The following is a 55,034-nucleotide window of genomic DNA, read 5'->3' on the forward strand; positions in this document are numbered from 1 at the left end:
CCGGGCGAGCTGGCCCGCGCCGTAGAGGATCTGCGAAGCCTCGGGCGTGCCGAAGGTGGGCGCGCCGGAGTTCATGTCGATCGAGGTCACGAAGGCGCCGAAGATCACCGGCGCGCCCTTCCGGACGAGCTGGGAATAGGCCACGCCCGCCAGCACCTCGGCCAGCACCTGCGTCAAGGTCCCGGTGACCGAGACCGGCGCCATCGCGCCGCCGACGATGAAGGGCGAGATGATCGCGGCCTGCATGTTGGCGGCATAGACCTCAAGGGCGCCCATCATCGTGTCGTCGAAGGTCAGCGGCGAGTTGATGTTGACCAGCGAGGTCATCACCGTGTTCTCGGCCACGAAGCCCTCGCCGAAGAGGATCTTGCACATGTCGACCGAATCCTGCGCCCGGGCCGGTTCGGTGACGGATCCCATGAAGGGCTTGTCCGACAGGGTCATGTGCGCCAGCAGCATGTCGAGGTGGCGCTTGTTCACCGGCACGTCGGTCGGTTCGCAGACCGTCCCGCCGGAATGGTGCAGCCATTTCGACATGTAGCCGAGCTTCACGAATTTCTCGAAATCCGTCATCGTCGCGTAACGGCGGGAGCTGCCTTCGCGCACGAAGGGCGGCCCGTAGACCGGAGCGAGGACAAGGGACTTGCCGCCGATCTCGACCGATTTCTCGGGATTACGGGCATGCTGGGTGAATTTCGACGGCGCCGTCTTGCAGAGCTCGCGGGCCAGGCCGCGGGGAATGCGGACCCGTTCGCCCGTCACCTCGGCCCCGGCCTCGCGCCAGCGGTCCAGCGCGGCGGGGTTGTTCACGAAATTGACCCCGATCTCCTCCAGCACCGTCTCGGCGTTGTGCTCGATGATCTGGAGCGTCTCCTCGTTCAGAAGCTCCATGTTGGGAATGTTGCGCTCGATGAAGCGCGCGGTCTCGATCCGCATCGTGGTGCGTTCGGCCCGGCGTGCGGCCCCGCCGCCGCCCCGTGTCCTGCGCCGTTCGACTGCCTCGTTCATGCATCCGCCCTTTCCGCATGGGGCCGAAACGCAATCGGCCCGTTGGCGAGTGTCATAGCGGGTCGGCAGGAGCCGGTTGGGCCCGTTTGCGCCACCCTGCAAGCAAAAGCGACATCGCCCCCACGACAGCGCCCCTAGGACAGCGCCTTGCCGAGCCGCGGCAGCCGCGCCTTCTTCATCAGGCCGCGCATCGTCCAGGGCTCGCCCGACAGGCGCCTTGCTTCGTCCAGGACGGCGGTTGCGACCTTCTCCACCGGCGCGGGATGCGCCTGCAGGAAGCCCAGCAGGAAATTGTCCGGGTCAGCGCGGGAGAGCCCCTCGTCGCCAAGGATGTTCTGCGGAAAATCCTTCGCATTCATCGTCACGATGACATCCGCGTGCCCCACGACCGCCGCTGCCAGCACATGGATGTCGGCCGGGTCCGGCAGCCAGAATCGCGCCTCCTGCCCGGGCTGGAGCCGGACCGAGGCACGCGGAAAGGCCGCCTCGGCCATCGCGATCTCGCCCCGCGCCAGCGCCTCGCCGCCCGGGCCCAGCCTGGCCGCCGCCAGCGCCCATTCCTCGAGGATTCGCGCCGACCAGAGCGGCTCGAAAAGCCCCTCGCGCGCGACGCCCAGGAGCATCTCGCGCATCACCGTCGGGTAGATGACGCAGGCGTCGAGCAGCGCCCTCATAGCCGGTAGAACAGCGCCTTGAGATAGCCGCTCTCGGCCAGCTGCGGGTGCATCGGGTGGTCCGGCCCGGCAAAGCCCGTGTGGATCAGCGTGCCCCGCCGCCCCGCCCGGCCGATTCCCCGGGTCGAGGCCTGGCGGAACTTCGACAGATCCGCCGCGTGCGAGCAGGAGCAGAGGCCGAGATACCCGCCCTCGCGCACCAGCGCCGACGCCCGTTGCGCCACCCGTTCATACGCCCGCAGCCCCGCCTCGAGCGCCTGTTTGGACGGCGCGAAGGCGGGCGGGTCGCAGATCACCACGTCGAAGGTCTCGCCCTCTTCGGCGAGCTTCGTCATCACGTCGAAGGCATCGCCCTTCCGCACCGAGAATCGCTCCGAGACGCCCTGCGCCTCCGCCCCCTGCGCCGCGAGGTCGAGCGCCGGTTGCGAGCCGTCCACGCAGAGCGCGCTTTCCGCCCCCGCCGCAAGCGCCGCCAGCCCGAAGCCGCCGACATGGGAGAAGACGTCGAGCACGCGCGCGCCCGCGACCAGCCGCTGCGCGAAGGCATGGTTCGGGCGCTGGTCGTAGAACAGCCCGGTCTTCTGTCCGCCGGTCAGGTCGGCCATGTAGGTCGCCCCGTTCATCGGCACCGCCACCGGCGTCTCGGGTGCTGCGCCCGTCAGAACCGCGTCCTGATCGTCGAGCCCTTCCAGACCCCGCGCCCGCCCGCTCGCGCTCTTCAGCACATTGGCGCAGCCCGTCACCTCGACCAGCGCCGCGACCATCTCGTCCAGCAGGACCTCGGCCCAAGCGGCGTTCGGCTGCACCACGCAGGTGTCGCCGAACCGGTCGATCACCACGCCAGGCAGGCCGTCCGCCTCGGCATGGATCAGCCGGTAGAAGGGCGCATCGAAGAGCCGCTCGCGCAGGCCGAGCGCCTTGCCGATCCGCTCCGCGAACCACGCCGTGTCAGGCGCGCCCGCATCGGCGCGGTCGAGCACGCGGGCGAAGATCCGCGAGTTCGGGTTCACTCCGACGAGGGCCAGCGGCTGGCGCTCCTCGTCCTCCAGCACGGCCACCGACCCCGGCGCGATGTTCTTCGTGCGGCGGTCGGTGACCACCTCGTTGTCATAGACCCAGGGCGCACCGTGGCGGATGGCGCGGGCGTTGGCCTTTGGTTTCAGGCGGATCACGGGAAGGTCGGTGCTCATGCCCCCCTCTACTCCGCTTTCCATGGGCTTGGAAGGCCCGGCGCGCCGCCTTGCCTCGCCCCCGCCGCAGGACTAGCTTTCCTGCATGGCCAGGCGACGGGGTCCCGACGGATGACCGGGAACGGGCCCGGCTGGACCGCACGGGGATGCGCTCCGGCGATGTCGAGAACGGAGGGCCGGTCGGCGAATGGATCACCCACGACAGGACCGGCGTTCCCTGCAAGGTCAGCACCCGCACGCCGGAACAGACCTGAAACCGGCCCGGCGGCCGGGCCGCGCCGCGTGCGTTGTTATCGCTAACACCGCCTGATAGGATGCGGCCAAGGAACAGGAGAGACGCCATGAGCCTCAACCCGACCATCGCCGCCGTCACCGAGCGGATCGTCGAGCGCTCGCGCCCGACGCGGGACCCCTACCTCGCCCGGCTGCGCGCCGCTGCCGACAAGGGCCCAACCCGCGCGCACCTGAGCTGCGGCGGACAGGCCCATGCCTACGCCGGCCTGCCGCAGGACCAGGAGGCGCTGGCCAGGGGCCGCGCGCCGAATATCGGGATCGTGACGGCCTACAACGACATGCTCTCCGCGCATCAGCCGTTCGAACGCTTCCCCGGCATCATCCGCGATGCGGCCCGGGCGCAGGGCGCCACCGCGCAGGTCGCGGGCGGCGTGCCCGCCATGTGCGACGGGGTCACGCAGGGCGAGCCGGGCATGGAGCTCTCGCTCTTCTCCCGCGACGTGATCGCCATGGCCGCGGGGATCGCGCTCTCGCACAATTGCTACGACGCGGCGCTCTATCTGGGCGTCTGCGACAAGATCGTGCCGGGGCTGGTGATGGCGGCCGCGACCTTCGGCCATATCCCCGCGATCTTCCTGCCCGCGGGGCCGATGCCGTCGGGTCTGCCCAACGACGAGAAGGCCCGCGTCCGCCAGCTCTTCGCCGCCGGAGAGATCGGCCGCGCCGAGCTGATGGAGGCCGAGATGGCCTCCTACCATTCCCCCGGCACCTGCACCTTCTACGGCACCGCGAATTCGAACCAGATGCTGATGGAGTTCATGGGGCTGCACCTGCCGGGTGCCTCCTTCGTGAACCCGAACACGCCGCTCCGCGACGCGCTGACCGTCGCGGGGACCGAGCGCGCGCTTGAGATCACCGCGCTCGGCAACGACTACCGCCCGGCGGGCGAGGTGCTGGACGAGAAGGCCTTCGTGAACGGCATGGTCGGGCTGATGGCGACGGGGGGCTCCACGAACCTCGTCCTGCACATGCCGGCGATGGCGCGGGCCGCGGGCATCCAGCTCGCCACCGAGGATTTCGACGAGATCTCCCAGGCCACGCCGCAGCTGGCGAAGGTCTACCCGAACGGCCTCGCCGACGTGAACCATTTCCACGCGGCGGGGGGCCTCGGCTACCTGATCGGGGAACTGCTCTCGGCGGGTCTCCTCCATGACGACGTCAAGACCGTGGCGGGCGACGGCCTGCACCGCTACACCGAGGAGCCCTTCGTCGAGGGCGGCCGCGTGACCTGGAAACCCGGCGCCGGCGTCTCCCAGAACGACAAGATCGTGCGCCCCGCCACCGATCCCTTCCAGGCAACCGGCGGGCTCAAGCGCCTGCGGGGCAATCTCGGCGACGGGATCATGAAGGTCTCGGCCGTGAAGCCCGACTACCACGTGATCGAGGCCCCCTGCCGCATCTTCGAGGACCAGGCGTCCGTGAAGGCCGCCTTCAAGGCGGGAGAGTTCACCTCGGACACCGTCGTCGTCGTCCGCTTCCAGGGCCCGAAGGCCAACGGCATGCCCGAGCTCCATTCGCTCACGCCCACGCTGGCGGTGCTGCTCGACCGCGGCATCCGCGTGGCGCTGGTGACGGACGGTCGCATGTCGGGCGCCAGCGGAAAGGTCCCCGCCTGCATCCACGTCGCCCCCGAGGCGGCGGACGGCGGCCCGCTGGCGAAGCTGCGGGACGGCGACATCGTCCGCGTCGATGCGGTCGAGGGCACGCTCACCACGCCCGTCGATCTGGAGACCCGCGAGGCGCGCCTGCCCGATCTTTCCGCCAACGGTTTCGGCATCGGCCGCGAGCTTTTCGAGAATTTCCGCCGCTACGCCGGCCCCGCCACCGCGGGCGCCTCGAACGTGGTCTGACCCCCCTTCATCTTTCCAGAAATACTCCCGCCGGAGGCATCCACCCCATGACACCCGACACCGCCAGCACGGAAACCGAGCGCCTCTGCCGCCTCGCCCCGGTGATCCCGGTCATCACCATCCACGACGCGAAGGATGCGAAACCCCTCGCCGAGGCGCTGGTCGCGGGCGGGCTTCCGGTGCTCGAGGTCACGCTCCGCACCGGGGCCGCGCTGGACGCGATCCGCGCCATGGCGGGCGTCGCGGGCGGATACGTGGGCGTGGGCTCCCTCCTGACGCCGGAGCAGGTGAGCCAGGCGGTTGCGGCGGGGGCCACCTTCGGGGTCTCGCCCGGGGCGACCGACAGGCTGCTGACCGCGGCGGAACAGGCCGGGCTGCCGATGCTGCCGGGTGCCGCGACCGCGTCCGAGGCGATGGCGCTCCTGGAACGCGGCTACCGGGTGCAGAAATTCTTCCCGGCCGAGGCCTCGGGCGGGGCAAGGGCGATCAAGGGCATCGGCGCGCCGATCCCCGGCATCCTCTTCTGCCCGACGGGCGGCGTCACGCCCGGGAACGCCGGCGAGTACCTCGCGCTCGACAACATCGCCTGTGTCGGCGGGTCCTGGGTCTGCCCGGAAAAGCTGATCGCGGCGGGCGACTGGAGGGCGATCGAGGATCTCGCGCGGGAGGCGGCGGCGCTGTGACCCCCCGGGTCGGGCCGTGCCCGTTCCGAGACGGTCCGCGCGAAATGCACCGCCCCCGGTAGCCTGCATGGTCCCTGCCCTGCTACACCGGCCGCAAACGTCACGCCCGGAGTTCCCATGGCATCCGACCTGCCCCCCTATTTCTTCCGCACCCGCGAGAACGGCGCCTTCGTCTTCCGCGTCGACACCGAGGACCGGATGCGGCGGATCGAGATGGACCAGATCGCCGTCGTCAACATCCGCAACGGCGAGATCAAGCCGCACGGGGACCGGCCGCTCTCCGAGGCCGACCTGGCCGCGATCCGCGACTGGATGACCGCCCGGCAGGCCGAGCTGGCCGCGCGCGACATCGACGACATCCGGCGCACGGTGGACCATCTGAACCAGACCGCCCATTGGGCGCAGGGCAAGGCCAGCGACGACCAGCTGGCCGAGATCACCGACACGCTGCTGATGGCGATGCACGACCTGCGCACGGTGCTCGTCCGCAAGAAGGCGGACCGGCTGATGCGCGAGCGCGGGATGGGCTGAACCGCCGCGCGCGCGAAACGCCGCACTCGACCGGCACCACCTGCCGTCCTACAGTCCCCGGAAGATGCCCGTGCCGCGGAGACGGATGGTGAAGGACGCGCCTTTTCTGAATTTCGTGCTCGCCGTGGTGCTGGTGCTGGCGCTCGGCTGGCTGCTGGTCATCGGCAAGTTCATCCTGCTGCCGCTCGCCTCGGCGACCATCCTCGCGCTGATGATCCACGCCGCGACCGAGGCGCTGTCGCGCCTGCCGCTCATCGGCCGACTGCCGGCCTTCGCTCTGCGCCTCGGGCTTCTCGCGGCCTTCGCCCTCGTGGTGCTGCTGCTCTACGCCGTCGTCGCCTCCACGGTGGACGACATTGTCCTGCGCACCCCGGCCTATGAAGAGAACCTGCGCGACATCGTCTCGCGGATCGCGGCCTATTTCCACATCGAGAGCGGCGAGGCCTGGCAGGCGATCCGGGAGGCGACGATCGACGAGATCGACCTGCGCCAGCTTGCGCTCTCGGTGCTGGGCGCGCTGACCTCGACCGGGGTGGCGGTGCTGATCACCATGGTCTTCACCATCTTCCTGCTGTCCGAACGGCAGAGCCTGGCCGAGAAGCTCGCGGTCGCCATGCGCGACCGGAACAATGCCGAACGCTCCTTCGAGGCGCTGGCCAGCGTGCGCGAACGGGTCAGCCGCTACCTGCTGGTCAAGACCTGCATCAACGTGCTCATCGCCGTGATCTCCTATGTCATCATGCGGAGCTTCGAGCTGGATTTCGCCCTCTTCTGGGCGCTGATGATCGGGCTGTTCAACTACATCCCCTATGTCGGCTCGATCGTGGCGGTGGCCTTCCCCGTCCTGCTTTCGGTCGTGCAGTTCGGAGAGCTGGGCACGACGCTCCTGCTGGCCGCGGTGATGACCGTGGCGCAGATCCTCGTCGGCAACATCATCGAGCCGCAGGTGATCGGGCGGCAGCTGAACCAGAGCCCGATCGTCGTGGTCTGCGCCCTGGCGGTCTGGGGCGCGATCTGGGGGATCCCGGGCGCGATCCTCGCGGTGCCGATGACCGCGAGCCTCGCCATCGTGCTGCATGCCTTCCCGGCGACGCGCCCGGTCTCGATCCTGCTGGCCGAACGGATCGACGATCCGAGGGCGACGGGCCTGATCGTCAGGCCCTGAGCGCGGCCGGCAGCGTGTTGTGCCAGAACCGCGTCATCATGAAGACGGACGCCGCGGCGAGCCCGGCGGCGAGGCCAAGCCAGATGCCCGGGCCTTCCCAGCCCAGCACGAAGCCCAGGACATAGGAACAGGGCACGCCGATCAGCCAGTAGGAGATCGCCGCGTAGATCATCGGGACGCGCGTGTCCTGCACCCCGCGCAGCAGGCCGAGCGCCATCACCTGCGCCGCGTCGACCAGCTGGAAGAGCGCCGCGGCGTAGAGCAGGACGGTGCCGATCTCGATCACCCGGGGGCGGTCCGGGTCGGCCGGGTCCACGAAGAGCCCGATGAGCGGCCCGGGAATGGCGACGATGATCGCGATCGTGACGAGCGCGGCAAGGCCCGACAGCGCCGTGACCACCAGAGCCCCGTCGCGCAGCCCCTGCGCGTCGCCCCGCCCGATCGCGCGGCCGGCGCGGATCGTGGCGGTATTCGACAGCCCCAGATGGATCATGAACACGACCGAGGCGACCTGGATCGCGATCCCGTGGGCGGCAAGGTGCAGCGGCCCGATCCAGCCCATCATCAGCGACGACATGGCGAACAGCCCGACCTCGGCCACCGTGGTGATCCCGATCGGCCAGCCGAGGCGGAAGACGGTGCCGAAGGCCTCCCGGTCCGGGCGCCAGAAGCGGCGGAACAGCTCGTGTTCGGGCGTCGCGGTCTCGGTGTAGACCACCAGCGCGAGCAGCGAGACGGTGTGCACCATGACGGTCGCGACGGCGGCGCCGCGCACCCCCATCTCGGGCGCGCCCCAGTGGCCGAAGATGAACATGTAATTGCCGAGCCCGTTCACCAGCACAGCGAGGATCGTCACCCAGAAGACGACGCGCGTGCGCTCGAGCGCGGAGAGATGGCTTTTCAGCACCATCACCCCGAGCGCCGGGAAGATCGCCCAGGCGGTGATCGACAGGTAGTCGTCCGCGATCCGCGCCAGCTCGGGCTCCTGCCCGAGCGCCAGCAGGATCGTGTCGGCATTCAGCAGCAAGGGCAGCGTCGCACAGGCATAGAGCGCCGAGATCCAGAGGCTCATCCGGGTGACACGCCGCGCGGTGGTCGTGTCGCCCGCCCCCTCGGCACTGGCGACCAGCGGCGAGACCGCCCATGCGAAGCCCGAGCCCGCGATGAACAGGATGAAGAAGAGCGTTCCGCCCAGCACCTCGCCCGCCAGCACGCGCACGTCGTACCAGCCCAGCATGAAGGTGTCCGTCATCTGCACGGCGAACTGCGCCACGTGGCTGCCGATCAGCGGCAGGCCGAGCGCGAGAATCGCCTTCACATGGGCGCCGTATGTCATCCGGGCGGTCATGGCAGGGGCTTTAGGGCCGGGACGGCGGGGCGGCAAGGCGGAAGCCGGGCGCCCCATGCACAGGTGGCGGGGCCTTCTGTGCCCCGGCCCCGCGGCCGCGCCCTCAGAGCAGCGGCAGGAGCAGGCCGAGCGCCACGGCAGCGATCAGCGCGCCGGCGGCGCCTTCGATCAGCGCCGTGGTGCGCGCCACGGTGTCGGAGGTCGCGAGGTCCGAGACGCGGGCCATCGCCGCCCCGTGGGCATGGGCCGAGAGCAGCGCGACGAGGATCGTGATGCTGGCCGTCCCGAGCGCCATGGCGAATGTGCCGACGACCCCGGTGCCGAAGAGCCCCATGGCATGGGTGATGATCAGCAGGAACAGCGCCCCGGTGCAGGGACGGATCGCGATGGCAAGCACCAGGAGCGCGCCCTCGCGGAACGACGTCACCCGCTCCACCGCCTCGACGCCGGGGCCGTGATCGTGCCCGCAGTCGTGGTGGTGGTCGTGGTCGTGATGCCCGGCCGGCACGGGCCGCCCGATCCGGCGCAGGCGGCGCGTCGCGCGCAGGATCAGCCAGAGGCCGATCAGTCCGATCGCTGCCCAGGAGACGGGCGCGAAAAGCGCCTCGGCCGCGCCGGTGAGCTGTTCGCGGCCCCAGCCGAGCAGCAGGATACCCGCCCCGACCAGCAGGACGGCGGTGACCGCCTGCCCGAGGCTCGACAGGAGCGCGAGCCAGGCCAGCCGCCGCGCCGTGCCGCGCCCGGCGAGCCCCATGCCGCCGATCAGCACCTTGCCGTGGCCGGGGCCTGCCGCGTGGAAGAAGCCGTAGGTGAAGCAGATCGCCATCAGCCCCAGCACCGCGCCCGCCTGCCCGGCCTTCACGCCGCGCAGCCCGCCCGCGAGCGCGTTCTGCGCCGAACGCTGGCCCTCCATCGCGCGCAGGGTGATCGTCTCCATGCCGCCGAAGGCAAAGAGCCAGAGCGCCAGAGCGGCGAAGAGCGTCACCGGCACCCAGGCCCAGAGCGCCACACGCGGGCGGGGCATGGAGTGATCGCTCATTGAGCAGCTCCGCAGTGAATCGTGACGGTCTGCGCGAAGGCCTCGCCCACCTCGGGGAAGTCGTCGATCGTGGGCGGGCGCCCGTCGAGCTCTTCCTCGACGCGTTTCCGGGCGGCCTCGAGATCCGGGTCCTCGATCACCGCCGCGCAGCCCTCGGGCGCCGTGACGCCGCCGGTCAGGTCGTAGGCGGTGTAATAGGTCGGATCATAGGCCCGCAGCACCAGATCCGGCGGCGCGGCTTCGGCGAAGGGACGGAAATGCCGGGTCTCGATCCGCCCCCCGCTCACCGCCGTGCCGCGCGGCTCGGGCGGGCCGAGCGTCACCGGCCCCGAGGCGGCGCTGACATAGAGATCGCCCGCGTAGCCGTCGACCCACTGCATGTCGAACCCGGTGAGCCGGGCCAGCTCCGCCTCGGTCAGGGTGCCGTCGTAATCGCCGTCGAGCCCCATGTCCTCGAAGATCAGGAGCGAATAGAATTCGTCGTAGCGCCAGGTGACCTCGACCCCCGCGGGGCGGCCCGCCGCGTCGGTCACCAGCGCAAGGGCGGTGTCTACGAAGATATGCGGATGCGCCTGCGCGCCGAGGGGCAGCAGGATGGCAAACAGCGCGGGAAGCAGGCGGTCCATGGCTTGGAATTAGCCGCTCGGACCGCGGCTGGCTAGGCGGCAAATGCGCTGCGCGACCTTTCGCCGAACCTGCCCGCCCCGGTCCGTTCCCGTGCCGCTGCATCGCGGCGTGACTTTACGTCAGGTTGCATTCTACGCTCCCGCTGCGCGGCCGGAATGTGACAGGCGCCGCACCCAGGGAGGAGACAAACCATGACAAGATTGATCGCACCGGCACTGGCCGGGCTCGTGATGATGTGCGCGGCCGGCGGGGCCGTCGCGCAGGACACCGCCGCGGCGGACATGAGCTGGACCGAGAGCCAGTGGGGCCCCGAGGACGAGATCGGCGCCGCCAACCGCATGAGCCCGGAGGCCACCAGGGCCGCCGCCGCGCTGGTGACGGAGGGCAAGGTCTACGCGCTCGGCCTGACGCTCGACCGCGACGTGCCGGCCTTCGCGCCCCGCTCCATGTCGATCGCGGTGCTGCAGCCGGGACAGGTCAACAGCTCGGGCCTTGGCGAGACGATGACGACCTACAACGACGACATCTTCATGGGCTGGCTCGGCATCGGCTCGCAGATCGACGGGCTGGGCCATATCGGGGTCGATCACACCTATTACAACGGGTTCGAGGATTCGGACTTCGTGATGGGCGACGGGCTGACGAAGCTCGGGATCGAGAAGGTCCCGCCGCTCGTGGCCCGCGGCGTGCTGCTGGACATGGCCAAGCATTTCGGCGAGCCGATGCTGAGCGAGGGCACGGCCTACACGCGCGAGGACATCATCGCCGCCGCCGAGGCGCAGGGCACCGAGATCCGCGAGGGCGATGTGGTGCTGTTCCATTCCGGCTGGCTCGACCTTCTGAAGGAAGAGACGCGGGACGCCGAGCGCTATGGCTCGGTCGAGCCGGGGCTGGGCAAGACCGGCGCGGAATACCTGGCCGAGATCGGGGTGATGGCGGTCGGCGCCGACACCTGGGGGCTCGAGGTCCTGCCCTTCGAGGAGGGCGTCGGCGTCTTCGAGGTGCACCAGATCCTGCTGGCCAAGAACGGCATCTACATCCTCGAGAACATGGTGACCGAGGAGCTGGCCGCCGACGAGACCTACGAATTCATGTTCGTGCTCGGACAGGCGCGGGTGCGCGGGGCGGTGCAGATGATCATCAACCCTGTTGCGATCCGCTGAGATCGCTGCTCATCTGGGGCCGGGCCGCCGTCGCGCGGCCCGGCTTCACGCATGGAGGGCGCGATGGAAAGCCGGACGGTGACGCTGGGGGGACAGGCGTTCCACCTGCGGGAATGGGGCAACCGGGACGCGCCGGTCCTGCTGATGCTGCACGGCTTCCCCGAGTTCGGCGGCGCCTGGGCCGAACTGGCCGAGCGGCTGTCGGACACCTGGCGCTGCGTCGCCCCCGACCAGCGCGGCTATGGCCAGAGCTGGGCGCCCCCCGAGGTCGAGGCCTATCGCATTTCCGAGCTGGCGGGCGACATGGCCGCGCTGGCCGAGCATCTCGGCGGACGGGTGACGGTCATCGGCCATGACTGGGGCGCCTCGGTCGCCTATGCGCTGGCGATCGGACGGCCCGACCTGGTGGAGCGGCTGGTGATCCTGAACGGCGTGCACCCCGGCCCGATGTCCGCGGCGATGATCCGCGACGGCGCGCAGCGCCGGGCCTCGCAATACATGCGCTACCTGCGCAGCGAGGGCTCCGAGGACCGGCTGGCCGCGAACGGCTTCGCCTCGCTCCTCGGCCTCTTCGCCGAGGGCATGGACATGTCCTGGATGACGCCCGACAAGCGCGAGGAATACGTGGCCGAATGGTCCCGCCCCGGCCGGCTGACCGGGATGGTCAACTGGTATCGCGCCACCAACCTGCCCGTTCCCGAGCCCGGCGAGCCGACGGACCGCCAGCCCGTCCCCGTCGAAGGCTTCCGGGTGAGCATGCCGCATCTGCTGATCTGGGGGATGGGCGACAAGGCCCTGCTGCCCGAGGCGACCGAGGGGCTCGAGGCATGGTGCGACACCCTCACCCGGGTCGAGGTGCCGGACGCGGATCACTGGGTCATCCACCAGAAGACGGCCCAGGTGGAAGCGATCCTGCGCGACTGGCTGGAAGAGCCGGATCCGGGATCCGCGACCTGAGCTTGGGGCGGCACATCCGCCGGGACCGCCCACGCAGCCCCTCGCCAATCGCCGGGCCGCGTGGCACTCTGCGCGCACCATGAAGGACACCGAGGGACTGTCGCCGGAACTGCTGCTCCACGCCTACAGCGTGGGCGTCTTCCCGATGGCCGAAAGCCGCGACGACCCCGAGCTCTTCTGGGTCGATCCGCGCCGCCGCGGCATCTTCCCGCTGGACGGGTTCCGGATCTCCCGCTCGCTTGCCCGCGCGATCCGGCGGATGGATTACGAGGTCACCGTGAACCGGGACTTCGCGGGTGTGGTCGATGCCTGCGCCGATCGCGACGAGACCTGGATCAACGCCGAGATCGCCCGGCTCTACCAGGAGCTGCACGAGATGGGCCATGCCCATTCGCTCGAGATCAGCCACGAGGGCCGGCTGATCGGCGGGGTCTACGGCGTGGCCTACGGCGCGGCGTTCTTCGGGGAAAGCATGTTCTCGCAGCGCAGGGACGCCTCGAAGATCGCGCTGGCCTGGCTGGTGCAGCGGCTGAATGCGGCCGGCTTCACCCTGTTCGACACCCAGTTCCTGACGCCGCATCTCGCCTCGCTCGGCGCGGTCGAGATCTCACGCGCGCAGTATCAGGCCCTGCTGCGGGACGCCGTGCGGCGGCCTGCGGATTTCACCGCCCCGCCGGTGCCGCGCGATCCTCAGGAGGTCCTGCAGCGCAGCACCCAGATGTCGTAGCGGAAATGGTCCAGCGCGTTCAGCGCGGGCGACGAGGCGACCATCCAGCCGGAAAAGATCGGCTCGGGCGATTTGCCCGGCTCGGTGATCATCAGGTAGGCATAGGCGTCGCCCTCGGGATCGCCCTCGGGATAGCGGCATTCCCGCAATTCCACGATCAGCTTGCCGATCCGGACCGAGGAGCCGGAGGCCATGTCGAATTCCGAGACGTCCCCGTTGATCTTGTCGAGCGCCTTCAGCCGCGCGCCGGGCGCCGGGGTGACGCGCTTCTCTTCGGTGGTCGCGCCCTCGACATCGTCCTGAAGGCTGACCTGGGCCGCCGCCGTCCCTCCGGGGATCGCGAGCGCCATCGCCAGCAGTGCTGCACGGATCATTGGCCGCTTCCTCCGGATACGTATTTCAGCAGAAGCGAGATCAGGCTAACCGCGCCCTGCGTGTCCACGACCTCGTCCCCAGGGGCGAGGTAGAAAGGTGAGCCGCCGGGCGAGATCTCGATGAAATTGCCGCCGAGCAGGCCCTCGGAACTGACCAGCACCGCGCTGTCGTCGGGCACCTGCACGCCGTCCTGCACGGTGAAGGTGGTCACGGCGCGGTAGGTCTCGGTGTCGAGGTCGACGCCCGTGACGCTGCCGACCTTCACGCCGGCGAGGCGCACGTCCGTGCCGACCTGGATGCCCTCGGCCGAGCGGAACGAGGCGATCAGCGGATAGCCCGACCCGCCCCCGGAGATCCCCGCGACCTGCGCGGCATAGATGCCGAATCCGACGGCCAGCGCCAGAACGGCGCCACCGACGAGGACTTCAGTGGAGTTTTCCGCCAAGGGTCTGCCTTACTCGGGCTGCCATGCCTCGTAATCCGAACGCGGCGCCGGATCCGGGCGGCGGATCGAGCCGGTCGGCGCATAGGCCAGCGGCGTGCCCGTCAGGTTCTCGGTATGCGGCTTCTCCCACGGCTTGCGGGTCAGCGGCCGTTCGGTCGGGGGTTCGTCAAAGGTGTGGTGCAGCCAGCCATGCCAGTCGGGGCTGACCCGGCTCGCCTCGGCCTCGCCGTTGAAGATCACCCAGCGTTTCTTGCCGTCCTGCGTCCGGTAGAAGACATTCCCCTGATCGTCCTCGCCCACCTTCACGCCCTTGCGCGAGGTGTAGAACTGCGTGTTCAGGGTGGACCCGTTCCACCAGGTGACACCGCGAAGAATGCTGCTGAGAATGCCCATATGGACCTCCGGACTTGGCTGCCCCCGATATGGCGTATCGGGGGGCGAAGGTCCAGCCCTCAGAGGCTGCGACCGGGTGAGAGGGGCAGACGCGCCGTGACCTCGATCTCGATCCGGTAGACCGGGTCGATCAGCCCCGCCTCGATCATGGTCGCGGCGGGCGGATTGGCGCCGAAGGTTTCGGCAAGGAGCGGCCAGCAGGGTTCGAACTCGGTCCGGTCGGGCAGGATGTAGGTGACCCGCACGACATCGGCGAAGCTCGCGCCCGCCTCGGCCAGCGCGCGTCCCATGGTGTCGAGCGCGCAGCGGCACTGGCCGACCACGTCCGCGGGCGGTTTGCCGGTCGCGGGGTCGGTGCCCACGGTGCCCGCGACGAAGACCCACCCGTCGAGCACGACGGCCCGGGCATAGCCGATCCGCGCCTCGAACGGGGAGCCGCTGGTGATGGTGCGTCTTTCGCTCATCCGGTTTTCCTGAAGATCAGAACGTCCTGGAAATCGCGCAGCCCCTTGCGGCCCGACCAGCTGCCGTCATGGACCGTCTCGATCACCGCGTCGTGCTCGGCCGCCAGCCGTTCCCAGAAGGCGCGCGAATAGCCCACGGCGAGGTCGGGTTCCTCGAGCCGTTCCACCAGCGCCTCGCCGATCGAATGCGCCAGCGAAAAGCGCGCGCCGGGCTGCCGGTTCTCGGCCAGGAAGGTCGTGAAATACGCCCTGCCCCCGGTGTCGAGGCAGCGCATCGCCTCGGCGAAATAGCGGCGGGTCTGGGATTCGGGCAGGTGCGTGAAGACCGAGATCGCGACCGCGAGGTCGAAGCTCCGGTCCTCGTAGGGGAAGGTGTAATCCTCGGGCTCCACGGCGCCGAAGGGATTGTAGAAATCGTTCCGGATATTGGCGTAGTCGAAGCGGTAGCGCGGGTCGCGGATCGCCTTGCGGCACCAGAGGATGCCGTAGCGCACCACGTCGAAGCCGCGGTAGAGCCCGATCCGGTTCTGCCGCGCGAAGGCGGTGGCGATGCGCCCGATGCCGCAGCCGATGTCCAGCACCCGGGTCGTGTCATCCAGCGGCACGTCCCGCCCGATCGCGGCGACGATGGTGTCGCCCTGCTTGATGAAATCGCCGTCCGCGCCGTAGTTCAGCGTGGCCGGCGGCGCGCCGTTCGCCCCGTCTAGGAAGCTGGAATAGCGCACGATCAGCCCGATCATCGGGCTGACCACGGCATATTTGGCCAGGCGCAGGTACTTGGACGCCAGGCGGTCAGTGCGGGAGGTGGCGACGCCGGTTTTCATCCGACATCAACCGGCGCTGGCGCCTTCCTTCTTGCTGTCCGCATAGATCATCAGCGGCGATGCATCGGAATAGACCGCCTCCTCGTTCACGACGACCTCTTCCACGTTGTCCATGCCCGGCAGGTCGAACATCGTGTCGAGCAGGATGTCCTCGAGGATGGAGCGCAGGCCACGGGCGCCGGTCTTCCGCTCGATCGCCTTCTTCGCGATGGCGGTGAGCGCATCGTCGGTGAAGGAGAGCTTGGCATCCTCGAGCTCGAACAGGCGCTGGTACTGCTTCACCAGGGCGTTCTTCGGCTCGGTCAGGATGGTGACGAGCGCGTCCTCGTCGAGGTCCTCGAGCGTCGCGATGACGGGCAGACGGCCGACGAATTCCGGGATCAGCCCGAATTTCAGCAGGTCCTCGGGTTCGAGGTCCTTGAAGACCTCGCCCACGCCGCGGGCGTCCACGTCGCGCACATCGGCGCCGAAGCCCATGGCCGAGCCCTTGCCGCGCTGCGAGATGATCTTGTCGAGACCGGCGAAGGCGCCGCCGCAGATGAAGAGGATGTTCGTCGTGTCCACCTGCAGGAATTCCTGCTGCGGATGCTTCCGGCCGCCCTGGGGCGGAACGGAGGCCACGGTGCCTTCCATCAGCTTCAGCAGCGCCTGCTGCACGCCCTCGCCCGACACGTCACGGGTGATCGAGGGATTTTCCGACTTGCGGGTGATCTTGTCGACCTCGTCGATATAGACGATGCCGCGCTGCGCCCGTTCGACGTTGTATTCCGAGGATTGGAGAAGCTTCAGGATGATGTTCTCGACATCCTCGCCCACGTAACCGGCTTCGGTCAGCGTGGTGGCGTCCGCCATGGTGAACGGCACGTCGAGGATCCGCGCCAGCGTCTGGGCCAGCAGCGTCTTGCCGCAGCCCGTGGGGCCGATCAGCAGGATGTTCGACTTCGCCAGCTCGATGTCCGAGGACTTCCCGGCGTGGTTCAGACGCTTGTAATGGTTGTGCACGGCGACCGAGAGCACCCGCTTCGCCTTCATCTGCCCGATGACGTAATCATCGAGGACCTGGCAGATCTCGAGCGGCGTGGGCACGCCGTCCGAGCTTTTCAGGCCGGAGGATTTCGTCTCCTCCCGGATGATGTCCATGCAGAGTTCGACGCATTCGTCGCAGATGAACACGGTCGGACCCGCGATCAGCTTGCGCACTTCGTGCTGGCTCTTGCCGCAGAAGCTGCAATAGAGCGTGTTCTTGCTGTCGCTACCCGAATTGTTCGCCATTTCGCACCTTTTGCCCGGTTCCGGGCTGCTCCGGCTGTCCGGAGGCCCACCCTTCGCTGCGTTTCCCCACAGACTAGGGCAGCCCCCCGGGCATCACAATGTCAAAAATGCCTCACAAACCTTGCCGTGAGGTTTCGCCGTTATGCCTCAGTCCCGTCGGGTTTGACACGGCTTTCGACGATCTCGTCGATCAGACCCCATTCCTTCGCGTCTTCCGGCGACATGAAGTTATCGCGTTCCAGCGCCTTTTCCACCGTTTCGAGGTCCTGTCCGGTGTGGCGGACGTAGATCTCGTTCAGGCGTTTCTTGAGTTTCAGCGTCTCTTCGGCGTGGATCATGATGTCCGTCGCCTGGCCCTGGTAGCCGCCCGAGGGCTGGTGGACCATGATCCGGCTGTTGGGCAGCGAGAACCGCATCCCCTTCTCGCCGGCGGTCAGCAGGAGCGAGCCCATCGAGGCCGCCTGCCCGATCACCAGGGTCGAGACCTTGGGCTTGATGTACTGCATCGTGTCGTAGATCGACAGGCCCGACGTCACCACGCCGCCCGGCGAGTTGATGTACATCGAGATCTCCTTCGACGGGTTCTCCGCCTCGAGGTGCAGAAGCTGCGCGACGATCAGGCTGGACATGCCGTCATGCACGGGGCCCGAAAGGAAGATGATCCGCTCCTTCAGGAGGCGCGAGAAGATGTCGTAGGCCCGTTCCCCGCGGCTGGTCTGTTCGACCACCATGGGAACGAGGTTGTTCATGTAGAATTCTGCCGGATCTTTCATTGTCGACCTGCCCATGCTGCCTTCTGACCACGCGCGGCCAGTTCCTTGCAGAGTCTTAGTCACGCATATGAGGGGCTGCAAGGGCGGGGCCGGGAATTGTCCCGCGCATTGTCATCACCTTGTCACCGCCCCCCCGCTATGCGATCCCGTAGCGCCCCGGGGAGACAGACATGCAGGATCACCGCCGCTTCGCCCTCTATTACCTCTGCCCGCCGGGTCCGCTGGCAGATTTCGGCGCGGCCTGGCTTGGCTGGGACGTGGCGGAAGGGCGCGCGGTTGCACATCCCGACATCGCCGGACTGCCCGAACCCGCGGCAGAGATCACCGCGACCCCGCGGAAATACGGCTTTCACGGCACGATCAAGCCGCCCTTCCGCCTTTCTGAAGGGCGCAGCGCCGAGGGGCTCCTGGCCGAGGCGCGCGCGCTCTGCGCACGGCTCGCCCCGGTGGAGCTCGAGGGGCTCACGCTCGCCCGGCTGGGCCATTTCCTGGCCCTGACGCCCGCGGGCGGGACCGAGGCGCTCTCGTCACTGGCGGCGGCCTGTGTCGAGGGGCTCGATGATTTCCGGGCGCCCGCGCCCGAGGCCGAACTGGCGCGGCGCCGGGCCCGCGGGCTGACACCGCGGCAGGAGGAAAACCTCCTCCGCTGGGGCTATCCCTACGTCATGCAGGACTTCCGCTTCCACATGACGCTGTCGGGACGCCTCGCTCCCGAGGCGCTCGACGCCACGGCCAAGGCGATTGCCCCCCACCTGACGCCGCACCTGCCCGCGCCCTTCCGGATCGGGGCGCTGGCGCTCGTCGGCGCGGATGCGGCGGACCGCTTCCACCTGATCGAGCGCCTGCCGCTCGGCGGCTGAGCCGGCGGCCATCCGGCGCGGGGGCCGGGCGCGGCTTTCGTCGCGATGCCGCCACGGCCCTCTTGCCTCGGCGGCACGCGCCGGGCCAATCTGCCGCGACCTGCAACAAAGCAAGAGCCCAACGTATGGATTTCGAAGGCTATCCGACCTTCCGCGTCGCCGCCTGCGACCTCAACGGCCAGCTCCGCGGCAAGCGCCTGCCCGCCGGCCAGTTCTCGAAACTCGCCGAGGGCACGGTCCGGATGCCGCTCTCGGTCCTGAACGTCGATGTCTGGGGCGCCGACATCAAGGACAGCCCGCTGTTGTTCGAGACCGGGGACGCGGACGGCGTGCTCTATCCCACCGAACACGGGCCCGTGCCGATGCCGTGGCTCGGCAGCCCCGCCGCGCTTGTGCCGATGTGGATGTATCACGAGAGCGGCGAGCCCTTCCTCGGCGATCCGCGCCATGCGCTGGCCGCGGTGCTCGACCGCTACGCCGCCCGCGGCTGGCGGGTCGAGGCGGCGGCCGAGATGGAATTCTACCTCGTCGACGACAGCGGCGAGAGCCTGACGCCCCCGGTGAACCCGGTCTCGGGGCGGCCGCTCGGCGGGCATGCGATCCTCTCGATCCGCCAGCTCGACGCCTTCGACGCCTATTTCACCGAGCTCTACGAGGCCTGCGAGGCGATGGACATCCCCGCCGAGAGCGCGATCTCGGAGGCCGGTCTCGGCCAGTTCGAGATCAACATGACCCATCGTGACGCCATGGCCGCGGCCGATGACGCGGTGCTCTTCAAGGCGCTGGTCAAGGGGCTCGCGCGCAAGCACGGGATGGCCGCGACCTTCATGGCGAAACCCTTCGCGGAAGAGGCGGGCAACGGGATGCACGTGCATTTCTCGGTGCTGGATGCGGAGGGCAACAACATCTTCGACAACGGCGGACCCGAGGGGACGGAGCTGCTGCGCCACGCCGTCGCCGGCTGTCTGGCCGGGATGGCGCCCTCGACGCTGGTCTTCGCGCCGCACGGGCCCTCCTACGACCGGATCGTGCCCGGGGCGCATGCGCCGATCGGGGCCTGCTGGGCCTACGAGAACCGGACGGCCGCGATCCGCATCCCCGGCGGCTCGCCCCGGGCGCGCCGGATCGAGCACCGTGTGGCCTGCGGCGACAACAACCCCTACCTCGCGCTCGCGGTCATCCTCGGCGCGGCGCTGGCCGGGATCGAGGAGAAGATGGAGCCGCCCGCGCCGATCACCGGCAATGCCTATGCACTCGACCTGCCGGGGCTGGCGTCGGACTGGGAAACGGCGATCGACCTGTTCGAGAGCGATCCGCTGATCGCCCGCATCCTGCCCGCCGAGCTGATCGAGCATTTCTGCCGCACCAAGCGGCAGGAGAAGGCCCGGCTCGACACGATCCCGCAGGAGGAACGCTGGCTGGTCTACCTCGAGGCGGTCTGATCCAGCGGCGCGCGGGCAGAGCCCGCGCACGGGATACATGGCGATCCGGCCCGGGGCCGGATCGCGGCCGGCGCGGACGGAGAGGCAAGGCGCCGTCCCGGAAAGATGAAGCCCGGGCGCCACGCCGGCCCGGTCGCGGCGCCCAAATCCGCGGCACATCGTCCGCACCGACGCAAAAGCGGGCATGTCTTGACGTGTTCGGGTTTCCGCCCCCCACTTGGGGGCATATCAGGGCGGCACAAGCCGACTCGCTCCGACAGACAGGTTCCGTGACATGAAAAAACTGCTTTCCATCTCCGCTCTCGCCCTCGCGGCCTCCGCCGGCACCGCCTCGGCCGAGACGCTCGTCGTCTCCTGGTGGGGCTACAACGGCGACAAGCTCGACGCCAACCTCATCCAGCCCTTCAAGGAGATGTGCGGCTGCGACGTCGAATTCGAGACCGGCAACAACGCCGACCGCCTCGGCAAGCTGACCGCACGCGGCGGCAAGGGCGTGGACGTGATCTTCCTGACCGACGCCTATTCGCAGATCGGGATCGAGGACGGCGTCTTCCAGAAGATCGACCGCTCGAAGCTGGAAAACATCGACGAGATCTACGAGATCGCCCGCGATCCGCAGGGCGGCTACGGCCCGGCCTACACCGTCGGCCGGATCGGCATCGTCTATGACAGCGCGAAGGTCGAGCCGATCACCAAGTGGGAAGACCTGTGGCGCGAGGACCTCGCCTCCTCGATCTCGCTGCCGAACATCACCACCACCGCGGGCCCGATGTTCGTCGTGCAGGCCGGTGACGTGGCCGGTGTCGACGCCTACGAGGATGCCGACGCGGCCTTCGCCCAGATCGAGAAGATCAAGCCGAATGTGGTGAAGAACTACAACACCGGGTCGGAGATGGTGAACCTCGCCTCCACCGGTGAGATCGCCGTGACGATGACGCAGGACTTCACGCTGTCCTCGCTGAAGGAAGCCGTGCCGACGATGGAATGGGCGGAGCTCGAGGATGGCGACATCGCCGTTCTGAACACGCTCAACATCCCGACCGGCGCCGAGAACGTGGAGCTTGCCTACCAGTTCATCGACTTCGTGCTCTCGCAGGAGGTGCAGCAGAAGGAAGCCGAACAGGGTGTCGATGCGCCGGTCAACACGAAGGTGGAGCTCACCGACGAGCAGGCCGCCATGTGGACCTATGGCCAGGACGAGATCGACGCGCTCAACACGATGGATTATGCGAAGATGAACGCGGCGAAGACCGACTGGATCGACCGCTGGAACGAAATCTTCGGCATGTGATCCGAGCCGGGGCGCGTCTTCAGGGCGCGCCCCGTCGCAGCAAGTGAAAGTCCCTATGCCCCGCCTGCGCGCCTGGGCCCTGTCCGCCCCTGCCCTCCTCCTCGTCTTCCTCTTCCTCGGCCTGCCGGTGGCCTCGACGCTGGCCACGACCTTCGGCGATCCCGCGGGCCCGTTCTCGCAATATGCCGCCTTCTTCGAATCGCGCTTCCGGATGACCGTCCTGTGGCGGACGATGGAGGTGGCGCTGATCACCACCGCCGTCTCGCTCGTCGTCGGTTTCCTCACGGCCTGGGTGGTCGCCAAGGCGCCGCCCCGGGCGAAATCGCTTCTGATCATCGCGGCGGTCTTCCCGCTGCTGACCGGCGTCGTCGTCCGCTCCTTCGCCTGGCTCATCATCCTCGGCAAGGAGGGGATCCTCAACGACACCCTGCTCGCGCTCGGGATCATCGAGACCCCGCTCCAGATGCTCTACACCGAGTTCTCGGTGATCATCGCGATGATCTACCTCTTCGTGCCGCTGATGATCCTGACCCTCGTCGGCGTGCTCGAGGGCATCCCCGAGGACCTGACCGATGCCGCCGCATCGCTCGGCGCCACGCCCGCCGCGGCCTTCCGGCAGGTCGTCCTGCCGATGGCGGTGCCCGGGCTGATCGTCGGTTCGGTGCTGGTCTTCACCGGCTCCTTCACCTCCTACGCGACGCCCCAGCTTCTGGGCGGCGAGCGGCAGATGATGATGGGGACGTTCCTCTATCAGCGCGCCATGGTCACCTTCGACTGGGTCGGCGCCTCGACCATCGCCGCGATCATGGTCGTCGTGACGCTGACCACCGTGCTCGTCATGTCGAAGATGGCGCGGCGCCTGAACCCGGTGGCCGGCTGATGCGACAGAAGACACACCCCCTGCTTATCGCCTTCGCCGCGCTCACCTTCGCCTTCCTGATCGGGCCGCTGGTCATCATCATCGGCACCTCGCTGTCCGAGACCTCGTACCTGACCTTCCCCCCCGAGGGGCTGAGCCTGAAATGGTACGAGAACATCTTCGAGATCTCGGCCTTCCGCCGCACCATGGTGACGAGCTTCATCCTCGCCGTCGGCGGCACCGCGCTCTCGATGGCGATCGGCATCCCGGCGGCCTACGCGATGGCGCGCTACCGGGTGCAGCTGCCGGCCTTCCTCGGCAACATCTACGTGCTGCCGATCCTGATCCCCGAGATCGTGCTGGGCTTCTCGCTGATGAAATCGGTGGCCATCGGGGCGGACTTCCCGATCATGGCGGCGCTCTTCGTGGGCCATGCGCTGCTGGTCCTGCCCTATTGCGTGCGCGTGGTCGGCGCGTCCCTCAACGCCTTCGACTTCTCGATCGAGGAAGCCGCCGTCTCGCTCGGCTGCCCGCGCTGGAAGGCCTTCTTCCTCGTGGTGCTGCCCAATGTCCGGGCGGGGATCATCGCGGGCTTCATCCTCGCCTTCATCACCTCGCTCAACGACGTCTCGATCTCGATCTTCCTGACCGGGCCCGGCGTCTCGACCCTGCCCATCCAGCTGCTGGCCCATATGGAGCAGTTCTTCGATCCCACCATCGCCGCCGTCTCGGTGCTGCTCATGTTCGTGACCGTCGGCGTCATGGCCATCGTGGAGCGCACCCTCGGCCTGACCTTCCTGACGAAATGACCCGATGACCGTTTCCCTCTCCCTCTCCGACATCACCGCCCATTACGGCAGCACGAAGGTGCTGGAAGACCTGAACCTGCACGTGGGCGAAGGCGAGCTGGTCTCGCTGCTCGGCGCATCCGGATGCGGCAAGACGACGACGCTGCGGCTGGTGGCGGGGTTCCTCGAGCCCACCACCGGCACGATCAAGCTGGGCGACCGCGACCTGACGCGGCTGCCGGCGCATGCGCGCAACATCGGGCTGGTGTTCCAGACCTACGCGCTCTTCCCGCACCTGACGGTGCGCGAGAACGTGGCCTTCGGGCTGAAGCAGCGCGGCATCGGCGGGGCCGAACGGACGCGGCGCGCCGATGCGATGATCGAGCGCGTCGGGCTCTCGGCCTTCGCCGACCGGCATCCGGCGAACCTCTCGGGCGGGCAGCGGCAGCGGGTGGCGCTGGCGCGCGCGCTGGTGATCGAGCCGCCGCTCCTGATGTTCGACGAGCCGCTCTCGAACCTCGACGCGAAGCTCCGGGTGGACATGCGGGTCGAGATCCGGCGGCTTCAGCAGGCGAACGGCACGACCGCGCTCTACGTGACGCATGACCAGGAGGAGGCGTTCTCGATCTCCGACCGCGTGGCGATCATGAACGCGGGCCAGATCATGCAGCTCGACACGCCCGAGGTGCTCTATTCCCGGCCCGCCAACGCTTTCGTGGCGGATTTCGTGGGCTTCGAGAACATGATCCCGATGACGGCCGTCTCGGAGGCCGGAGACGCCGTGCGCGCCGAGATGGCGGGCGGCACGAGCATCGAGCTGCCCAAGTCGCACTTCACCGTGCCGTCCAGGGACTTCATCCTCGCCGCCCGGCCCGAGGGGCTTCTCGTCTCGGCCGCAGGCGACGGGATCCCCACGACGCTCGGGCTCAGGACCTATCTCGGCCGCGCCTACCAGTACCAGTGCGAGACCCCCGCCGGCGAGGTGAAGGCCAACGGCCCCCTCGCCCAGCCCTTCGACAGCGGCGCCAATGCCGTCCTCATCCCCCAGCCGGAACAATGCTGCCTGCTGAGCGCCTGATCCTCACCAATGCCCGCATCCTGACGATGGATGCGGGGCTGACCGAGCACGCGCGCGGCTGGATCGCGCTGGAGGGCGACCGGATCGCCGCCCTCGGGGATGGCGCGCCGCCCGAGGGGCGGCAGCAGGACATGGGCGGGGATCTGGTGATGCCCGGCATGGTCAACCCGCATTGCCACATGCCGATGACGCTCTTCCGAGGCTTGGGCGAGGACGTGGACGACCGGCTCTTCCGCTACATCCTGCCGCTGGAGCGGGCCCTGGTGACGGCCGAGGTCGTCGAGATCGGGGCGGCGCTGGCGGCTCTGGAGATGATCCGGGGCGGCGTCACCACCGTGGCCGACATGTATTACTTCGAGGACCGGATCGGCGCGGTGCTCGACCGGTCGGGGATGCGCGGGGTCGTGGGCCAGACGCTGGCGGATTTCGCCGCCCCCGATCACGAGTCGATGGACGAGGGCTTCGCCCGGCTCGACGCGCTGGCGGATATGTATCGCGACCACCCCCGCATCACCGCCTCTGCCGCGCCCCATGCGCCCTATTCGACCGGGATCGAGGTCATGGCGCGGGTGGCGGAATGGTCCGGGGCGCATCCCGAGCTGCCGGTGCAGATGCACCTCGCCGAGACGCAGGCGGAACTGGACTGGGCCGCGAAACACGGCGCGACCACGGTGGAACTGACCGACCGCGCGGGGCTGCTGAACCCCCGGCTGGTGGCGGCGCATGTGATGTACCCGAGCGAATCCGACATGGACCTGATCGCCGAGCGCGGCGCCCATGTGGCCCACAACGCGCGATCCAACGGCAAGGCCGGGCGCGGGATCGCGCCGGTCACCGAACTGCGCGCGCGCGGCGTGAAGGTCGGGATCGCGACGGACGGGCCGATGTCGGGCAACACGCTCGACCTCTTCTCCCAGTTCGCCCCCGCGGCGATGTTCCAGAAGATCGCGCAGAACACCCGGGGGGCGCTGCCCTGCACGGACGTGATCCGCATGGCCACCATCGAAGGCGCGGCGACGCTGGGGATGGCCGACCGCATCGGCTCGCTCGAGCCCGGCAAGCAGGCGGACCTGATCCGCATCTCGCTCGCCGATCCCCGGCTGCATCCGATCTACGACATCTATGCGATGCTCACCTTCGCCACGATGCCCTCGGACGTGACCGGCACCATGGTCGCGGGCCGCTGGCTGATGGAGGACCGCGCGGTCACCACGCTGGAGGCGGACAAGACCCTCGCCGACGCCCTCCAGATCGCGGACCGGTTCAGGGCCCGCATGCACGACATCGACACCGGAGCCTGACATGCCCGCCATCATCGACACCGACCCCGGCATCGACGACGCCATCGCCATCCTCTATGCGCTCCGCCACCCGGGGCTCGAGATCGCCGCGATGACCACCGTGGCGGGCAACATCGGCCTCTCGGTCACGACCGCCAATGCGGGCCGCATCGCCGCGCTCGCGGGCATGCCCACCCCTGTCCATCCCGGCGCCAAGGCGCCGCTCGGCCGCGCGCCGCGCCCCGAGCTCGGCATTCACGGCAATGACGGCCTCGGCGGTGTCGCCTTCCCCGACGCCGCGCGAGCGCCCGAGGCGGAGGACGCCGTCGCCTACCTCGCCCGCACGCTGACCGCGGCGCCCGAAAAGACCATCGACCTTCTCTGCCTCGCGCCCCTGACCAACATCGCGAACCTTGTGACGCAGCACCCCGGGGCCGCGGCCCGGATCCGCCGCGTGATCGCCATGGGCGGCGCGGTGGACGAGCCCGGCAACATGGGCCGCGCCGAGTTCAACCTCGCCCACGACCCCGAGGCCGCGGCCATCGTGCTGCACGCAGGCCTCGACCTGACGCTCATACCGCTCGACGCCACCCGCAGGTTCCGGGCCGACGCGGCCTATCTCGAGACCCTCCGCGCGACGGCCAAGGCCCCCGCCGAGGCCTCCGCCGCCCTGATCGACGCCTATTTCGTCCAGACCGAGCACCAGGCGAAGGGGTCCGAGAGCCGCCCGCTCCACGACCCCTGCGTCCCGCTCTGCGCGCTTCATCCCGAGCTCTTCACGATCGAGACCCGCCACCTCCGGGTCGACCACGACGGCGCCCTGATCGAGGGCCCGCACCCGATCAGCGTGGCCATGGGCGTCGATGCCGACGGCCTCCGCGCCCGGCTGGCCGAAGGTCTGGCGTGCTAGGCGGTGCCGCACAGGGCCGCGCCGCGGCCCTCCGGGCCGGAGGCCGCCGCCGATGAGGACCGACGTCTGGCAACACCTCCACGACGACCTGACCCCGGGCGTCCAGCCTGATGGTGAGACCTTCGCCGTCCCCTTCGGCGCGCACCGGATCCTCCTGCCGATCCGCACCCTCGCGGACGGGCGCGGCGTCGCCTCGCTGATCGTCAACCAGGCGAGCTTCGCCGTCCTCGATGCCCTCGCCGACGCCGTGGCGGAGGGGCTCCGCCCCCATGCGCCCGAGGTGATCGCGGGCGTCCCCACCCTTGGCCTGACCCTGGCCGAGGCCGTGGCCCGCCGCCTGGGCCACAGCCGCATGGTGCCGCTCGGGACCAGCCGGAAGTTCTGGTACGACGAGGACCTCTCGGTCGCGCTGCGGTCCATCACCACGCCCGGCGGCGGCAAGCGCCTCTACGCCGACCCGCGGATGCTCCCCCTGCTGGAGGGCGCCCGGGTCGCGGTCGTCGATGACGTGCTCTCGTCCGGGGCCTCCATCGCCGCGACCCTGCGCCTGATGGAGCGGGTCGGCGTCACGCCGGTTGCCATCGGCGCCGCGATGCTTCAGGGCGAAGGCTGGCGGGAGAAGGTGGGCGCAACCCCCGTGGTCGGCGCCTTCGCCACGCCGATCCTGACGCAGACGCAAGAGGGCTGGACATGACCGAGATCACCGCCGCCTCCGAGGCCGCGATCCGCCGCGACCTGATCGACGTGGCGCTCGGCCGCCGCCCCGCCGACCTGCTGATGCGGGTCGGGCGGCTGCTGGACACGAACTCCGCCCTCTGGCGCGAGGATGTCGAGATCGCGATCCTGCAGGGCCGCATCGCCTATGTCGGCCCGCGCGGCACCTTCCCCGGCACCGCGACCGAGACCGTCGAGAAGCCCGGCCTCGCCGCCGTCCCGGGCCTCGGCGAGGTGCACAAGCATATCGAGAGCTCGCACGTCACGCCCGAATACGAGGCCGCGCTCGTCATCCCGCGCGGCAACACCTGGACCTGCGAGGCGAGCCACGAATTCTCCAACGTCGTGCCGGACCGGACGCTCGACTTCTGGCTCGCCCCCCGCCGCGCCGGCTCGCCGCTGAAGATCTTCCCCCTGCCCGGCTCGGCCGTCCCGCCGACCGCGTGGGAGCATGGCGCGCATCTTGATGGGGTCGACCAGACCCGGTTCCTGGGCGAAAGCCTGATGACCGCGGGGCTTGACGAGGTGATGGACTGGCCCGCCGTCCGCGACCGCGACAACCCGGCCCATCCCCGGCTCTGGTCGATGATCGAAGCGACCTGGAACGCACGCGCCGTGGTCGAGGGCCACGCGGCGGGCATCCGGGATCTGCCCAACATCAACGCCTTCGCCGCCTCCGGCATCAGTTCGGACCACGAGGCCTGGACCGCCGAGGAGGCCTTCGACAAGCTGCAATCCGGCCTCTTCGTCGAGATCCGCATCCACACCGGGCCCGAGATCGTGGCGGGGCTGCTGGAACGGGGCCTGAAGGACTGGAGCCAGGTGGCGCTCGCCACCGACGACCGGCCGGCGCAGGAGGTGCTGGCGACGGGTGCCACGGACCGCAACGTCCGCATGGCGATCGACGCGGGCCTGCCGCCCGAGACGGCGATCCAGCTTGCCACGATCAACCCGGCGCGGCACATGCGGCTGACGCCCTGGGTCGGCTCCCTCGCGCCGGGGCGGTTCGCGGACATCGTGCTGCTGTCGGACGTGGAGCGCTTCGAGATCGCCGAGGTCTGGGCCGACGGGCGCCACGCCTCCACGGGCAAGCAATACCTTCTCGACGTGCCGCGGATCGACTGGCCCGACTGGGCGCGGCAGACGGTGAACATCGGGCGCGCGCTCGGGGCCGAGGATTTCGCCATCCCCGCCGCAGAGGGCCGCGAGACGATGCAGGCCGCCGTCATCCGCCCTTTCCACTGGACCGACGACTTCCTGACCTTCGAGCTGCCGGTCGAGAACGGCCAGGTCCAGCGCGACGCCACCCGCAACATCACCAAGTTCGCCATCGTCGACCGCTATTCCGGCACCGCCTCGGTCTCGAAGATGTTCTGGCTGGGCTGCGGCCCGCGCGATCCCGACACCGCGCTCTGCTGCTCCATGGCGCATGACAAGCATAACATCTGGTGCGCCGGCTCCTCGGATGCCGCCATGGCGCTCGCGGTCAACACCTGCGCGGAGATGAACGGCGGCTGGGTCCTCGTCCACCGGGGCGAGGTCAGCGCCACCGTCTCCTACGAGATCGCGGGCCTGATGACCGCCCGCCCGGCCGAGGCGCTCGCCGCCGACATGGCCGCGCTCTACGCGGCGGGCGAAAAGGTCGACTGGATGTTCGAGGAGAGCTACCACCCCCGTTGGGCCCCGGGCTTCCCCGAGCGCCTCGCCTTCGCGACGCTGACCTGCTCGCCGTGGCGCTGGAACCTCGTCGCCCCGTCCGAGCATGCGCCCGAGGGCTTCGTGCAGGTGCAGACCGGCGAGACCCACCCGGTCGTCTGGTAGGAGTGCCGCGCCGCCAGGGGTTTGGGCGACGCGGCACGCGTGCCACCGCCAGGGAGCCATGCGCGGCAGGCACGTCGTAGCACGCCCGTGGGGATGGGGCGCACGCTCGCGTTCCGCGTGGACCGGCACGTTCCGTCCGGGCGGGCCCGCGCATCTGCGACAGGTCCGGCACAAGGTGGTGCCACGCGGTCGGCGCCCCGCGACGGGAGGGGTGTGTCGCGAGTCGATCAACTCTACTCATAGTTGTGCACCCTTGTCACGCGCCAAACGCGGGCCGCGCCGCCTGTCCCCCTTTCCCTTCCCCCCCCGTTTCGATATTCGAGCGCGGACCAAAGGAGAGACGCGACATGGCGATGGACAAAACCTTCGACGCCGCCGAGGCCGAAGACCGCATCTACCGGGCCTGGGACGAGGCCGGTGCCTTTGCCGCGGGCGCCAACGCGAAGCCCGGCAAGCCCGCCTTCTCGATCATGATCCCGCCGCCGAACGTGACGGGCTCTCTCCACATGGGCCATGCCTTCAACAACACGCTGCAGGACATCCTGATCCGCTGGAAGCGGATGCAGGGTTACGACACGCTCTGGCAGCCCGGCACCGACCACGCGGGGATCGCCACCCAGATGGTGACGGAACGCGAGATGGCCGCCAACCAGGAGCCCTCGCGGACCGAGATGGGCCGTCCGGCGTTCCTCGAACGGGTCTGGCAGCAGAAGGTGAAGAGCCGCGGCACGATCATCGGCCAGCTGAAGCGCCTCGGCGCCTCGGCCGACTGGTCGCGCGAGGCCTTCACCATGGGCGGCGCACCGGGCGATCCCGAGCCCTCGAAGCAGAACTTCCACGACGCCGTCATCAAGGTCTTCGTCGACATGTACGACAAGGGCCTGATCTACCGCGGCAAGCGGCTGGTGAACTGGGACCCGCATTTCGAGACCGCGATCTCGGACCTCGAGGTCGAGAATGTCGAGGTCGCGGGCCACATGTGGCACTTCAAGTATCCGCTCGCGGGCGGCGCGACCTACACCTACGTGGAAAAGGACGAGGACGGCAACGTGCTCTTCGAGGAAGAGCGCGATTACATCTCCATCGCCACCACCCGGCCCGAGACGATGCTGGGCGACGGCGCGGTGGCGGTCCACCCGTCGGATGAGCGGTACGCCTCGATCGTCGGCAAGCTCTGCGAGATCCCGGTGGGTCCGAAGGAGCATCGCCGCCTGATCCCGATCATCACCGACGAATATCCCGACCCCACCTTCGGCTCGGGCGCGGTGAAGATCACCGGCGCGCATGATTTCAACGACTACCAGGTGGCAAGCCGCGGCGGCATCCCGATGTACCGCCTGATGGACACCACCGCCACCATGCGCGACGACGGCGCCCCCTATGCGGAGGCGGCGGGCATCGCCATGGAGGTCGCGAAGGGCGAGCGCACGCTGACCGAGGCCGAGGCCGATGCCGTCAACCTCGTCCCCGACGACCTGCGCGGGCTCGACCGGTTCGAGGCCCGCAAGCGCGTGGTCGAGCAGATCACCTCGGAAGGCCTCGCGGTCATGACCGAGGCCACCGACCCGCGTCTCGGCAAGGCGGCCACCAAGGCGCCGCTCGAGCCCGAGGAAGGCGGCGAGGCCCGGGACGAGGCCCAGAACCTCGTGCCGCTGATCGAGGCCAAGCCCATCATGCAGCCCTTCGGCGACCGCTCGAAGGTCGTCATCGAGCCGATGCTCACCGACCAGTGGTTCGTCGATGCCGCCAAGATCGTCGGCCCCGCGCTGGATGCGGTCCGCGAGGGCCGCGTCCGGATCATGCCCGAGAGCGGCGAACGGACCTATTACCACTGGCTCGAGAACATCGAGCCCTGGTGCATCTCGCGCCAGCTCTGGTGGGGGCATCAGGTGCCGGTGTGGTACGCGCCCGATCCGGCGGGCGACGACTGGATGTCGGTCTGCGCCGCAACCGAGGCCGAGGCGCTCGACAAGCTGCGCGCCCATCACGGCGAGGACGCCGATTTCCGCGTGGTCGAGACCGAGCAGGAGGCCGTCGCCATCCTGCGCGACGACCTCGCCGCCCACCAGACCGCCAACGAGGGTGCGATCCGGCAGGCGCAGGCGCCCTACTCGGTGCCGGTCTTCCGCGACCCGGACGTGCTCGACACCTGGTTCTCCTCGGGCCTCTGGCCGATCGGCACGCTCGGCTGGCCCGAGAAGACGGACGCGCTGGAAAGGTACTTCCCGACCTCCGTCCTCGTCACCGGGCAGGACATTCTCTTCTTCTGGGTCGCCCGGATGATGATGATGCAGCTCGCCGTCGTCGACGAGGTCCCGTTCCACGACGTCTACCTCCACGGCCTCGTCCGCGACGCCAAGGGCAAGAAGATGTCCAAGTCGCTCGGCAACGTGGTCGATCCGCTCGAGATCATCGACGAATACGGCGCCGACGCGCTGCGCTTCACCAACGCGGCCATGGCCTCGCTCGGCGGGGTGCTGAAGCTCGACATGCAGCGGATCGCGGGCTACCGGAACTTCGGCACGAAGCTCTGGAACGCCACCCGCTTCGCCGAGATGAACGGCGTCTACGAGGCGGGCGCGCCCGCCGCGACGGTCCCGCAGGCCTCGGCCACCGTGAACCGCTGGATCCTGGGCGAGACCGCCCGCGTCCGCGAGGAGGTCGATGCGGCGCTCGCCGCCTACCGCTTCGACGACGCGGCGGCGGCGCTCTACCGCTTCGTCTGGAACAAGGTCTGCGACTGGTACGTGGAGTTCTCCAAGCCGCTGCTGACCGAGGAGGCCCCCGAGCGCGACGAGACCCGCGCCGTCATGGGCTGGGTGCTCGACCAGTGCCTGATCATGCTGCATCCGATCATGCCCTTCATCACCGAGGAGCTCTGGCAGACCACCGGCACCCGGTCGAAGATGCTGATCCACGCCGACTGGCCGGAGTACTCCGCCGCCGAGCTCGCGGATGCCACCGCCGATGCCGAGATGACCTGGGTCATCGCGCTGATCGAGGACATCCGCTCGGCCCGGGCGCAGGTCCATGTCCCCGCCGGGCTCCAGCTTCCGCTCGTGACCACCGGCATGAGCGAGGCGGCCGCCGGCGCCTGGGCCGGGAACGAGACGCTGATCAGACGCCTCGCCCGGATCGACAGCCTGACGCAGGTGCAGAGCTTCCCCAAGGGCTCGATCACCATCCCCGCCGAGGGCGCGACCTTCGGCATTCCGCTGGAAGGCGTGATCGACGTGGCCGAGGAACGGGCCCGGCTGGAGAAGACCCTCCAGAAGCTCGGCAAGGAGATCGGCGGGCTCGAGGGCCGGCTGAAGAACCCCAAGTTCGCCGAAAGCGCGCCGGAAGAGGTGGTCGAGGAGGCGAAGGCCAACCTCGCCGCGCGGCAGGGCGAGGCCGCCCAGATCGAGGCCGCCATCGCCCGGCTCGCCGAGCTGGGCTGACGGCCTTTGCCACCGGGACGCCTCACACAGGCCGGGCAGACGCCCGGCCTGTCGCGTTCCGGAGACCCTGGTCGCGGCCTCGCGGTCCTTGCCCCTTTACCCGTCCGGCATCCCTGCTAGGCTTTTCGGCATTGCCTCTTTTCCATTCCCCGGGACATTTGCCATGCGACCTTCCGCCTTCGCCCTCCTCCTTTTCGCCGCGCCGGCCCATGCCGCGACGCCGAGCTTCGACTGTTCCCGCGCCTCCACCCCCACGGAATTCGCGATCTGCGACAGCGATGCCCTCGCCCGGCTCGACGTCTCGCTGGCCGACGCCTACCGCGCGGCGCGCGACCGGCCGGGGGTCAAGGACCGCCAGCGCGCCTGGATCGGAGAGCGGAACCTCTGCGGGGCCGATATGGACTGCCTGTCGGAGCAGATGCGCACGCGCCTGGCCGAGCTGACCGGCGCGCCCCGGCCTCCGGGCGGCGGCGGGTCGGGCGGCGTCGGCGGCTTCGCGACGCCTTCCGGCGGTGGCACGGCGGGCGGTCCGGGCCTTGCCATTCCGGGAAGCGGTGCCCCGGCGATCGCGCAGGGCGCGGACGACCGCTCCGGCGCCTATTGCCCGGATGCCGCGACCGGCTTCGGCTTCGCCCCCTCCGGGGACGGCGCCACCATCAGCTATGCGACCTTCCTTTCGAACGGGCATTCCTGCGGGACCGGCCCGCTCGAGGCCACGCGGGAGGGCGAGGCCTTCGTGAACCGGACCGAGGGCTGCACCGTGACCGTCACCCTGACCGACACGGCCTTCCGCCTCTCGGCCAGCCCCGAGGGCGCCTGCCAGCAGCTCTATTGCGGCGCGCGTGCGGTGATCACGGACACGGAGATCCCCTTCACCAGCCGCTCGCCGGTGGTGCGGGACGTGAGCGCGTGGAACTACATCACCGACGGCTGCTAGGCGCGGCTATTCCGCGGCCTGGGCGCAGGCCTCTGCCCGGGCGGCGGCCAGCGCGGCCTCCTGCCGGTTCACCCGGCGCACGTAGAGCGCGGCGAGCAGCCCGAGCACGCTCGCCGCGACCATGAGGCCCGGGACCAGCAGCAGGCCGTTCTCCTCGGTCACGAGCGCGCCGGTCAGCGTCGTGGTCACCGCGCCCATGCCGACGATCAGCGCGGAGGACAGGCCCGAGGCGCTCCCCGCGAGATGCGGCCGGACCGAGACCGCGCCCGCCGTCGCATTGGGCGAGGTCAGGCCGTTGCCCATCCCCGACAGGATCATCGCGCCGAAGAAGACATATTCGTGGACCAGCCCGGCCCAGATCAGCAGCCCGCCCGCGCTGATCCCCACCACGGCAAGCAGCCGCCCCGCGATCATCATGCTGGTCAGCTCGGCCCGGCGCGAGACCCGGGTCGAAATCAACGTGCCGATCATGAAGCCCAGCGTGATAGAGCCCATCCACATCCCCAGTTCGGCCGTGCCCATCCCGAAGGCGGCGGGCGCGATCAGCGGCGCCGCGGTGACGAAGATGTGGAAGGTCGAGACCGAGAGCGCGACGCAGACCGCGTAGCCCCAGAAGCGGCGCGAGCCGACGAGCGCGGGATATTCCCGGAACTGCGCGCCGAAGCTGGTGGACCGGTTGTGGTGAGTCTCGCCCGCGTCCACCCAGCAGAGCACGAAAAGCACCGCACCCATCAGCGCGTAGAGCAGGAAGTTCGCGCGCCAGCCGAACACGGCGTCGAGGAAACCGCCCAGCATCGGGCCCATCATCGGCGCCACCGCCATCAGGGTCGAGATCAGGGCCAGCTTCGCCGCCGAGTCGCGTTCGTCGTACTGGTCCCGGATCGCCGCACGGCTGAGCGCCATCCCCGTCGCCGAAGCGGTCTGCATCAGCCGCCCGACGAGGAACCACTCGAAGCTCTCGGTCACCGCGCAGAGCAGCGAGGCGAGGAAGAAGACCAGCATGCCGACGAGCACGAGCGGCCGCCGCCCGTAGCGATCGGAGAGCGGCCCGATGATGACCTGCACCACGGCCGAGATCGCCAGGTAGCCGCCGATGGCCAGGCTCATGACGCCGTAATCGACCTCGAAATCCTCGGCCATGTGGGCGAGCGAGGGCAGGAACATGTTGAGCGTCAGCACCGAGGTGCCGGTCAGCATGACAAGCGTGGTGATATGAGGCGGTGTGGTCGCGGCGCGAAAGGCCATGAAGGGCGGGCCCGATTACGTGAAAGTCACATGCTTTCTACGCCGTCCGGCCAGGACATGGTAGCCTCCGGGCGCAGGGCGGTGCGCGATTTCAGATGCCTGTCCCCGGGAGCGCCCGGGCCTCAGGCGCCCTCGTCCTCGTCCGGGGCGTCCGGGTCGGCCCGGCCGACGCCCTTGAACACCGCCTTGAACGGCAGCGCCCAGAGCAGGCCCAGACCGACGTAGATCGCGAGCTCGACCAGCAGGCTCGGCCGCTCGAGCATGTTCACGATGCTGACCGCCGCGACGATGTAGATCGGCAGCCCGATCAGCAGGATCACCAGCGACCAGCGGCGGCGCGACTTGTAGGACATGGCCATGGCTCTTCCCCTTCATTGTTCCGGACATAGGCCGGGCGGGTCGTCAATGTCGCGCCATTGGTCCGGGCGACAATGGCGACGGGGGCTGTCGCCCCGCCGTCGCGCGGGCCCCGGCCCGCGCCACACCGATCAATCCGCGAACGGGTCCGTCACGAGGATCGTGTCCTCCCGCTCGGGCGATGTCGAGAGCATCGCCACCGGGCATTCGATCAGCTCTTCCACCCGGCGGACGTACTTGATCGCATTGGCGGGCAGTTCCGCCCAGCTCCGCGCGCCCTCGGTCGACTCGGACCAGCCGGGCATCTCCTCGTAGATCGGCTTGCAGCGGGCCTGCCGGTCGGCGGCGGTCGGCAGGTAGTCGAGCCGTTCGCCGTCCAGATCGTAGCCCACGCAGATCTTCAGCGTCTCGAACCCGTCCAGCACGTCGAGCTTCGTCAGCGCGATCCCGTTCACGCCGGAGGTCGCGCAGGTCTGCCGCAGGAGCGCCGCGTCGAACCAGCCGCAGCGGCGCTTGCGTCCCGTGACGGTGCCGAACTCGCGCCCCCGCTCGCCGAGGCGCTGGCCGTCCGCGTCATGCAGCTCGGACGGGAACGGCCCCTCGCCGACCCGCGTCGTGTAGGCCTTCACGATCCCCAGCACGAAATCGACCGAGCCCGGCCCGATCCCCACGCCGGTCGCCGCCTGCCCCGCGATCACGTTGGACGAGGTGACATAAGGATAGGTGCCGAAGTCGATGTCCAGCAGCGCGCCCTGCGCCCCCTCGAAGAGGATCCGCTTGCCGGCCTTGCGCTGCTCGTTCAGCACCTTCCAGACCGGCGCGGCGAAGCGCAGGATCTGCGGCGCGATCTCGCGCAGCTTCGCGATCAGCGCGTCGCGGTCCACCGCCTCGAGCCCCAGCCCGTTCCTGAGCGCATTGTGATGCACCAGCGCGCGGTCCACCCGCGCCTCGAGCGTCGCGTCGTCGGCGAGGTCCGCCACCCGGACCGAGCGGCGCCCGACCTTGTCCTCGTAGGCCGGCCCGATGCCGCGGCCCGTGGTGCCGATCTTGGCGACGTTGTTCGCGCTTTCGCGCGCGCGGTCGAGCTCGCCGTGGATCGGCAGGATCAGCGGCGTGTTCTCGGCGATCATCAGCGTCTCGGGTGTGATCTCAACCCCCTGCTCGCGGATCGTCGCGATCTCCTGCACCAGGTGCCACGGATCGAGCACCACGCCGTTGCCGATCACCGACAGCTTGCCGCCGCGGACCACGCCCGAGGGCAGTGCGTTCAGCTTGAAGACGGCGCCGTCGATGACCAGCGTGTGGCCGGCATTGTGGCCGCCCTGGAAGCGGCAGATGATATCCGCCCGCTCGCTGAGCCAGTCGACGATCTTGCCCTTGCCCTCATCGCCCCACTGGGCGCCGACGACGACTACATTGGCCATGATCCAGTCCTTCTCGGAGAAAACCCGCGCCCCTCTTATCGAAGCCCCCCGGCAGGTGAAACCTGAATCTCGCGCAGCCCGCTACCGGGGCACGCGGGCGCCGCCCCCCCGGGGGGCTTCCGCGACGGCCGGCAGGCTGCGGGCGCCCCGCGCCCTTGCCGGTCCCGGCGGGCTCCTCTAGGGTCCGGGCACCAACCAACGGTGATCCATGAAAATCGGCATATTGCAGACCGGCCATGTCCCTCCATCCCTGGAGGAGATGGGCGATTACGATGAAATGTTCGCACGGCTCCTGGCCGGACGGGGTTTCGACTTCGTCTCCTACGACGTGGAGGGCGGGACGGTCCCGGAAGATCCTCTCGAATGCGATGGCTGGCTGATCACCGGCTCGAAACACGGCGCCTACGAGGACCACCCCTGGATCCCGCCGCTCGAGGCGCTCATCCGCAAGATCCATGCCGCGGGCGTGCCGCTGGTCGGCGTCTGCTTCGGGCACCAGATCATCGCGCAGGCGCTCGGCGGCAAGGTCGCCAAACATCCCGGCGGCTGGTCCGTCGGCCGCAAGATCTACCGCATCGAGGGCGAGGAGCTGCCGCTCAACGCCTGGCACCAGGACCAGGTGACGGAGCTTCCGCCCGAGGCCGAGGTCGTCGGCGAGTCGGACTTCTGCCGCTACGCCGCGCTGTCCTATGGCGGGCGCATCTTCACCGTCCAGCCGCATCCCGAATACGGCGGCGATTTCATCGGCGGGCTGATCGCCGAGCGCGGGCCCGGCGTCGTGCCGCAGGATCTGCTCGACACCGCGACGGGCACGCTCGGCGAGGCCACGGCCCAGCAGGCGATGGCCGATCGCTTCGCCAAGGTCTTCCGGGGGGAACCGGCATGAGCGACTGGACCGACAGCCTGCCCGAATCCGCCCGGCTCTACCTCGAGAACCGCCGCCTGGACGAGGTCGAATGCGTCATCGCCGACCTGCCGGGCATCGCCCGGGGCAAGGCGGTGCCCGCCTCGAAATTCGCGCGGCAGAAGCATTTCCACCTGCCGAACTCGATCTTCTTCCAGACGATCACCGGCGACTGGGGCGAGGCCGCGGGCGAGGAAGGCTTCATCGAGCCCGACATGATCCTGCGCCCCGACATGTCCACCGCCACCGCGGCGCCCTGGACCGGGGACTGGACGCTGCAGGTGATCCATGACGCCTTCGACCGGAAGGGCAACCCGATCCCCTTCGCGCCGCGCAACGTGCTCAAGCGCGTCGTGCAGCTCTACGAGGAACAGGGCTGGAAACCCGTCGTGGCGCCCGAGATGGAATTCTACCTCGTGGCCCGCAACCTCGACCCGGCAAAGCCGATCGAGCCGATGATGGGCCGCTCGGGCCGTCCCGCCGCCGCGCGGCAGGCCTATTCGATGACCGCGGTCGACGAATTCGGCCCGGTCATCGACGACATCTACGATTTCGCCGAGGCGCAGGGCTTCGAGATCGACGGCATCACCCAGGAGGGCGGCGCCGGCCAGCTGGAGATCAACCTGCGGCACGGCAGCCCGGTGAAGCTCGCCGACGAGGTCTTCTACTTCAAGCGGCTGATCCGCGAGGCGGCGCTGCGGCACGATTGCTTCGCCACCTTCATGGCGAAACCGATCGCCGACGAACCCGGCAGCGCGATGCACATCCACCATTCCGTGCTGGACGTGGAGACCGGCAAGAACATCTTCACCGGCCCGCAGGGCGGCGAGACGGATGCCTTCTACACCTTCATCGGCGGGCTTCAGCATCACCTGCCCGAGGCGATCCCGCTCTTGGCGCCCTACGTGAACTCCTACCGGCGCTACGTGAAGGACCATGCGGCGCCCATCAACCTCGAATGGGGGCGCGACAACCGCACCACGGGCATCCGGGTGCCGATCTCGGAGCCCGAGGCGCGCCGGATCGAGAACCGCGTGGCGGGCATGGACTGCAACCCCTACCTCGGGATCGCGGCCTCGCTCGCGGCGGGCTACCTCGGGCTGATGCGCGAGGAGCGGGCCGACAAGCAGTTCCGCGGCGACGCCTACGAGGGCGAAGGCGACTTCCCCCGCACGCTGGGCGAGGCGCTGAACGTCTTCGACGAGGCGGGCGCGCTGGCCGAGGTGCTGGGGCCGGAGTTCTGCCGGGTCTATTCCATCGTGAAGCGGACCGAGTACGAGGAATTCCTCGGCGTGATCTCTCCGTGGGAGCGCGAACACCTGCTTATGAACGTATGAACCTGCTCGACGCGAACGACCGGCCCGGAACCTATCCGCCGTCGTGGTACGCCGCGACGACCGGGCTGCTGCCGCCCTTCCCCGCGCTGTCGGGAGAGACCACGGCGGATGTCTGCGTGGTCGGCGGCGGCTACACCGGGCTGTCGGCCGCGCTGCACCTGGCGGAGGCCGGGCTCTCGGTCGTGCTGCTCGAGGCGCAGCGCGTCGGCTTCGGCGCCTCGGGCCGGAACGGCGGGCAGCTCGGCTCGGGCCAGCGGCAGGACCAGATGGCGCTGGAGAAGATCGTCGGGCCGGAGGACGCGGCCAAGCTCTGGGCGCTCGGCGAAGAGGCCAAGGCCTGCGTCAAGGGCCTGGTCGACCGCCACGGGATCGAGTGCCACCTCAAGCCCGGCGTCGCCTGGACCGCCGGCTCGGAGGGCGAGGTGCATCACCTCCACGATTACGCCGCCCATCTTCAGGCGCGCTATGCCTATCCGCATATCGAGCTGCTGGACGAGGCGGCCTGTCGCGCGCTCTGCCCCTCGCCCGCATACCGCGGCGGGGTGCTCGACATGGGCGCGGGGCACCTGCACCCGCTGGCCTTCGCGCTCGGCCTGGCGCGGGCTGCCGCGGGGGCCGGTGCGGTGATCCACGAGGGCTCCCGGGTCGAGCGGATCGACGAGGGCGCCGAGGTCGTGGTGCACACCGCGGGCGGACGGGTCCGGGCACGGCACCTCGTGCTGGGCTGCAACGGCTATCTCGGTGCGCTGGACGGCCGGGTCGCGGCGCGGGTCATGCCGATCAACAATTTCGTCGCGGCGACGGAGCCGCTCGGGGAGGAGGCTGCGAAGGTCCTCACCCGCGACGTGGCGGTGGCGGACGACAAGTTCGTCGTGAACTACTTCCGGCTGAGCCACGACAGGCGCCTGCTCTTCGGTGGCGGCGAAAGCTATGGCTACCGCTTCCCGGCCGACATCGCCGCCAAGGTCCGCAAGCCGATGACCGAGGTGTTTCCGCATCTGAAGGACGTGCGAATCGACTACGCCTGGGGCGGGACGCTGGCGATCACGATGAAGCGGCTGCCGCAATTCGCGCGGCTGGCGCCGAACGTGCTCTCGGCCTCGGGATATTCGGGCCACGGGGTCGGGACAGCGACCCACGCCGGGTTCCTGATGGCGCAGGCGATCCGCGGCGAGGCCGAGGGGTTCGACACGATGGCCCGCATGCCGACGCCGCGCTTCCCGGGCGGTCCGGCGCTGCGGACGCCGCTGCTGGTGCTTGCGATGACGTGGTTCGCGCTCAGGGACCGGCTGGGGGTCTGAAGGGGCCGGCCCGGGCGCGTTCCGGAGGCACAGGGGGGCCGCAGGGTGCGCGCCGCCGTTCTGCCTGATGCCGCCCCCGCCCCGGCGATCCCGGTCGAGGACACCTTCGACGGAGTGAATTCATTTTGCGTTCAGTCCCTCATCGTTTAGAAAACCGGAAAGAGCAGTTCAGGAAGTCCGAACAATGCCCCTTCCGCCGAACGTCTACGACGCCGAGCCGATCCCCGAAGCCGCCCGGGCCGAGGTCGAGCGGCTTCTCCATTCGGGCGACCTCTTTCGCTACACGGCGCCCGGTGACGCGCCCGTCACCCTGCTGGAACGCGATTTCGCCGAGATGCTGGGCGCAAAATACGCGCTGGCCGTCGCCTCCTGCTCGGCCGCGCTCTTCCTGTCGCTGAAGGCGCTCGACCTGCCGCGGGGGGCGCGGGTGCTGATCCCGGCCTTCACCTTCGCCGCCGTCCCGTCGTCGGTGGTCCATGCCGATTGCACGCCGGTCCTCGTCGAGGTGGGCGACAATTACCGCATCGACATGGAGGATTTCGCCGCCAGGCTCCCCGGCGCCGACGCGGTCCTGATCAGCCACATGCGCGGACATACCTCGGACATGGACGCGATCATGGCGCTCTCCGAGGCGGCGGGCCTTCCGGTGATCGAGGACGCGGCGCATTCGCTGGGGACCACCTGGCACGGCAAGACGATCGGCACGCTGGGCCGGATCGGCTGCTTCTCGTTCCAGAGCTACAAGCTGGTCAATTCGGGCGAGGGCGGGATCCTCGTCACCGACGATCCCGAGCTCATCGCCCGCGCTGTCATCATGTCCGGCGCCTACGAGCACAACTGGAAGAAACATGCGCGCCCGCATGGCGACAATTCCCCCGCGCTCGACGAGGCCTTCGCCCGCTGGCAGAACCGCCTGCCGCTCTACAACACGCGGCTGTCGAACCTGTCGGCGGTGATCGCCCGGTCGCAGCTGCCCGAGGTCGCCCGCCGGGTCCGCGACGGGCGTCGCAACCACGACCATGTCGCCGCGCGGCTGAACCGCTCGCCCTTCCTCGAGGTGCCCGGGAAGCTGGCCCCGGAGGAGCGCGCGCCGGATTCGCTTCAGTTCAACCTCGTGGGCTTCGGCACGGACGAGACCATCGCCTTCCAGGACGCGGCCGCCGCCCGGGGCGTCAAGGTGCAGGTCTTCGGACTGTCCGCCGACAACGCGCGGACGTTCTGGAACTGGGAATTCCTCGGGCCCGCGCCGGATCTGCCGAAGACGCGCGCGATGCTGATGAAGGCCTGCGACACCCGCCTGCCCGCGCGGCTGACTCTGGCCGAGCTCGACGTGATCGCCGACGCCATCCTGGGCGCGGCCGAAGACGTCATGGGCCGGCAGCCCCGCTTCGGCACCTAGAGCAGCGTCACCTTGCCCTTCAGGCTGGGATAGGCCTCTCCGGCCGGCCCCAGGACCAGCCGGTCCAGCAGCTCCCGCGTTTCCTCCGCGACCAGCGAGGGCAGCTCTCCGAGCTGTCCGGCACGCGCGGACAGCACGATCCGGCGCGAGAGCCGTTCGAACGGCAGCGGCAGGATGTCGAGGCCGGGCAGCAGCCGCCGCGCCCGCATCAGGGCCAGCGGCGGCAGGATCGTCCAGCCCTCCCCCTGCCCGACCATGGCGAGCAGCGCGTGGTAGCTGTCGAGCTCGAACCGGTGCGCCAGCGTCAGGTTCAGCCGGACGAGGTGCGTCTGCACCAGCCGCCCCATGTGGTGGCGCGTGGTGTAATGGACCAGCGGCCGGTCGCGGAGCTGGGCCAGCAGGTCGCCGTCCGCGTCCACCTCGCCCGCCCGGACCGCGACGAGGAAATCCTCGGACCAGAGCGGATGGACCTCGGCCCAGCTCTGCGCCGGCCCCATCTCGGCCGCGACGATCAGGTCGAGCGCCTGCGCGTCGAGCTGGTCGTAGAGCACATGGCTGGCGTTGGTCTCGAGCAGGAACTGGCAGCCCGGCAACCGCTCCGCCAGCCGGGTGAGCAGCGGCGGCGTGATGTCGGCCTCGAGATCGTCGATCATCCCGAGCCGCAGCCGCCCGAGCGGCGCATGCTCCGTCCCCTGCACCTCGGTCCGGGCCTGGGCGGCCTCGTTCAGGATGGCTTCGGCCCGGCGTCGGAACGCCTCTCCGGCCGAGGTCAGCACCACCGGCCGGGCGCTGCGCAGCAGCAGCGTCGCGCCGAGCGCCGCCTCGAGGTTGGTGAGTTGCTGCGACACCGCCGAGGGCGAGGCCCCGAGCCTGCGCGCCGCGGCCGAGATCGACCGTTCCTCGGCGGTGGCCACGAAGACCTCGATGCCCCAGAGGGTGATGCGCGCCGGTCCCGCTGCGCCGGCCACGGCTCAGCCGTCGAGGTCGGAGAGTTTCTTCTGCAGCTTCGCGAGCTCGGCCTTGATGGATTCGAGGTCCTCGCCCTTGTCGCCGGATTTCCCCCGCGGCCGGTCGTCATCCTCGCGACCCGGCCCGCTCCAGTTGCCCGAGAATCCGCCGGTCATCGCCTTCAGGAAGGCTTCCTGCTGGGCCTGCATCGCCTCGAACCCGGGCATCTTGGCCATCGGGTTCATGGTCGACATGTTCTCCATCATCTTGGACTGGCCGTCGCGCAGCATGTCGAAGGACATCTGCAGGAACTGCGGCACCACGGTCGAGGCCGAGGTCGTGTAGCTCCGCACGAGGTCGGTCAGCACCGCCAGCGGCAGCACGTTCTCTCCCCGGCCCTCGTGTTCGGCGATGATCTGGAGCAGGTATTGCCGGGTCAGGTCGTCGCCGGACTTCAGATCCACGATCTGCACCTCGCGCCCCTCCCGGATGAACGAGGCGATGTCCTCGAGCGTCACGTAGTCGGAGGTCTCGGTGTTGTAGAGCCGGCGCGACGCGTAACGCTTGATCAGCAGCGGTTGTTCGGTCTCGGCCATGGCGCATCCTCCGCATTGCAGCACTGCGGCGAAGCGTAGGACAGGCTATTACAAAAGAAAAGAAATCAATGTGCTGGCCCCCCGGAACCATACGGAAGGGTAGCGTGCCCTCCGCGCACTCGCTGCGGCTGCATCCAGGCCCCTGCGCCGGCGAGGTGCAGACAGAACAACGGCCACGCGGAGCGGGTCCGCGCGGCCGTCGATGCCCTCCGGGCACTCGTTACGTCGACAGAAGAGGGCGGGCCGGAGCCCGCCCAATCCTACCGCACCCCGGGAAAAGGGAGGAGCATGAGGGGTGCAGATTGCGCGATTACTTCGCTGCGGCCTTCTTGGTCGCGGCGGTCGCGTCCTTCGTGGCCTTCTTGACGGCGGCCGACGCGTCGTCCGACATGTCTTTTCCGGCGGTCATCATGAGTTCCATGGTTTCCGACTGCATCTTCTTCGCGATCTCGGCGAAGGCGGCCATGTGCTCGGCCGACATCTCGGCGTAGGCCGATGCGAAATCGGTCATCGCCTTGGCGTAGTCGGCCGGCTCTTTCTTGGCCTTCGTCAGGTCGGAGACCTTCGAGAGGGTGTCCTTGGTCCACTTGCTGGAGATCTCGGCCGACTTGTCGGCGGCTTCCAGGTAGACGCCCGACAGCTTCTCGCCGAGGGTCGCATGGGTCTTGAAGGCATCCTCGAACGCGGACGTGTCCACGGGGAAGGCGCCCATCATGTCTTTCATCATGGCGGTGAAGTCTTGGGTATTTGCCATTGCCTTGAATCCTTTTTATCACACTCCCCTGCGCCAATCGGGCCAGGGTATCTCTTGTCTCGCAATGGAATATGCATGCTGCAGCGCAGCATTTCAAGGATTTTTTCTGCAGCGCAGCAAAAAGCAGCAAAATCCGCCGGATAGCGGGCGGCCTGTGAAGGGTCAGGCCGACCTAACGTAAGTTCCGGGCGCCGGCGCGAGGGCCGGGTGAGTCGCGTCGCCCGGTTCGCGGGCCGCCACCTTCCTGCCGGAGCGCTTGGCCAGCCACTTGCCCCAGCGGGGCCACCACGAGCCTTCCGTGAACTCCGCCGCCTCGAACCAGGCCCCGGCGTCACCGCTTATGTCGGGGTTGGTGTAATGCCCGTATTTCTTCTTCGAGGGCGGGTTCACGATCCCGGCGATATGCCCGCTTTCCGAGACCACGAAGGTCATGTCCTTCGTCCGGGTGAGCCGCATCCCCCGGTAGCAATCCTTCCACGCGGCGATGTGGTCGTTCTGGCAGGTCACCGCGAAGACCGGCAGGTCGATGTCCGCGACGTGCAGCACCTCGTCCAGCATCGGCAGACCCTCGGTGGTGAAGCGGTTCGCCTGGCAGAGGTCGCGCAGGTACTGGACCGCCATGCGGCCGGGCAGGTTCGTCCCGTCCCCGTTCCAGAACAGCAGGTCGAACGCTGGCGGCGCCTCGCCCATCATGTAGCTGCGGATGGCGGGCCGATAGATCAGGTCGTTCGAGCGCAGGAACGAGAAGGTCCGCGCCATGATGTGGGACCGCAGGTAGCCGCGTTCGGCCACCTCGGCCTCGATCCCGTCGATGAAGTCGTTCTGCAGGAAGGGCGTGAATTCCCCCTGGTCCGAGAAATCCGTCAGCGCGGTGAAGAAGGTCGCCGACTTCACCGAGGTGTCGCCGCGTTTCTTCATCAGCGAGAGCGTCAGCGCCAGCGTGGTGCCGCCGATGCAGTAGCCCACGACGTTCACCTGTGTCTGGCCGGTGATCTCCTTCACCTCGCGGATCGCGGCGAGGAAACCGTCCTCGATGTAATCCTCGAGCCCGGTCTCGCGGTAGCTCGCGTCCGGATTCACCCAGGAGACGACGAAGAGCGTGAAGCCCTGTTCGGTGATCCAGCGGATCAGCGAATTCTGCTGCTTCAGGTCGAGAATGTAGAACTTGTTGATCCAGGGCGGGAAGATGATCAGCGGGACCGCGTGCACCTTCTCGGTGGCGGGAGCGTACTGGATGATCTCCATCATGTGGTTGCGATAGACCACCTCGCCCGGCGCGGTCGCGATGTTCTCGCCCAGCCGGAAGGCGTTCACGTCCGACAGCCGCACCAGAAGCTCGCCGTCGTTCGCCTCGATGTCGCGCACCAGGTTCTCGAGCCCGTCGATGAGACTTTGCCCTTCGGTTTCGGCCGCGCGCTCCAGCGCATCCGGGTTGGTGGCAAGGAAATTCGTGGGCGCCATCATGTCAACGATCTGGCGCGAGAAGTACTTCAGCCGCCGGCGCTCGACCTCGTCGAGCCCCTCGGCATCCTCCACCGCCTGCGTGATGGCGGCCGCGTTCAGCATGTACTGCTGCTTGATGAAGTTGAAATAGGGGTGCGTCTTCCACAGCGGGTTCGAAAAGCGCGGGTCGTCCGGCGTCTCGTCCGGCGGGGCGGCCAGCGTGCCCTTCGCCAGCGTCTGCTGGACCTCGAGGTAATGCTTCACCGACTTGCCCCAATATTCGAACTGGTGCTCGAATATCTTGGCCGGGTTCTGCATCATCTCCTGCCAGTACGCGCCGACGGCGCGGGAAAACACCTCCGGATCGGGGGCGTTCAGCTCGGGCCGCGCCGCGCTCCGGCGCGAGATCGCGGCGACGAGGCGTTGCGACAAATCCTCGACCCGCGCGAGATTTTCATTGAGCCGTTCCACGTGCTCGGTTTCGGGGCCACCTTTACCTTCACCCTTGTCCCGAGTTGTCATCGTCACGAATCCCCCCTAGATTGCTGCTGTGCAGCATCGCTGACGTCGCCTTCGGGGAGGCATGCGACGGATGAGCCGAGCTCGCCCGAACCCGAAAGGAGACGCCCATGCGCTTTATGGCAACCTACGATCTTATGGAGACGATGCGCAACACCAACCAGTGGTTGGGCGCCTCGGCGCAGGCCTTTGCCTCATACCCGGCATTTGCCATGGTCCCGAACCCCGGCCTGCAATGGATGGCCGCCTGGGGCGAGGTGACCGAACGGTCCTTCAAGCGCATGGTGGTCAAGCCTGACTGGGGTCTGAACGCCGTGCCCTGCAACGACGGCCGCGACCACGTGGTCAGCGTCGAGAAGGTGATCGAGCGCCCCTTCGGCGACCTGATCCATTTCAACGTGCAGGGCCGCGAAGAGAAGCTGCGCAAGATCCTGCTGGTCGCGCCGATGTCGGGCCATTACGCCACGCTGCTGCGCTCGACCGTGCAGTCGCTGCTGCCGGACGCCGAGGTCTACATCACCGACTGGCACAACGCCCGCGACATTCCGGTGTCCAAGGGCAAGTTCGATATCGAGGATTACACGCTCTACTGCGTGGATTTCATGAAACACCTCGGGCCGGACATCAACGTGATCGCCGTCTGCCAGCCCGCGCCGCTGGTGCTGGCCGCGACCGCCTACCTCGCCGAGGTCGATCCCGATGCGCAGCCCCGGACGCTGACGCTGATCGGCGGGCCGATCGACCCGGACGCCACGCCGACGGAAGTGACCGATTTCGGCAACCGCGTCACCATGGGCCATCTCGAAGAGACCGCGATCCAGCAGGTCGGCTTCAAATACGCGGGCGTCGGGCGGCGGGTCTATCCGGGCCTTCTGCAGCTCACCTCGTTCATCGCGATGAACCTCGACACCCACGCGCAGGCCTTCAGCGACCAGATCATGCGCACCGCGCAGGGCGAGGCCTCGGACAACGACCGGCACAACCATTTCTACGACGAATACCTCGCCACGATGGACATGACGGCAGAATTCTACCTCTCGACCGTCGAGCGGGTGTTCAAGGACCTCGAGATCGCGAAGAACGAATTCGTCGTCGACGGCCGCAAGGTCGACATCGGCAAGATCACCCGCGTCGCCGTGAAGGTGGTCGAGGGCGAGAACGACGACATCTCGGCACCGGGCCAGTGCCTCGCCGCGCTCGACCTGCTCACCGGCCTGCCGGACGCGAAGAAGGCCAGCCACCTGGAGCCGGGCGCCGGCCATTACGGTATCTTCGCGGGCAAGTCCTGGCGGAACAACATCCGGCCGCTGGTGCTCGATTTCATCGACGCCAATTCCGGCGCGTCCAAGGCGCAACTCAAGGTCGCGACCTGACGGGATGGGGCCGGGCTCATGCCCGGCCCGATCCCTCCAACCTGCCGTTTCGCCACGACGCGGCCCGGCTCGCCGCAGCGCCCCGCCGCGCTCTGCGAGAGCCTCGCCCGCCCTACCCCGCCGTCGCCCGCAACAGCCGCTTGCGTGCCGCCGGGATCGACCCGATCTCCAGCCCCGTGAAGACGTGCAGCGTGTTCAGCTGCGTGTCCACCACTGCGTGATCGCTGACCCATCCACCCATCAGCAGGTAGGTCCGCAGCAGCGGCGGCATGCCCAGCATGGCGCGCTTCGCATCGGGCGCCCGCCGCAGCGCCTGCGCGTAGCGGAAGACCCGGGGCGCCTTCACCCGCGGCAGCCAGCGCCTGGGTGCGAGATGGCGCTCTTTCAGCATGGCGAAGGCGTCGTGGTAGCGCGCGGCGTCGGTGCCGTGGAAGGAGGAGCAGCCGAACAGCATCTCGACCCCGGTGTCGTCCACGTAGCGCGTCATCGCCGCCCAAGCGACGCGGAGGATGTCGCCGTCGCGATGCGCGGGATGGATGCAGAAGCGCCCCATCTCGACCATCCGGCCCTCGAAGCTGCGCAGAGCAGAGAGCTCGTAGAACTGCGCGGAATAGGAGCGGTCGATCTCGTGCCCCGCCGCGAGCGGCAGCATCCGGAAGCAGCAGACCAGCGTGCCGTCGCGCGTATCCTCGACGAGCACGTGATCGCAGACCGCATCGAAGGCGTCGGCGTCGAGCGGCGCGCCGGGATCGCCCAGGAAGCTCAGGGTGCGCAGCCGCTGCGCCGCCTCGACATCGGCGGAGGTTTCGGCGAAGCGCGCGGTGTAGCGGCCCTTGGTGAGCGTGAGCATCGGCCTTCCTCGCGTCGGTCCCGTTGGGGAATATGTACCGCGCCAGAACAGCCGCAAGATATGACGCGCCGATGAAGCCCGCGCGCAATCCGCGCTTTGCGTGCCCGATTCGCCACGCGTGCCGGGATCAGCCGCCGATGAAGTCCCCGGCGTTGAACCGTCCGAGATTGCCCAGAAGCTGGCGCAGGAAGCCCTTGTTCGCGGTCGAGGACGAGGTCACCCGGCGCGAGATCGGCACCACGCGGCCCTGTTCGAGGCCGAAGCGCTCCACATTGGCCACACGGCCGGCGCTGTCGAAGCTGACCGCCACGACCTCGCGTTCGATCACCTCGGGCTTGGCCGGGCCGATGGTCCGCATCCGCGAGCGCACCCAGTAATAATCGCCGTCGCTGACCACGCCGCCGGTCGAGGGATCGCCCAGCTTCTCCTTCACCGTCTCGCGGGTGTCGGCGCCGACCTGAACCGTCCGGAGCTCCCGCTCGAGCGGAACATAGCCGTGATCCTGGTAGATCGGAGAGCACGCCACGCCGACCGCCAGGACCGCTGCCGCCGCGGTGAGCGCAAATCTCTTCGTCATGCCCGACATCGTCACCCTCTTGTTCCGCCCGTTCCGGCGCTCTATCTGGCTTACATAACCCTGCCAACCGGTTCAAGAAAGGAAGATCGCGGCATGGCCGACCCCGCGCAGAAACCCCTCCGCATCGCCGACATGTCCACGGCGCGTCCGACGGCCTTCGAGCTGCGGCCGCAACCCGACACGGTCGAGGCGCTGCGCGACGAGCTCGGACTGAAGGACCTGCGCAAGGTCTCCTTCGTCGGCGAGGTCTCGCCCGAAGGGGCCCGCGGCTGGCGGCTGAGCGGCCATCTGGGCGCCACCGTGGTGCAGCCCTGCGTCGTGACGCTGGTGCCCGTGAGCACGCGGATCGAGGAGCCGGTGGAGCGCCGCTACATGCCCGAGCTGCGCAACAGCACCGACATGCCGGAAGAGATGGAAATGCCCGAGGACGAGAGCGTCGAGCCGCTTTCGGACCGCATCGACCCCTTCGCCGTGATGACCGAGGCGCTGGCCCTGGCCCTGCCCCTCTATCCCCGCGCCTCCGAGGCCGAGCTCGAACAGGCGAACTTCGCCGCGCCTGGCACCGCGCCGATGACCGACGAGGACGTGAAACCCTTCGCCGGGCTCAAGGCGCTGAAGGACAAGCTGGGCGGCGAGGGCTGAGGCACCAACGAATCGCTTGCATCCGCAGGCGTCGGAAGTATTTTCGCGCCCTCATCCGCAATTGGGGTTGAAGCCGGGGCCTTGGTCAGACTAAGAGCCTCGCGATGGATATGCGGGCCGAAAGGCCCGGAACAAGAAACCGGGCTGCGGCCCACAGATCAAACTGAGGTTGTGACATGGCTGTCCAACAGAACAAAGTTTCCAAGTCGCGCCGCAACAACCGCCGCGCCCACGACGCCCTCGTCGCCGGAAACCCGAACGAGTGCCCGAACTGCGGCGAGCTGAAGCGTCCGCACCACGTCTGCGGTGCCTGCGGCCACTACGCCGACCGCGAAGTCGTCGCCCAGGCCGACGAGATCGATCTGGACGAAGACGCGGCCTGACGCGCGTCTGGCGGGATTCCGCATGACGGGTCTGAATACCGACAGCGCCCCGGTCACGGGGCGCATTGTCATTTCGGTCGACGCCATGGGCGGGGACCGTGGACCGGCCGCGGTGGTGGCCGGCATCGCGGAATCCGTCAAGAAGAACCCCGACATCCACATCCTGCTGCACGGCCCCCGCGCCGAGCTCGAGAAGCTGATCGGCCGCCGCCAATGGCTGGCCGATCGGATCGAGATTCGCGACGCGCACGGGGTCGTCACCATGGACGACAAGCCCAGCCAGGTGGTGCGCCACGGCAAGGACACCTCGATGTGGTCCGCGCTGGAATCGGTGCGCTCGGGCGAGGCGACGGTCTGCGTCTCCTGCGGGAACACCGGCGCGCTGATGGCGATGTCGATGCTGCGCCTGCGCAAGCTGCCGGGCGTGAACCGCCCCGCCATCGCGATCCTCTGGCCCTCGCGCAATGCGCATGGCTTCAACGTGATGCTGGACGTGGGCGCCGACATCCGCGCCGACGAGCGCGACCTGCTGCAATACGCCCTGATGGGCGCCTCCTATGCCCGCAACGGCCTGCATATCGAACGGCCGCGCGTCGGCCTGCTGAATGTCGGCACGGAAGAGCACAAGGGCCGGGCCGAGCTCAAGGCGGCGGACGAGCTGATCGAACAGGCGGCGCCGGAAGGCAATTTCGACTTCGTCGGCTTCGTCGAGGGCGGGGACATCCCGGGCGACCGCTGCGACGTCATCGTGACCGACGGTTTCACCGGCAACGTGGCGCTGAAGACCGGCGAGGGCACGGCCAGCCTGATCGGCGACCTGCTGAAGGAAGCCTTCACCTATTCCCCCCTCTCCCGCATCTCGGCGCTCTTGTCGCTGACCTCGATGCGGCGTCTGCAGAAGCGGATCGACCCGCGGCGGGTGAACGGCGGGGTGTTCCTCGGGCTCAACGGGACGGTGGTGAAAAGCCACGGATCGGCCGATGCCACCGGCGTTTCGGCCGCGGTCAAACTTGCATTCCAGCTCGCGCGTTCAGGCTTTGGTGACAAGCTCGCTGCGCGGGTTGCATCCTCTCCCTCCCTGACACAGGATGCCGAGAGGCAGGGGAGCGGAACTGAATGACGACGCGCGCGGTTGCGACGGGTATCGGGCACTATCTACCGGAACGAGTTGTAGAAAATTCCTGGTTCGAGGAGTTCCTCGACACATCCGACGAATGGATTCGGACACGCTCCGGCATCGAACGCCGGCACTTCGCCGCCGAGGGCGAGACGACGTCCCGGATGGCCGCCCACGCCTCGCGCGCGGCGCTCGACAGCGCCGGGATCACCGCCGACGACATCGACGCCGTGATCGTCGCCACCTCGACGCCGGACCTCACCTTCCCCTCGGTCGCCACGATGGTGCAGAACGAGCTCGGGATGACCCGCGGCTTCGGTTTCGACATCCAGGCGGTCTGCGCGGGCTTCATCTACGCCCTCTCGACCGCCAACGCGATGATCGTCTCGGGCCAGGCGCAGCGCATCCTCGTGATCGGGGCCGAGACCTTCAGCCGCATCATGGACTGGGAAGACCGCTCGACCTGCGTGCTCTTCGGCGACGGCGCGGGCGCGCTGGTGCTCGAGGCGCGTTCGGGCTCCGGCAATGCCTCGGACCGCGGGGTGCTGGCCACCGACCTGAACTCGGACGGGCGCTACCGCGAGATGCTCTATGTCGACGGCGGGGTCTCGACCTCGGGCACGGCGGGCAAGTTGAGGATGCAGGGCAACCCCCTGTTCCGGCAGGCGGTCGCCAAGCTGGCCGCGACGGCGGACGCCGCGCTCGGCAAGGCCGGGCTCGGCCATGACGACGTCGACTGGATCGTGCCGCACCAGGCCAACATCCGGATCATCCAGGGCACGGCGAAGAAGCTCGATGTGCCGATGGAGAAGGTCGTCGTGACCGTGCAGGATCACGGCAACACCTCGGCCGCGTCGATTCCGCTGGCCCTTTCGGTCGCCGTGTCCGAGGGCAAGATCCGCCCCGGGCAGCTTCTGGTGGCCGAGGCGATCGGCGGCGGGCTCGCCTGGGGCGCCGTCGTCCTGCGGTGGTAAGCGAGTTAACGCCGCTTCAACTGCGCTTTCCAAGTCCCCGTTATTGACTCGCTTTTTCGCCGGAGCATATCCTGACCCTGAAAAGGCGAGGGACAATCATGAGTGGAAAGACGCTGACCCGGATGGATCTGAGCGAAGCCGTGTTCCGGGAAGTTGGCCTGTCGCGCAACGAATCCGCGCAGCTGGTCGAATCCGTTCTCACGCACATGTCCGACGCGCTGGTGCGCGGCGAACAGGTGAAGATCTCCTCCTTCGGCACCTTCTCGGTGCGCGACAAGGCGGCCCGCATGGGCCGGAACCCGAAGACGGGGACCGAGGTGCCGATCAACCCGCGCCGCGTCCTCACCTTCCGCCCGTCTCACATGATGAAAGAGCGGGTTGCCGAAGGTAACAAGAAGTAAGGCAGCCAGATGGCGAAATCCGCAGACGCGTTCCGGACCATCAGCGAAGTCGCCGAATGGCTTGAGACGCCTGCCCACGTGCTGCGTTTCTGGGAGAGCAAGTTCACCCAGGTGAAGCCGGTGAAGCGCGCGGGCGGGCGGCGCTATTACCGTCCGGGCGACATGGAGCTTCTGGGCGGCATCAAGCAGTTGCTGCATGAAGAGGGCATGACCATCAAGGGCGTGCAGAAGCTTCTGCGCGAACGCGGTGTCGGACACGTCGCCGGGCTCTGTGCGAAGCGCGTGAGCCTCGACGACGGCCCGGACGCGCCGATGGCCGAAGGCGTGGAGCCCGAGGACGAGACGCCCACCGTGGTCCCCTTCCGCAGCCCGCAATCCGAGCCCGCGCGCCGCGCCCCGTCCCGGGCCACGCCGAAGCCCGCGCCGACCGGGCCAGAGGGTGCTGCAAGCGACCCCCTCCGGACCGGCTCCGAAGCCGAGACCGCGACGACCGGGCGCGACCCGGACGCAGGCACGCCCGTCCCTGCGCCCGGCGCCGCGGAGGACAAGCCCCTCATCTCCACCGAGATCGAGGCCGGGGCCGATCACGAAGGCATCTCCGAGGATGTGGCGGAGATCGCCCCCGGCCCCCTCTTCGACCACGACCAGGACATCGGCCGCCCGGACCAGCCGGAAACGGCCCTCCCGGCCGGCGAGGCCCCGGAGCCGGACATGCCCCCCGCAGAGATGGAGGCCACCCCGCCCGCGCCCGCAGAGCCGGCCCCTGCGCCATCGCCGCGCGCCCGGGTGGTCGATGTGCCCGCCGACCCGGCCGACGACAGCTTCGCCCCCGCACCGGGCCTTCTGGAGCTGGTGACGCGACGCGACGCCCCGCTTCCGGCCGACACGGCCCCGCGTGCCGCCGAACTGCTGCGGACCCTGCAGGCCTGGGCGCGCAAGAGCGACGCGGGCTGACGCCGGCTGTGGCGGCGCGCCCTTCTGCGCGAAAGGCGATTTTGCCTCTTGCCCCCGCGCTCAGATTTGATACCTACCCCGTCACGTCGGGCTATAGCGCAGCCTGGTAGCGCGTCCGTCTGGGGGACGGAAGGTCGCAGGTTCGAGTCCTGCTAGCCCGACCATAAAACACGCTGCCAGCACCTCTTCACATCGCGGTGGACGGCGCCTCCTTCGGGATCGGCTCCTTGACCCAGGCCCAGGCCGTCTCTTCGGCCGAGGTCGGGAAGACCTTCACATCGACATCCGACACCATCCGCGCGATGCCCGCGAAGGGCCCGACCCAGCCGGAATCGGTGACGACGGCATAGCGGTGCAGCGCGTGCACCGCGTCCCACTTCATGCCCAGCAGGGACTTGTCGAAGAGGATCTCGGGATCGAAGCCGCCGAACCGCTTGATCCGGGCCAGCGCATTGAACCGCCCGCCCTGCTCCAGCCGCGCCCGGAACGGGGCGGTGATCCGGTCGATGTGGTCGTCGTCGATATAGCCCTCGACCTCGAAGGCCAGCACGTCGGGCGAGCCACTGTCCAGCATGGTGAGCCCCGGAAGATCCTTGCGCCCCGGCCGGGGCGGCGGAAGATCGCGTGCCCAGGCCTCGGCCGCCGCGCCCTCCTCGGGCGGGAAGGCCTGCATATCCATCCGGGGAATAAGCGGCGCGGTGTAGCGGATCATCCCGGCGATCGTCCGGTTGCCCGTCACCACCGCGCAGCGCGGCATCCTGGCGAGGTCGTCCAGCAGGCCGAATTCCTTCACCATGTCCTCGAGCATCGCCCGGGGCTCGATGTCCTCGAATCCGCTCAGGTCGACCAGCAGCCCGGCGCGGCCCGCGATGTCGAGCGCCGCCTCGAACTCCTCGTAGAACCGGCGCACCTCCTCGCGGGTGACCTCGCCGCCCGCGGTGATCCGCAGGAGGGGGGTGTCGGATGTGTCGAGTGTGAGCATGGCAAACCTCCGGGGGGCATGAGGGAAACGCTGCAAACAGAATGCAGAACGCCCGCCATCCTTGCAAGGTGGCGGGCGCTGATACACCTTAAGGCGAGTAAGGTCAGGCCAGATCGGCGAAGAGGTAGACGTCCTCGTCACTGATCCTGTCGAAGACCATCCGGGTCCGCTTGCCGATCTCGAGCCCCTCGGTCACGCCGTCCCGGAAGCGGACGTAGACATGCGGTCCGCCGTCGAGCTTCACGTAGCCAAGCGCGAAGGGCCCGGTCGGCGATTTGCGCATCACGGTCCAGGTGTAGATCTCGCCCTCGCCGGAATGCTCTTCCCACTCGGTCTCGGCCTTGTGGCAGAGCGGGCAGAGCGTGCGCGGATACCAGTGGATCTCCTTGCAGGCGGGGCAGCGGCGGACGAGGAACCTGCCCTCCTGCGCGGCGTCCCAGAAGGGCTTGGTCTCTTCGTTCTTGGCGACCTTGGGGTACTTGTGAATCATCTCGGTCATTTATCCACGCTCCAGAATTGCTGCTGCGGACCCGTGGCGGACGGTCAGCGTCCCCCCGATGCCGGTCACGAGGGCGATGTCGCAGTTCGGCACCTGCACCTTCTCGTGCGCCTCGCCGCGCAGCTGGCGGACGGCCTCCAGCACCTTGGTCATGCCGCCCCGGTTCACGGGGTGGTTGTTGCAGAGCCCGCCGCCGTCGGTGTTGAAGGGCAGCCGCCCCTGGCCCGAGATCAGGTTGCCGTCCTGGACGAACTTGCCGCCCTCGCCCTTCTTGCAGAAGCCCATGTCCTCGAGCTGCATCAGCACGGTGATGGTGAAGCTGTCGTAGATCGAGGCGTACTTGATGTCGTCGACGGTGACACCCGCGAGCTCCAGCGCCTTCGGCCCGGACACCGCGAGGCCCGAGGTCGTCAGGTCCATCCCGTGGCCCCCCGCCTGCCCCTTCAGGAACTGCGCCGCCGAGAGCACGTTCACGATCGGCTTGCCGAGCGACTTCGCGATCTCGGGCGTCGTCATGATGAAGGCGCCACCGCCCTCGGAGACCACGCAGCAGTCGAACATGTGCAGCGGATCGGCGATCATCGGCGAATTCACCACGTCCTCGACCGTCACCACGTCCTGCAGCATCGCATGCGGGTTGTATTGCGCATGGGTCGAGGCCGCGACCTTGATCCAGGCAAGCTGTTCGCTCGTCGTGCCGTATTCGTGCATGTGCCGCCGCGCGGCCAGCGCATACAGGTTCGGCGGCGTGCCGTTGTAGCCCCCTTCGAACCCCTGTTCGGCGCCGGGCACCCGCGGCGTCGGCGGCGCGGTGCGCGGCTTGCCGGCCAGCG

At 68.8% G+C, this 55,034-nt stretch carries 55 protein-coding genes and 1 tRNA gene (2 of these 56 running past the window's edge); 31 read left to right on the forward strand and 25 right to left on the reverse strand.

Translation table 11 applies throughout. The features are described from left to right. The 3 genes from Q344_RS0107540 to Q344_RS0107550 form a co-directional block, all read right to left on the reverse strand. Positions 1 to 1,008, reverse strand: the 5' portion of a protein-coding gene (locus tag Q344_RS0107540; RefSeq protein ID WP_028286152.1) for a trimethylamine methyltransferase family protein. It extends 534 nt beyond the left edge of the window; the window shows 1,008 of its 1,542 coding nt (coding positions 1-1,008); it begins with the start codon at positions 1,006 to 1,008; its stop codon lies off the left edge, out of view. Between the two features lie 134 nt (positions 1,009 to 1,142). Next, the gene (locus tag Q344_RS0107545; RefSeq protein ID WP_028286153.1) at positions 1,143 to 1,682 is read right to left on the reverse strand and encodes an RSP_2648 family PIN domain-containing protein; all 540 of its coding nucleotides are present in this window, start codon (positions 1,680 to 1,682) and stop codon (positions 1,143 to 1,145) included. Next, positions 1,679 to 2,872, reverse strand: a complete 1,194-nt coding sequence (locus Q344_RS0107550) for an RSP_2647 family RNA methyltransferase (protein ID WP_028286154.1) — start codon at positions 2,870 to 2,872, stop codon at positions 1,679 to 1,681. Before Q344_RS0107550 ends, Q344_RS0107545 begins: the two co-directional genes overlap by 4 nt. A 341-nt stretch (positions 2,873 to 3,213) precedes the next feature. Here Q344_RS0107550 and edd point away from each other — a divergent pair, with 341 nt between their 5' ends. From edd to Q344_RS23375, 4 genes are all read left to right on the forward strand, one after another. Then, positions 3,214 to 5,016, forward strand: coding sequence for a phosphogluconate dehydratase (gene edd, locus Q344_RS0107560; protein ID WP_028286155.1), 1,803 nt, complete (start codon positions 3,214 to 3,216; stop codon positions 5,014 to 5,016). Positions 5,017 to 5,063: 47 nt separating this feature from the next. Continuing rightward, positions 5,064 to 5,699 (forward strand): bifunctional 4-hydroxy-2-oxoglutarate aldolase/2-dehydro-3-deoxy-phosphogluconate aldolase, encoded by a 636-nt coding sequence (gene eda / locus Q344_RS0107565; RefSeq protein WP_028286156.1) that lies wholly within the window; start codon positions 5,064 to 5,066, stop codon positions 5,697 to 5,699. Positions 5,700 to 5,816: 117 nt separating this feature from the next. Then, entirely contained in the window at positions 5,817 to 6,230 is a 414-nt protein-coding gene (locus Q344_RS0107570; protein WP_028286157.1) for a hypothetical protein, read from the forward strand. Positions 6,231 to 6,300: 70 nt separating this feature from the next. Further along, entirely contained in the window at positions 6,301 to 7,395 is a 1,095-nt protein-coding gene (locus tag Q344_RS23375) for an AI-2E family transporter (protein ID WP_211249905.1), read from the forward strand. Here Q344_RS23375 and Q344_RS0107580 read toward each other — a convergent pair. From Q344_RS0107580 to Q344_RS0107590, 3 genes are all read right to left on the reverse strand, one after another. Then, entirely contained in the window at positions 7,385 to 8,731 is a 1,347-nt protein-coding gene (locus Q344_RS0107580; RefSeq protein WP_229669148.1) for an MATE family efflux transporter, read from the reverse strand. The two genes, Q344_RS23375 and Q344_RS0107580, sit on opposite strands and share 11 nt — an antisense overlap. A gap of 115 nt (positions 8,732 to 8,846) precedes the next feature. Then, the gene (locus Q344_RS0107585) at positions 8,847 to 9,782 is read right to left on the reverse strand and encodes a nickel/cobalt transporter (RefSeq protein ID WP_229669149.1); all 936 of its coding nucleotides are present in this window, start codon (positions 9,780 to 9,782) and stop codon (positions 8,847 to 8,849) included. Continuing rightward, positions 9,779 to 10,408 carry a DUF1007 family protein gene (locus Q344_RS0107590; protein WP_036538460.1) on the reverse strand — a complete coding sequence of 210 codons (630 nt, stop codon included), beginning with the start codon at positions 10,406 to 10,408 and terminating at the stop codon, positions 9,779 to 9,781. The genes Q344_RS0107585 and Q344_RS0107590 overlap by 4 nt, the downstream gene beginning before the upstream one ends. A gap of 192 nt (positions 10,409 to 10,600) precedes the next feature. Here Q344_RS0107590 and Q344_RS0107595 point away from each other — a divergent pair, with 192 nt between their 5' ends. From Q344_RS0107595 to aat, 3 genes are all read left to right on the forward strand, one after another. Continuing rightward, positions 10,601 to 11,572 carry a cyclase family protein gene (locus tag Q344_RS0107595; RefSeq protein WP_028286161.1) on the forward strand — a complete coding sequence of 324 codons (972 nt, stop codon included), beginning with the start codon at positions 10,601 to 10,603 and terminating at the stop codon, positions 11,570 to 11,572. A gap of 63 nt (positions 11,573 to 11,635) precedes the next feature. Then, positions 11,636 to 12,529, forward strand: a complete 894-nt coding sequence (locus Q344_RS0107600; RefSeq protein WP_028286162.1) for an alpha/beta fold hydrolase — start codon at positions 11,636 to 11,638, stop codon at positions 12,527 to 12,529. A gap of 79 nt (positions 12,530 to 12,608) precedes the next feature. After that, complete coding sequence (gene aat, locus Q344_RS0107605) at positions 12,609 to 13,256, forward strand: leucyl/phenylalanyl-tRNA--protein transferase (RefSeq protein ID WP_028286163.1); 648 nt, start codon at positions 12,609 to 12,611, stop codon at positions 13,254 to 13,256. Here aat and Q344_RS0107610 read toward each other — a convergent pair. The 7 genes from Q344_RS0107610 to clpP form a co-directional block, all read right to left on the reverse strand. Continuing rightward, positions 13,220 to 13,630 (reverse strand): DUF2155 domain-containing protein, encoded by a 411-nt coding sequence (locus Q344_RS0107610; RefSeq protein WP_028286164.1) that lies wholly within the window; start codon positions 13,628 to 13,630, stop codon positions 13,220 to 13,222. The two genes, aat and Q344_RS0107610, sit on opposite strands and share 37 nt — an antisense overlap. Continuing rightward, the gene (mlaD, locus tag Q344_RS0107615; RefSeq protein WP_028286165.1) at positions 13,627 to 14,076 is read right to left on the reverse strand and encodes an outer membrane lipid asymmetry maintenance protein MlaD; all 450 of its coding nucleotides are present in this window, start codon (positions 14,074 to 14,076) and stop codon (positions 13,627 to 13,629) included. Before mlaD ends, Q344_RS0107610 begins: the two co-directional genes overlap by 4 nt. Positions 14,077 to 14,085: 9 nt before the next feature. After that, on the reverse strand, positions 14,086 to 14,469 hold the full coding sequence (locus Q344_RS0107620) for an NADH:ubiquinone oxidoreductase subunit NDUFA12 (RefSeq protein ID WP_028286166.1): 384 nt from the start codon (positions 14,467 to 14,469) through the stop codon (positions 14,086 to 14,088). Between the two features lie 59 nt (positions 14,470 to 14,528). After that, on the reverse strand, positions 14,529 to 14,933 hold the full coding sequence (locus Q344_RS0107625; protein WP_028286167.1) for a RidA family protein: 405 nt from the start codon (positions 14,931 to 14,933) through the stop codon (positions 14,529 to 14,531). Further along, a complete protein-coding gene (locus Q344_RS25055) occupies positions 14,930 to 15,757 on the reverse strand; it encodes a class I SAM-dependent methyltransferase (RefSeq protein WP_051630376.1) in 828 nt (275 codons plus the stop codon). Before Q344_RS25055 ends, Q344_RS0107625 begins: the two co-directional genes overlap by 4 nt. Before the next feature lie 6 nt (positions 15,758 to 15,763). Next, on the reverse strand, positions 15,764 to 17,029 hold the full coding sequence (clpX, locus tag Q344_RS0107635) for an ATP-dependent Clp protease ATP-binding subunit ClpX (RefSeq protein WP_028286168.1): 1,266 nt from the start codon (positions 17,027 to 17,029) through the stop codon (positions 15,764 to 15,766). Between the two features lie 140 nt (positions 17,030 to 17,169). Beyond that, positions 17,170 to 17,802 (reverse strand): ATP-dependent Clp endopeptidase proteolytic subunit ClpP, encoded by a 633-nt coding sequence (gene clpP, locus Q344_RS0107640; RefSeq protein WP_028286169.1) that lies wholly within the window; start codon positions 17,800 to 17,802, stop codon positions 17,170 to 17,172. A 170-nt stretch (positions 17,803 to 17,972) separates the two neighbouring features. Here clpP and Q344_RS0107645 point away from each other — a divergent pair, with 170 nt between their 5' ends. From Q344_RS0107645 to Q344_RS25060, 12 genes are all read left to right on the forward strand, one after another. After that, positions 17,973 to 18,662, forward strand: coding sequence for a DUF1045 domain-containing protein (locus tag Q344_RS0107645; RefSeq protein WP_028286170.1), 690 nt, complete (start codon positions 17,973 to 17,975; stop codon positions 18,660 to 18,662). A 125-nt stretch (positions 18,663 to 18,787) separates the two neighbouring features. Further along, positions 18,788 to 20,104, forward strand: coding sequence for a glutamine synthetase family protein (locus Q344_RS0107650; protein WP_028286171.1), 1,317 nt, complete (start codon positions 18,788 to 18,790; stop codon positions 20,102 to 20,104). A gap of 274 nt (positions 20,105 to 20,378) precedes the next feature. After that, positions 20,379 to 21,395: an ABC transporter substrate-binding protein gene (locus Q344_RS0107655; RefSeq protein ID WP_028286172.1), complete on the forward strand. Its 1,017-nt coding sequence runs from the start codon at positions 20,379 to 20,381 to the stop codon at positions 21,393 to 21,395. A 55-nt stretch (positions 21,396 to 21,450) separates the two neighbouring features. Beyond that, complete coding sequence (locus tag Q344_RS0107660) at positions 21,451 to 22,275, forward strand: ABC transporter permease (RefSeq protein WP_028286173.1); 825 nt, start codon at positions 21,451 to 21,453, stop codon at positions 22,273 to 22,275. Further along, on the forward strand, positions 22,275 to 23,063 hold the full coding sequence (locus Q344_RS0107665) for an ABC transporter permease (protein ID WP_188781491.1): 789 nt from the start codon (positions 22,275 to 22,277) through the stop codon (positions 23,061 to 23,063). The genes Q344_RS0107660 and Q344_RS0107665 overlap by 1 nt, the downstream gene beginning before the upstream one ends. Positions 23,064 to 23,067: 4 nt before the next feature. Beyond that, positions 23,068 to 24,120, forward strand: a complete 1,053-nt coding sequence (locus tag Q344_RS0107670) for an ABC transporter ATP-binding protein (protein ID WP_028286174.1) — start codon at positions 23,068 to 23,070, stop codon at positions 24,118 to 24,120. Further along, positions 24,099 to 25,421: an amidohydrolase family protein gene (locus Q344_RS23385; RefSeq protein WP_036538466.1), complete on the forward strand. Its 1,323-nt coding sequence runs from the start codon at positions 24,099 to 24,101 to the stop codon at positions 25,419 to 25,421. The genes Q344_RS0107670 and Q344_RS23385 overlap by 22 nt, the downstream gene beginning before the upstream one ends. A 1-nt stretch (position 25,422) precedes the next feature. Next, a complete protein-coding gene (locus tag Q344_RS23390) occupies positions 25,423 to 26,310 on the forward strand; it encodes a nucleoside hydrolase (protein ID WP_051630378.1) in 888 nt (295 codons plus the stop codon). A 52-nt stretch (positions 26,311 to 26,362) separates the two neighbouring features. Then, positions 26,363 to 27,004, forward strand: a complete 642-nt coding sequence (locus Q344_RS0107685) for a phosphoribosyltransferase (RefSeq protein WP_028286175.1) — start codon at positions 26,363 to 26,365, stop codon at positions 27,002 to 27,004. Continuing rightward, complete coding sequence (locus Q344_RS0107690) at positions 27,001 to 28,845, forward strand: adenine deaminase (protein ID WP_028286176.1); 1,845 nt, start codon at positions 27,001 to 27,003, stop codon at positions 28,843 to 28,845. Before Q344_RS0107685 ends, Q344_RS0107690 begins: the two co-directional genes overlap by 4 nt. 347 nt (positions 28,846 to 29,192) lie before the next feature. Continuing rightward, positions 29,193 to 32,285, forward strand: a complete 3,093-nt coding sequence (locus Q344_RS0107695; protein ID WP_028286177.1) for a valine--tRNA ligase — start codon at positions 29,193 to 29,195, stop codon at positions 32,283 to 32,285. Positions 32,286 to 32,448: 163 nt separating this feature from the next. Beyond that, positions 32,449 to 33,222, forward strand: coding sequence for a lysozyme inhibitor LprI family protein (locus tag Q344_RS25060; RefSeq protein WP_051630380.1), 774 nt, complete (start codon positions 32,449 to 32,451; stop codon positions 33,220 to 33,222). A gap of 6 nt (positions 33,223 to 33,228) precedes the next feature. Here Q344_RS25060 and Q344_RS23400 read toward each other — a convergent pair whose 3' ends face one another. The 3 genes from Q344_RS23400 to Q344_RS0107715 form a co-directional block, all read right to left on the reverse strand. Further along, complete coding sequence (locus Q344_RS23400) at positions 33,229 to 34,467, reverse strand: multidrug effflux MFS transporter (protein WP_051630382.1); 1,239 nt, start codon at positions 34,465 to 34,467, stop codon at positions 33,229 to 33,231. 122 nt (positions 34,468 to 34,589) lie between these two features. Then, positions 34,590 to 34,826 (reverse strand): DUF2842 domain-containing protein, encoded by a 237-nt coding sequence (locus tag Q344_RS0107710; protein ID WP_028286178.1) that lies wholly within the window; start codon positions 34,824 to 34,826, stop codon positions 34,590 to 34,592. A gap of 129 nt (positions 34,827 to 34,955) precedes the next feature. Then, complete coding sequence (locus tag Q344_RS0107715) at positions 34,956 to 36,248, reverse strand: adenylosuccinate synthase (protein ID WP_028286179.1); 1,293 nt, start codon at positions 36,246 to 36,248, stop codon at positions 34,956 to 34,958. 208 nt (positions 36,249 to 36,456) lie between these two features. On the opposite strand from Q344_RS0107715, the gene Q344_RS0107720 reads away from it, so the two are divergent. From Q344_RS0107720 to Q344_RS0107735, 4 genes are all read left to right on the forward strand, one after another. After that, positions 36,457 to 37,134, forward strand: coding sequence for a type 1 glutamine amidotransferase (locus Q344_RS0107720; RefSeq protein WP_028286180.1), 678 nt, complete (start codon positions 36,457 to 36,459; stop codon positions 37,132 to 37,134). Beyond that, on the forward strand, positions 37,131 to 38,489 hold the full coding sequence (locus tag Q344_RS0107725) for a glutamine synthetase family protein (protein ID WP_028286181.1): 1,359 nt from the start codon (positions 37,131 to 37,133) through the stop codon (positions 38,487 to 38,489). Before Q344_RS0107720 ends, Q344_RS0107725 begins: the two co-directional genes overlap by 4 nt. After that, positions 38,486 to 39,790 (forward strand): NAD(P)/FAD-dependent oxidoreductase, encoded by a 1,305-nt coding sequence (locus tag Q344_RS0107730; protein WP_028286182.1) that lies wholly within the window; start codon positions 38,486 to 38,488, stop codon positions 39,788 to 39,790. Before Q344_RS0107725 ends, Q344_RS0107730 begins: the two co-directional genes overlap by 4 nt. A 184-nt stretch (positions 39,791 to 39,974) precedes the next feature. Continuing rightward, on the forward strand, positions 39,975 to 41,189 hold the full coding sequence (locus tag Q344_RS0107735) for a DegT/DnrJ/EryC1/StrS family aminotransferase (RefSeq protein ID WP_028286183.1): 1,215 nt from the start codon (positions 39,975 to 39,977) through the stop codon (positions 41,187 to 41,189). Here Q344_RS0107735 and Q344_RS0107740 read toward each other — a convergent pair. The 4 genes from Q344_RS0107740 to Q344_RS0107755 form a co-directional block, all read right to left on the reverse strand. Continuing rightward, entirely contained in the window at positions 41,186 to 42,157 is a 972-nt protein-coding gene (locus Q344_RS0107740; RefSeq protein WP_028286184.1) for a LysR family transcriptional regulator, read from the reverse strand. The genes Q344_RS0107735 and Q344_RS0107740 overlap by 4 nt on opposite strands. A 3-nt stretch (positions 42,158 to 42,160) precedes the next feature. After that, positions 42,161 to 42,733: a polyhydroxyalkanoate synthesis repressor PhaR gene (gene phaR / locus Q344_RS0107745; RefSeq protein WP_028286185.1), complete on the reverse strand. Its 573-nt coding sequence runs from the start codon at positions 42,731 to 42,733 to the stop codon at positions 42,161 to 42,163. 310 nt (positions 42,734 to 43,043) lie between these two features. Beyond that, a complete protein-coding gene (locus tag Q344_RS0107750; protein WP_028286186.1) occupies positions 43,044 to 43,487 on the reverse strand; it encodes a phasin family protein in 444 nt (147 codons plus the stop codon). 162 nt (positions 43,488 to 43,649) lie between these two features. Next, entirely contained in the window at positions 43,650 to 45,452 is a 1,803-nt protein-coding gene (locus Q344_RS0107755) for a PHA/PHB synthase family protein (RefSeq protein ID WP_028286187.1), read from the reverse strand. A gap of 107 nt (positions 45,453 to 45,559) precedes the next feature. Here Q344_RS0107755 and phaZ point away from each other — a divergent pair, with 107 nt between their 5' ends. Then, entirely contained in the window at positions 45,560 to 46,822 is a 1,263-nt protein-coding gene (phaZ, locus tag Q344_RS0107760; protein ID WP_028286188.1) for a polyhydroxyalkanoate depolymerase, read from the forward strand. 112 nt (positions 46,823 to 46,934) lie between these two features. Here phaZ and Q344_RS0107765 read toward each other — a convergent pair whose 3' ends face one another. Beyond that, a complete protein-coding gene (locus tag Q344_RS0107765) occupies positions 46,935 to 47,672 on the reverse strand; it encodes a GNAT family N-acetyltransferase (RefSeq protein WP_028286189.1) in 738 nt (245 codons plus the stop codon). A 127-nt stretch (positions 47,673 to 47,799) separates the two neighbouring features. Then, entirely contained in the window at positions 47,800 to 48,249 is a 450-nt protein-coding gene (locus tag Q344_RS0107770) for an outer membrane protein assembly factor BamE (RefSeq protein WP_036538902.1), read from the reverse strand. A gap of 93 nt (positions 48,250 to 48,342) precedes the next feature. Between Q344_RS0107770 and Q344_RS0107775 the strand changes: the two genes are divergently transcribed. The 7 genes from Q344_RS0107775 to Q344_RS0107805 all read left to right on the forward strand — a co-directional run bounded on the left by Q344_RS0107775 (position 48,343) and on the right by Q344_RS0107805 (position 52,884). Next, the gene (locus tag Q344_RS0107775) at positions 48,343 to 48,891 is read left to right on the forward strand and encodes a YceD family protein (RefSeq protein WP_028286191.1); all 549 of its coding nucleotides are present in this window, start codon (positions 48,343 to 48,345) and stop codon (positions 48,889 to 48,891) included. A 176-nt stretch (positions 48,892 to 49,067) separates the two neighbouring features. Beyond that, positions 49,068 to 49,274, forward strand: coding sequence for a 50S ribosomal protein L32 (gene rpmF, locus Q344_RS0107780; RefSeq protein ID WP_028286192.1), 207 nt, complete (start codon positions 49,068 to 49,070; stop codon positions 49,272 to 49,274). Between the two features lie 22 nt (positions 49,275 to 49,296). Further along, entirely contained in the window at positions 49,297 to 50,394 is a 1,098-nt protein-coding gene (gene plsX / locus Q344_RS0107785; protein WP_028286193.1) for a phosphate acyltransferase PlsX, read from the forward strand. Then, positions 50,391 to 51,365: a beta-ketoacyl-ACP synthase III gene (locus Q344_RS0107790; RefSeq protein ID WP_028286194.1), complete on the forward strand. Its 975-nt coding sequence runs from the start codon at positions 50,391 to 50,393 to the stop codon at positions 51,363 to 51,365. Before plsX ends, Q344_RS0107790 begins: the two co-directional genes overlap by 4 nt. 98 nt (positions 51,366 to 51,463) lie before the next feature. After that, entirely contained in the window at positions 51,464 to 51,766 is a 303-nt protein-coding gene (ihfA, locus tag Q344_RS0107795) for an integration host factor subunit alpha (protein WP_028286195.1), read from the forward strand. Between the two features lie 9 nt (positions 51,767 to 51,775). Continuing rightward, a complete protein-coding gene (locus Q344_RS25360; protein ID WP_036538473.1) occupies positions 51,776 to 52,720 on the forward strand; it encodes a MerR family transcriptional regulator in 945 nt (314 codons plus the stop codon). Between the two features lie 87 nt (positions 52,721 to 52,807). Continuing rightward, a tRNA-Pro gene (locus Q344_RS0107805) sits at positions 52,808 to 52,884 on the forward strand. Between the two features lie 23 nt (positions 52,885 to 52,907). Here the strand turns inward: Q344_RS0107805 and Q344_RS0107810 are convergent. The 3 genes from Q344_RS0107810 to Q344_RS0107820 form a co-directional block, all read right to left on the reverse strand. Then, on the reverse strand, positions 52,908 to 53,702 hold the full coding sequence (locus Q344_RS0107810) for a SpoIIAA family protein (RefSeq protein ID WP_028286196.1): 795 nt from the start codon (positions 53,700 to 53,702) through the stop codon (positions 52,908 to 52,910). A gap of 103 nt (positions 53,703 to 53,805) precedes the next feature. Beyond that, on the reverse strand, positions 53,806 to 54,201 hold the full coding sequence (locus Q344_RS0107815) for a Zn-ribbon domain-containing OB-fold protein (protein WP_028286197.1): 396 nt from the start codon (positions 54,199 to 54,201) through the stop codon (positions 53,806 to 53,808). Further along, positions 54,202 to 55,034, reverse strand: the 3' portion of a protein-coding gene (locus tag Q344_RS0107820) for a thiolase domain-containing protein (RefSeq protein ID WP_028286198.1). It continues 322 nt past the right edge of the window; 833 of the gene's 1,155 nt are visible here — the last part of the coding sequence; the start codon falls outside the window, past its right edge; it ends in the stop codon at positions 54,202 to 54,204.

Source organism: Pseudooceanicola nanhaiensis DSM 18065, from assembly GCF_000688295.1.
Taxonomy (GTDB): Bacteria; Pseudomonadota; Alphaproteobacteria; order Rhodobacterales; family Rhodobacteraceae; genus Pseudooceanicola; species Pseudooceanicola nanhaiensis.

What these genes read in the sequence shown, in the direction of transcription:
- Q344_RS0107545 (WP_028286153.1), bottom strand. Translation starts at nt 1,682, where the DNA reads ATGAGGGCGCTGCTCGACGCCTGCGTCATCTACCCGACGGTGATGCGC.
- Q344_RS0107550 (WP_028286154.1), bottom strand. Translation starts at nt 2,872, where the DNA reads ATGAGCACCGACCTTCCCGTGATCCGCCTGAAACCAAAGGCCAACGCC.
- edd (WP_028286155.1), top strand. Translation starts at nt 3,214, where the DNA reads ATGAGCCTCAACCCGACCATCGCCGCCGTCACCGAGCGGATCGTCGAG.
- eda (WP_028286156.1), top strand. Translation starts at nt 5,064, where the DNA reads ATGACACCCGACACCGCCAGCACGGAAACCGAGCGCCTCTGCCGCCTC.
- Q344_RS0107570 (WP_028286157.1), top strand. Translation starts at nt 5,817, where the DNA reads ATGGCATCCGACCTGCCCCCCTATTTCTTCCGCACCCGCGAGAACGGC.
- Q344_RS0107580 (WP_229669148.1), bottom strand. Translation starts at nt 8,731, where the DNA reads ATGACATACGGCGCCCATGTGAAGGCGATTCTCGCGCTCGGCCTGCCG.
- Q344_RS0107585 (WP_229669149.1), bottom strand. Translation starts at nt 9,782, where the DNA reads ATGAGCGATCACTCCATGCCCCGCCCGCGTGTGGCGCTCTGGGCCTGG.
- Q344_RS0107590 (WP_036538460.1), bottom strand. Translation starts at nt 10,408, where the DNA reads ATGGACCGCCTGCTTCCCGCGCTGTTTGCCATCCTGCTGCCCCTCGGC.
- Q344_RS0107595 (WP_028286161.1), top strand. Translation starts at nt 10,601, where the DNA reads ATGACAAGATTGATCGCACCGGCACTGGCCGGGCTCGTGATGATGTGC.
- Q344_RS0107600 (WP_028286162.1), top strand. Translation starts at nt 11,636, where the DNA reads ATGGAAAGCCGGACGGTGACGCTGGGGGGACAGGCGTTCCACCTGCGG.
- aat (WP_028286163.1), top strand. Translation starts at nt 12,609, where the DNA reads ATGAAGGACACCGAGGGACTGTCGCCGGAACTGCTGCTCCACGCCTAC.
- Q344_RS0107610 (WP_028286164.1), bottom strand. Translation starts at nt 13,630, where the DNA reads ATGATCCGTGCAGCACTGCTGGCGATGGCGCTCGCGATCCCCGGAGGG.
- Q344_RS0107620 (WP_028286166.1), bottom strand. Translation starts at nt 14,469, where the DNA reads ATGGGCATTCTCAGCAGCATTCTTCGCGGTGTCACCTGGTGGAACGGG.
- Q344_RS0107625 (WP_028286167.1), bottom strand. Translation starts at nt 14,933, where the DNA reads ATGAGCGAAAGACGCACCATCACCAGCGGCTCCCCGTTCGAGGCGCGG.
- Q344_RS25055 (WP_051630376.1), bottom strand. Translation starts at nt 15,757, where the DNA reads ATGAAAACCGGCGTCGCCACCTCCCGCACTGACCGCCTGGCGTCCAAG.
- clpX (WP_028286168.1), bottom strand. Translation starts at nt 17,029, where the DNA reads ATGGCGAACAATTCGGGTAGCGACAGCAAGAACACGCTCTATTGCAGC.
- clpP (WP_028286169.1), bottom strand. Translation starts at nt 17,802, where the DNA reads ATGAAAGATCCGGCAGAATTCTACATGAACAACCTCGTTCCCATGGTG.
- Q344_RS0107645 (WP_028286170.1), top strand. Translation starts at nt 17,973, where the DNA reads ATGCAGGATCACCGCCGCTTCGCCCTCTATTACCTCTGCCCGCCGGGT.
- Q344_RS0107650 (WP_028286171.1), top strand. Translation starts at nt 18,788, where the DNA reads ATGGATTTCGAAGGCTATCCGACCTTCCGCGTCGCCGCCTGCGACCTC.
- Q344_RS0107655 (WP_028286172.1), top strand. Translation starts at nt 20,379, where the DNA reads ATGAAAAAACTGCTTTCCATCTCCGCTCTCGCCCTCGCGGCCTCCGCC.
- Q344_RS0107660 (WP_028286173.1), top strand. Translation starts at nt 21,451, where the DNA reads ATGCCCCGCCTGCGCGCCTGGGCCCTGTCCGCCCCTGCCCTCCTCCTC.
- Q344_RS0107665 (WP_188781491.1), top strand. Translation starts at nt 22,275, where the DNA reads ATGCGACAGAAGACACACCCCCTGCTTATCGCCTTCGCCGCGCTCACC.
- Q344_RS0107670 (WP_028286174.1), top strand. Translation starts at nt 23,068, where the DNA reads ATGACCGTTTCCCTCTCCCTCTCCGACATCACCGCCCATTACGGCAGC.
- Q344_RS23385 (WP_036538466.1), top strand. Translation starts at nt 24,099, where the DNA reads ATGCTGCCTGCTGAGCGCCTGATCCTCACCAATGCCCGCATCCTGACG.
- Q344_RS23390 (WP_051630378.1), top strand. Translation starts at nt 25,423, where the DNA reads ATGCCCGCCATCATCGACACCGACCCCGGCATCGACGACGCCATCGCC.
- Q344_RS0107685 (WP_028286175.1), top strand. Translation starts at nt 26,363, where the DNA reads ATGAGGACCGACGTCTGGCAACACCTCCACGACGACCTGACCCCGGGC.
- Q344_RS0107690 (WP_028286176.1), top strand. Translation starts at nt 27,001, where the DNA reads ATGACCGAGATCACCGCCGCCTCCGAGGCCGCGATCCGCCGCGACCTG.
- Q344_RS0107695 (WP_028286177.1), top strand. Translation starts at nt 29,193, where the DNA reads ATGGCGATGGACAAAACCTTCGACGCCGCCGAGGCCGAAGACCGCATC.
- Q344_RS25060 (WP_051630380.1), top strand. Translation starts at nt 32,449, where the DNA reads ATGCGACCTTCCGCCTTCGCCCTCCTCCTTTTCGCCGCGCCGGCCCAT.
- Q344_RS23400 (WP_051630382.1), bottom strand. Translation starts at nt 34,467, where the DNA reads ATGGCCTTTCGCGCCGCGACCACACCGCCTCATATCACCACGCTTGTC.
- Q344_RS0107710 (WP_028286178.1), bottom strand. Translation starts at nt 34,826, where the DNA reads ATGGCCATGTCCTACAAGTCGCGCCGCCGCTGGTCGCTGGTGATCCTG.
- Q344_RS0107715 (WP_028286179.1), bottom strand. Translation starts at nt 36,248, where the DNA reads ATGGCCAATGTAGTCGTCGTCGGCGCCCAGTGGGGCGATGAGGGCAAG.
- Q344_RS0107720 (WP_028286180.1), top strand. Translation starts at nt 36,457, where the DNA reads ATGAAAATCGGCATATTGCAGACCGGCCATGTCCCTCCATCCCTGGAG.
- Q344_RS0107725 (WP_028286181.1), top strand. Translation starts at nt 37,131, where the DNA reads ATGAGCGACTGGACCGACAGCCTGCCCGAATCCGCCCGGCTCTACCTC.
- Q344_RS0107730 (WP_028286182.1), top strand. Translation starts at nt 38,486, where the DNA reads ATGAACCTGCTCGACGCGAACGACCGGCCCGGAACCTATCCGCCGTCG.
- Q344_RS0107735 (WP_028286183.1), top strand. Translation starts at nt 39,975, where the DNA reads ATGCCCCTTCCGCCGAACGTCTACGACGCCGAGCCGATCCCCGAAGCC.
- phaR (WP_028286185.1), bottom strand. Translation starts at nt 42,733, where the DNA reads ATGGCCGAGACCGAACAACCGCTGCTGATCAAGCGTTACGCGTCGCGC.
- Q344_RS0107750 (WP_028286186.1), bottom strand. Translation starts at nt 43,487, where the DNA reads ATGGCAAATACCCAAGACTTCACCGCCATGATGAAAGACATGATGGGC.
- Q344_RS0107755 (WP_028286187.1), bottom strand. Translation starts at nt 45,452, where the DNA reads ATGACAACTCGGGACAAGGGTGAAGGTAAAGGTGGCCCCGAAACCGAG.
- phaZ (WP_028286188.1), top strand. Translation starts at nt 45,560, where the DNA reads ATGCGCTTTATGGCAACCTACGATCTTATGGAGACGATGCGCAACACC.
- Q344_RS0107765 (WP_028286189.1), bottom strand. Translation starts at nt 47,672, where the DNA reads ATGCTCACGCTCACCAAGGGCCGCTACACCGCGCGCTTCGCCGAAACC.
- Q344_RS0107770 (WP_036538902.1), bottom strand. Translation starts at nt 48,249, where the DNA reads ATGACGAAGAGATTTGCGCTCACCGCGGCGGCAGCGGTCCTGGCGGTC.
- Q344_RS0107775 (WP_028286191.1), top strand. Translation starts at nt 48,343, where the DNA reads ATGGCCGACCCCGCGCAGAAACCCCTCCGCATCGCCGACATGTCCACG.
- rpmF (WP_028286192.1), top strand. Translation starts at nt 49,068, where the DNA reads ATGGCTGTCCAACAGAACAAAGTTTCCAAGTCGCGCCGCAACAACCGC.
- plsX (WP_028286193.1), top strand. Translation starts at nt 49,297, where the DNA reads ATGACGGGTCTGAATACCGACAGCGCCCCGGTCACGGGGCGCATTGTC.
- Q344_RS0107790 (WP_028286194.1), top strand. Translation starts at nt 50,391, where the DNA reads ATGACGACGCGCGCGGTTGCGACGGGTATCGGGCACTATCTACCGGAA.
- ihfA (WP_028286195.1), top strand. Translation starts at nt 51,464, where the DNA reads ATGAGTGGAAAGACGCTGACCCGGATGGATCTGAGCGAAGCCGTGTTC.
- Q344_RS25360 (WP_036538473.1), top strand. Translation starts at nt 51,776, where the DNA reads ATGGCGAAATCCGCAGACGCGTTCCGGACCATCAGCGAAGTCGCCGAA.
- Q344_RS0107810 (WP_028286196.1), bottom strand. Translation starts at nt 53,702, where the DNA reads ATGCTCACACTCGACACATCCGACACCCCCCTCCTGCGGATCACCGCG.
- Q344_RS0107815 (WP_028286197.1), bottom strand. Translation starts at nt 54,201, where the DNA reads ATGACCGAGATGATTCACAAGTACCCCAAGGTCGCCAAGAACGAAGAG.